This window comes from Streptomyces sp. NPDC002133 (assembly GCF_040296405.1).
Lineage (GTDB): Bacteria > Actinomycetota > Actinomycetes > Streptomycetales > Streptomycetaceae > Streptomyces.
Window position 1 is genome coordinate 171,402 of sequence record NZ_JBEOXF010000003.1, and the last position, 54,769, is coordinate 226,170.

The following is a 54,769-nucleotide window of genomic DNA, read 5'->3' on the forward strand; positions in this document are numbered from 1 at the left end:
CCCTGCCCTCCACGCTGCCCACGCCGCCGTCCGGCCGCGGGCTCACCGGCCACCAGCGGCTGCACCGGCGCATCGGCCGAGCGCTGGCGGGCGCCGGGTACGTCGAGGCGCTGAACTATCCGTTCGTCAGCGAGCAGATCTTCGACCAGCTCGGAGTGGACGCGGAGGACACCTGCCGCCGCGTGGTCAGGCTCGTCAACCCGATCTCCGACGAGGAGCCGGCACTGCGCACGGCCCTGCTGCCGGGGCTGCTCGGCGCGCTGCGCCGCAACCACGGGCGCGGCAGCCACGACCTGGCCCTCTTCGAGACCGGTCTGGTCTTCCGGCCCGGCGCCGAGGCAGGCGTCGCGGCGACGCAGCTGCCCGTCGATCGGCGGCCCACCGAGGAGCAGATCGCCGCGCTGAACGCCGCGCTGCCCGCGCAGCCGCGGCATGTCGCGACCGTCCTGGCGGGCGCCCGCGAGCAGGCCGGCTGGTGGGGCGAGGGCCGCCCGGCCGACTGGGCGGACGCGGTCGAGGCTGCGCGTACCGTCGCCGGTGAGGCGGGTACGGAGCTGATCGTCCGCCAGGACCAGTACGGACCGTGGCACCCCGGCCGCTGCGCCGGCCTCTTCGTGCTGATCGACGGGGAGGAGCAGCCGGTCGGCTTCGCCGGTGAGCTGCACCCGCGCGTCGTCAACGCACTGGGTCTGCCGCTGCGCACCTGCGCGATGGAGCTCGACCTGGACCGCGTCGAGCAGGCGTCCGCCGGTGTCGTCCAGGCGCCGCGGATCTCCACGTTCCCGGTGGCCACGCAGGACGTCGCGCTGGTCGTCTCCACCGAGGTCCCGGCCGAGGAGGTCGAGCGGGTCCTGCGCGAGGGCGCGGGCGAGCTGCTGGAGTCCATCCGGCTGTTCGACGTCTTCACCGGCGAGCAGATCGGCGAGGGCAAGAAGTCCCTGGCCTACGCGCTGCGCTTCCGTGCCGCGGACCGCACGCTGACGGTCGAGGAGGCCTCCGCGGCCCGCGACGCCGCGATCGCGCTCGCCACGGAGCGCATGGGCGCGGTGCTGCGCGGCGCCTGACGCACTGCGGCGCTGAGGCCCTGCCCGAGGGGGCGTACCCGGAACGGTTCCGGGTACGCCCCCTCGGCATTGGGCCCGGGCGCGGGTGCCTCCGGCGGTTCGGGGTGCGGAGCGTTGTCCGCCACCGCGGGCGTGGGGTTGCGGTGCCGGTATCGCAGGGCGGCTCCGGCCCGGGGCTGGCGGGACCTCGACCGCAGGGGGCCGGGTGGTCCATGACAGCGGGCCCGTGCGGCGTTCGAGGACGGACACCAGGTTCGCCGCCGCAGTACCGGCACACTGCCGAACCTCGCTCGCAGGGGCCGGGAGCGGCCACCAAGGCGCCGCGCGGGAAGAAGTGTGCGGCCGGCGCCGCCCGCGCTGCCGCGGAGTGTCGGGCAGATCAGCAGGGCGGACGGCGCGGATGCGGGCCGCCGTACTGTACGAGGGGGAGCCGGCGGCCCGGCCGCCTCCATGAGAGACAGCTCAGTCAACCGGCACACACGGCACTGCGGCAGAGCGCGCACGGCACGGATATATGCATTCCTTTCACACCCCGTGCGAACCGCGCTCCACTACGCTGGGCGCACCGAGCCAACGGAGGGGCCCATGCAGCCCAACACCCTGCTCGACGCGTTGCTCGACGAGGCGGGCATCTCCCATGCGGGCCTGGCCGCCCACGTCAACCAGGCGGGCCGGGCGAGAGGCCTCGCGCTACGGTACGAACACACGGCCGTGGCCCGCTGGTTGAAGGGGCAGCGGCCCCGCGGCCAGGTGCCGGATCTGATCTGCGAGGTGCTGGCCTCCCGGCTGCACCGCGTGGTCACCCTCGACGACATCGGCCTGGGCGTCCCCGGGGAAGCGGCTGCCGCTCCGCACGGCTCACCGCTCTCCGGTTTCGTCGAGCGCGCCACCGCCCTGTGGCGCTCCGACGAGCAGCAACGCCCGCACATCATCGGCGCGGCGGCGATCACGGGCACGCCTGCGGTGATGCCCGTCTGGGAGTGGGAGAACCCCCCGGAGGACGCGGACGTCTCCCGCAGCGGTCAGGCCCGGGTCAGCATGGCCGACATCAAGATGCTGCGCGCCGCCCGCGCGCACTACGAGCTGATGTACCGGAAGGCCGGCGGGATCGCCACCCGTTCCCGGGTCGTCGGCTTCCTCAACGCCGAGACCGCCCCGCTGCTCCGCGGCGCCTACAGCGACGCGCTCGGCCGCCAACTGCACCGCGCCACCGGCGGACTTGTGGCCGTCGCGGGCATCTGCGCCTACGACTCCGACGCGCACGGCCTCGCCCAGCGCTACTTCCACCAGGCGCTGCGCCTGGCGAAGGCGAGCGGCGACCGGGGTCTCGGCGCCTATGTCATCGCGCTCCTGGTCAACCAGTCGCTGTTCATGGGGGAGTACCGGCAGGCGGTCGCCTTCGCGGAGGCGGCGCTGCGGGCCGCCGGGCGGCAGATCACACCCGCGCTGGCCGCCGATCTGTACGCGATGCAGGCGAAGGCGTACGCGCAACTCGGCGACGGCGGCAGCGCGCTCGGCCGCATCCGGCGCGCCGAGGCCGAGGCGGAGCGGATCCGTCCGGGCCATGAGCCGGACGAGACGGGTTATGTGCAGCCGGGACTCGTGAACGTCCAGGTCGCGGAGGCGCTGCTGAGCCTCGGCGACCTGACCGGAGCCCGTGAGCACGCTGCCGCGGCCGCCGCGACTCCGGCGCACGACCGGGGCCGGGTCCACCGGCTCGCCATGCTCAGCCAGATCGAACTCCGTCAGGGCGAGGCGGACCGGGCCGCGCGGACCGCGACGGAAATGACCGAGCGGGCGCGGGGGATGGAGTCCCAGCGGCTGAGGGACCGGCTGCGCGAGGTCCGCCGGCACCTGGTGGAGAACGGGTCCCCGACCGCCGCCGAGGCGGCCGAACTCATCGACGGGGCCCTGCGGGTGCCCCTCTGAGGGCGCCGGTTCCTTGGTGAGCGTTCCCCTGCGAACGCACTCCTGCTGCGATATTGCCATCTACTTGTCGGAAGGTGGCAGAGAAGTGCAGTGGACGAATTTAAGCGAACACACTGTGTACGAGAACCGCTGGTTCCGGGTGAACCTCGCGGACGTGGAACTGCCCGACGGGCGGCACCTGGACCACTTCCTCATCCGTCTGCGCCCGGTCGCGGTCGCGACCGCCGTCAACGAGGCCAACGAGGTCCTCATGCTCTGGCGCCACCGCTTCATCACCGACAGCTGGGGCTGGGAACTCGCCGCGGGTGTCGTCGAGGACGGCGAGGACGTCGAAGCCGCGGCGGCGCGGGAGATGGAGGAGGAGACCGGCTGGCGGCCTGGACCTCTCCAGCATCTGCTGACCGTCGAGCCCTCCAACGGCCTCACCGACTCGCGGCACCATCTCTACTGGTCGGAGGCGGCGACGTACATCGGCCATCCCGAGGACGACTTCGAGTCCTCGCGCCGCGAGTGGATACCGCTGAAGCTGGTCCCCGACATGATCGCCCGCGGCGAGGTCCCGGCCGCCAACATGGCGGCCGGGCTGCTGATGCTGCACCATCTGCGGCTGGGCTGACCCGGCAGCCGGCGTGTCCCTCACCCTCCGAGCGCCTGCCAGACCGCCACGGTCAGGGCCCCCACCGCGGTGAGCGCGGCGACGGCGGGCAGTGGCCACTTGGCGTGCTCGATCGCCACGACGCGCGTGGCCAGATCGGTGAGATCCCGGTCGATCCGGTCATGGCGCTGTGCGAGCAGGGCCAGTTGTCCGTCGATACGGGCGAGACCCACGTCGAGCGAGCGCCGCAGCTCCGCGAACTCCTCGACGGCCGTTAAGTGATCGGGGTCGGTGGTCACCTCTGTGCTCCTCCTCGGGAAAGTCGTCCCACGGGTCCTCGATGTCGCGGACCCGAGTCAACTCTCCCTGCTGGGAGCAGGGGAGCGTGTGCGCACGGCATATGCGGACACGCTCCTCACACCCCGTGTGAAACACCTGTACGAATCACACGCATCAGGAGTACGAGTAGAAGCCCGAACCCGTCTTACGGCCCAGCCGTCCCGCGTCCACCATGCGCTGCAGCAGCGGCGGGGCGGCGTACAGCGGTTCCTTGAACTCGGCGTACATCGAGTCGGCGACCGAGGCCACGGTGTCGAGGCCGATCAGGTCGGACAGCTTGAGCGGGCCCATGGGGTGGGCGCAGCCGAGCTCCATGCCGTTGTCGATGTCCTCGCGGCTCGCGATGCCCGACTCGAACATCCGGATCGCGGAGAGCAGATACGGGATGAGGAGCGCGTTCACCACGAAGCCCGAGCGGTCCTGCGCACGGATCGCGTGCTTCTCCAGCACCTGCTGGACCACGGCCTCGGAGCGCTTGATGGTCTCCTCGGACGTGGTCAGGGCGGGAATGAGCTCCACGAGCTTCTGCACCGGCGCCGGATTGAAGAAGTGGATGCCGATGACCTGGTCGGGTCGGGACGTCGCGACGGCCAGCTTCACCAGCGGAATGGAGGAGGTGTTCGACGCGAGGATGGCGTCCGGCCGGGTCACGACCTGGTCGAGCACCTGGAAGATCTCGGTCTTGACCTGCTCGTTCTCGACGACTGCCTCGATGACGAGATCCCGGTCCGCGAACTCCCCGAGATCGGTCGTGAAGCTGAGCCGGGCCAGCGTCGCCTGGTGCTCCTCCTCGGTGATCTTGCCGCGTTCGGCGGCCTTCGCGAGGGAGCTGTACAGACGCGTACGGCCGATCTCGAGGGCCTCGCCGGTGGTCTCGGCGACCTTGACCTCGAGCCCGCTGCGGGCGCACACCTCGGCGATACCGGCGCCCATCTGGCCACAGCCCACCACTCCGACGCGGGATACGTCGGCCACAGTCTCGGTCACATCGTGCCTTTCGCTGATCTTGCGTGGTCTTCAGTGCGGCAGGTCCCCCGTTTGGTTCCGGCGCCCGCCTCGACCCCACGACGTTACTCCGAGGGTGCGTGTGCTCCGAGGGCCGGGGCGGCATGCTTCGCCCTATGACACAGATCACCAGAAGAGGATTCGTCTCGGCGGTCGGCTCCCTCGCCGCGCTGGCCATGGCCGCGGACACCTCGTCGGGCGCGGCCGCCGCCCCGGCCGGCGGCCGGGGCGGGCCGGAGTTCCGCGGTATGTGGCTGGCCACCGTCGCCAATCGAGACTGGCCGTCCAGGGCCGGTCTGAGCGCGGGTGCGCAGCGCGCTGAGCTGCTGGACCACCTCGACACGGCGGTGGCCCGCCGGCTCAACACGGTCGTCCTCCAGGTCCGGCCGACCGCCGACGCGCTGTGGCCTTCGCCGTACGAGCCGTGGGCCGCGTGCCTCACCGGCGTCCAGGGGCGGGACCCGGGCTGGGACCCGCTCGGCACCGCCGTGGCGGAGGCCCATGCGCGCGGGCTGGAGCTGCACGCCTGGTTCAATCCGTACCGGGTCGCCACGCACACGGACCCGACGCGGCTCTCCCGGAACCATCCGGCGCGGCTGAACCCCCACTGGGCGGTGCCGTACGGCGGAAAGCTCTACTACAACCCGGGGCTCCCCGAGGTCAGGGCCTTCGTCCAGGACGCGATGCTCGATGCCGTCGCGCGGTACGACATCGATGCCGTGCACTGGGACGACTACTTCTACCCCTATCCGGTCGGCGGGGAGGAATTCGACGACGACGCTGCGTACGAGAGGTACGGCGCGGACTTCCGGAGCAGGGCGGCCTGGCGGCGCAACAACATCGACCTGCTGGTGCGGGAGACGGCCGCGCGGATCAGATCGACGCGAGCCGAGGTCCGTTTCGGGATCAGTCCGTTCGGGGTCTGGCGCAACGCGAAGACCGACCCGCTCGGCTCGGACACGGCGGCAGGTGTGGAGACGTACGACGATCTGTACGCCGACACCCGCAAATGGGTGCGTGAGGGCTGGATCGACTACGTCGTCCCGCAGCTGTACTGGCACATCGGCATGGCCGCCGCGGACTACGCCACCCTGCTGCCCTGGTGGGCCGAGGTGGCCCGGGGGAGCGGCGTCGACCTCTACATCGGAGAGGCGCTGTACAAGGCGGGAGACCCGGCTCAGGCCGACGCCTGGCAGGACCCGGCCGAGCTGTCACGCCACCTCACGCTCGCCGCCGACTACGCGGACGTACGCGGCCACTGCTTCTTCTCGGCGAAGGAAGTCACGAAGGACCGGATCGGGGCGATGGCCCGCGTGGTGGCCGATCACTATCCGACCCGGGTCCTGGCGCCGCGGCACTGAAGAGGGGCGGTCGGGGGGTGGTCAGGGTCCGGTTTCGAGATGGTGGCGTACGACGGTGTCGGGACCGGGTGACATCAGGCACTCGTGACCGTCGTCCTCGAAACGGACGCGGTACGGCGGGTTGCCCCTGTCGCCCAGCACCTCCACCACTTCGGCCGTCCGGTCGTGCTGACCGACGACCCGGCCGTGTACGACCAGCTTGTCTCCCACACTCGCTTCCATCGGGCGTGACCTCCTTGAAGGGGGGTGGTCGGTATTCCTGAGTCTACGTCCGGGTGTGTGACCCTTGTCACCCTCAGAAGGTCCCCGTGCGGTCTCAGGCGTTCGCTCGCTGGGTGACGGCGATGCAGACGAGGACGGCGCACGCCGCGAGCGGGGCGGCGGGGGAGAAGTGCTCGGAGAGCAGCAGCACGGACCAGAAGAGGGTCAGCAGCGGCTGGGCGAGCTGCAGCTGGCTGGCCTTGGCGATGCCGATCGAGGCCATGCCGCGGTACCAGACGTACAGCCCGAAGAACGTCGATCCGGCGGCCACCCAGAGCAGCCCGGCGATGCCGTGGGCGGTCGGCCGGACCGGTTCGGCCATCAGAGCGAGGACCGCGCCCGGCACGGCGAGCGGCAGGCACAGGATCAGCGCCCAGCCGATCACCTGCCAGCCGGGCATCAGCCGTGCCAGCCGGCTGCCCTCCGTGTAGCCGGCAGCACACACCAGCAGGGCGCCGAACAGGTAGACGTCGCCGGTCGAGAGCGCTCCGCCGCTCTGCTGAAGAGTGAACGCGATCACGACGGCCGCGCCGGCGAGCGCTGCGGCCCAGAAGGTGCGGGAGGGCCGCCGCCCGGTGCGTACGGCCGCGAAGACCGCGGTCGTGAGCGGGAGCAGCCCGACGACCACGGCGGCGTGCGAGGTCGTCGAGGTCTGCAGGGCGAGGGTCGTCAGCAGCGGGAAGCCCACGACCACGCCGCCCGCGACGACCGCGAGGGAGCCCCAGAGCCGCCGGGCGGGGACCGGCACACGGAACGCGAGGAGGAAACCGCCCGCGATCACGGCCGCGAGGACGCTCCGTAGGGCGACGAGGGACCAGGGCCCGAAGGACTCCAGACCCCAGACGGTGGAAGGGAAGGTGAGCGAGAAGGCGACGACACCGAGCCAGGCGAGCAGGGTGCCGCTGCGTCCACGGGTGTCCGTAGTGACGAGCGGAACCGAACTGCTGACCGCTATCGACCTGGTGGCAGTAGCGCTATCCTGTGCTGTCATGCAAGAGCGTAGCAGTGTGGCCGAGCTGGCGAGCACCTTGAAGCGAGAGCTGAACCGCTACTCGGTCGGTGAGAAGCTCCCGTCGAGTCGGGTCCTTGTCGAGCGCTACCGCGTATCCCCGGTGACCGTCTCCCGCGCTCTCGCGCAGCTCGCGGCCGAGGGGCTCGTTGTCACCCGGCCGGGCGCGGGCGCCTTCCGGGCGGAGCCGCGTGCGGACACCTCCGTGCCCGGGGACACCTCCTGGCAGGAGGTCGCGCTCAGCGCGGACGCCGCGACCGAGCTGGTGCCCCGAGCCGTGGACGCGTCGGGCGTCCTGGTGACGCTCGCGGCGCCGCCGCCCGGTGTGATCGAGTTCAACGGCGGCTATCTGCACCCCTCCCTCCAGCCGGAGCAGGCGATGGCCGCCGCGCTGGCCAGGGCCGGAAGGCGCCCCGGAGCCTGGGGCAGGCCACCCAGCGACGGGCTGCCGGAGCTGCGCGAATGGTTCGCGCGCGGCATCGGCTCCGGTGTCACCGCCGCTGAGGTGCTGGTCACCGCTGGCGGCCAGTCCGCCCTCGCCACCGCGCTGCGCGCCCTCGCCCCGCCCGGCGCCCCCGTGCTCGTCGAATCGCCCACCTATCCCGGAATGCTGGCCATCGCCCGCGCTGCCGGACTCCGCCCCGTACCCGTGCCGGTCGACCCCCAGGGCGTACGCCCCGAACTCCTCGCCGCCGCCTTCCGAGCCACCGGAGCGCGGGTCCTCGTCTGCCAGCCGCTCTTCCAGAACCCCACCGGCGCCGTGCTCGCCCCCGAGCGCAGTGCCGAGGTGCTGCGGATCGCCCGTGCCGCCGGCGCGTTCGTCATCGAGGACGACTTCGCCCGCCGCCTCGTGCACGACGATGCGGGCCCCCTCCCCGCCCCGCTCGCCGCGGACGATCCTGACGGCGTCGTCGTCCACGTCTGCTCGCTCACCAAGGCCACGTCACCGAGCCTGCGCGTGGGCGCCCTCGCCGCCCGCGGCCCCGTGCTCGAACGCCTGCGCGCGATCCACGTCGTCGACACCTTTTTCGTCCCCCGTCCCCTCCAGGAAGCGGCGCTCGAACTCGTCGGCTCCCCGGCCTGGAGCCGCCACCTCCGTGCCGTCGCCGCCGAGTTGAAGACCCGCCGCGACACGATGACCGCCGCGCTGCGCCTGCACCTGCCCGAACTCGCCCTCCCGCACATCCCCTCCGGCGGCCACCACCTCTGGCTCCGCCTCCCCGACGGCACCGACGAATCCGCTCTCGTCCCGGCGGCCCTCCGCGCCGGCGTCGCCGTCGCACCCGGCCGCCCCTACTTCAGCGCCGAACCCCCGGCGGGGCACCTCCGGTTGAGCTTCGCGAGCGTGGCGGGACCGCCGGAGATCGCGGAGGGGGTACGGCGGCTGCGCACCGCGTGCGACGAGCTCCCCGGATGACGGCCCGTCACGGGCGCGGTACGGGCGCCCTTCCGCAGAGGAACTCCCTGCCGTCGAGCAGCTCCGCTGTGACCCGGACCCCCGTCAGCCGCTCGGCGAACGCGAAGGTGGCCGCGGTCTTCGACGCGAAATCGTCGTCATCACCCTGATCGTGGGGGTCCCACATCGAGGCCGCTTGCGCGCATCTCCTCGACCGAGCCCTCAGGGTCGGCGCCGTCGCGCGCATACGCGAACAACGGCTCGAAGTGCAGCCGCAGTGTGCCGTCCACGAACCAGTTGAAGTGGTCGACCGCGTTGACGTTGCGGAAGTGCGAGACCGTCACCGTCCCCCGCGACAGCGGTTGCAGGACCTCGTCCAGTGTGCCCAGATAACCGTTGGGCTCCAGCATCAGCGCCCATCCGTTCGCCTCGACGACCCCGACGAACTGGGTGTCGCCTCCGTCCCATGCGTTGTGCGCCGCGTCGACCAGCTCACGCGTCCCCTTCATCCGCACGCCGCGGTCGTCGGCCCCCAGCCGTGTCAGTAGCTCCTCCGGTGCGAGTCCCCGCACCAGGGTCAGGCAGTACGCCTCCGTCAGCTCGGGACAGTGCCCGTCGAGCCAGCCGTAGTCGGCTGCAGTCGCGTTCATGGGAAGATCGTGGCAGCCGCCACTGACAATCGGCTCCCGGCCTGCGAAGGTGCGGTGATGAGCGACGACACGACGGTCACCTTCGGGGCGTTCGAGATCTCCACCGACTCCGCCCGCCTGGACCCGGCCCGTATTCACCACTGGCTCTCCACCGACGCCTACTGGGCCATCGGCCGCAGCCGCGAGAAGCAGGACCGGGCCATCGCCGGGTCGCTGAACTTCGGGGCGTACGACTCGGCGACCGGCGAGCCCGTCGGGTACGCCCGCGTCGTCACCGATCACGCCACCTTCGCCTGGCTCTGCGACGTGTACATCGACCGGCCCGCGCGCGGCAGAGGGCTCGGCACCGCGCTCGTCGAGGCGGTCCGGGACCACCTCGCGCCGCTCGGGTTGCGGCGGATCCTGCTCGCCACCGCGGACGCGCACGGGGTTTACGAGAAGGTCGGATTCGCGCAGCTCAGTGACCCGGGAGAGTGGATGAGCCTCGGCGTCCGGTGAACTTCGTCAACGGTAGGTAACCCCCCTTGACCGGGGCCCCTTCCGGCACCACGATCCCGCCATGAGTGTTCGGATCACCCTTGTGGCCGCCGCGCGCTGCTCCTCCCGGCTGGCCGAGCGCTTCGACGACGACCGGCCGCTGGACCAGGCCGGCTGGCACGAGGTGCAGCTCGCCGCACATGCCCTCGTGCCGCTGGGCGCCGCCGAGCTGCGCTACTGCTCGCCGACCGCCCGCAGCCGGGCGACGGCCGACGCGCTCGGGTACGCCCCGCTCGCCCAGCCCGCGCTGAGCGACTGCGACATGGGGCGGTGGCGCGGCTTCACGCTGGCGGAGGTGGCGGCGCGCGAGCCGGACGCCGTCGACGCCTGGCTCGCCGATCCGCGCTCGGCGCCGCACGGCGGGGAGCCGCTGCTGGGGTTCATCTCCCGGATAGGGGGTTGGCTGGACACCCGCCCCGCCGACGACGTCGGTTCCATCCTGGCCGTGGCCGAACCCGCTGTCGTGCGCGCCGCGCTCGTGTACGCGCTGAAGGCCCCGCCGTCGACGTACTGGAACGTCGACGTCCGTCCGCTCTCCACCGTCGTCCTCACCGGCAGGTCGCGCTGCTGGAACCTACGCCTGGAGGCCGGGGCCTGAGCGCGAGCGGGCCGCCCCCTCACCGGCCACCATCACCACGCTCCCGGAGGCGGCCGACTCGCGCATGCGCGTGAGCAGATGGCGCACGGCCCAGCCGACGGCTCCCGTCGCGAGCCCGCCCCCGACCCAGCTCGCGGCCCTGCTCCCCCGGCCGTGGCCGTTTCCGTTGCCCTTGCCGTGCGCGGCCTCCGCGCGCAGCCACCGCAGCCCGTCCGCCGCCGCATCCTGCGCCACCGGGATCACCAGATCCAGCAGCTCCGGGCGGAAAGCCGGTTCGGTGCGCGGCCGGCCGATGCCGGGGATCGGGGACGGCAGCCCGGTCGTGTAGTCGGAGCAGCCGCCCGCCCAGGCGGGGAAGTACGCGGAGTGCTCGGCGTCCACGCCCGCGACCCGGGTTCCGGGGCCGCCCCGCTTGCGTGCGTACCGCCCGAGTGTCGCCGTGGTCGTGCCTGTCCCGAGCCCCGCCACCAGCCACGCCGGATCCGCTGCTGCCGCCTCCGCCAGCTGTCCGTACAGCTCCTCGGCGAGATCCGGCAGCGGGCAGCGTGCGAGCGCCCGCTCCGAGTCGGCGAAGTGGTCCAGGAAGTGGCCGCCGAGCTTGACCGAGAGCCCGCGCGCCTCGTCCTGGATGTCCGCGGGGACCGATGCGATCCGCCACCGTCCGCCGTACCGCTCGACCGCCTCCCGTACCGCCGGGGTCGTCTTGGCCGGTACGAGCGCCACGAACCCCAGCCCGGCGCGGCGCGCGCAGTACGCCCCGGCCACGGCCGCGGGCCCGCCCGTCCCCATCACGAGGGTCGTGCCCTCGCGCACCGTGCCGTCCAGGACCGCCTCGCACAGCAGCGCCCGGACGAGGCGGTGCTTGAGCGTCCCGGACGGGTGCGCAGACTCGTCCTTGACGTACAGCTCGCCGGGCGGCCCGGTCAGCCGGACCAGCGGGGTCGGTTCCGCGTCCGCGCACAGCTCACGTACGGCATCCGCGGCCCAACGACCGCCCTCCGCATGCACCATGCGCCTATGATCCCCGCGGTGCCCGGCACACTCCGCACCATCACCTCCGTATGGCAGAGCCTCCGTCCGGCGGCGGTGGCGGCGGCTACGACGGCCCGGGCAGCTCTTCGCCCGTCTCCAGCAGCGTCTTGAGGCTGGACAGGATGTGGGGCCAGCCGCCGCCCACGGCCTCCAGCACCGTGCTCCCGGGAGTGAAGCCGTCGTGCACGACGGTCAGCTTGACCATCTCCCCGGCCGGCTCGATCTCGAACGTCACCTTCGACCGGGGCTCGTCGGCCATCCGGGCGAAGAGCTCCTCGCTCATCCCGAAGGCCCTGGCGAGCTCCGGGGTGAAGGTGTGCCAGCTGTACGACAGCCGCCGGTACGGCTCGGACTCGAGCACGACCTGGGCGGGGTCCGCGATCGTGACGCCTTCCTGCTCCCAGGTCATCCGCGACCCCGTCGTCCAGTCCGACGTGAACGTCACGCCCCAGTAGCGACGGGTGAAGGCCGGGTCGGTCAGTGCCTGCCAGAGCCGCTCCGGTGTGGTGTTGATGTACGTGGTGTACACGAATGCGGGGTTGTCGTTCATAGGTTCTCGCTCCAATGCGGCCTTCAGGTCGGCGAGGGCGCGCACGCGCTCGCGGTCGTACCGGCTGATCCAGCGCTCGGCGATGGCGTTGATGGGCACGGCGTTGAGGTAGTGCAGCTTTTCCCGGCCGCGCCACACGGTGGTCACCAGATCGGCCGCCTCCAGCACCGCGAGGTGCTTGCTGACCGACTGCCTGGTCATGTCGAGCCCGGCACACAGCTCGCGCAGGCTCTGCCCGTTCCGGGCATTGAGGCTGTCCAGCAGCCGGCGGCGGCTGGCGTCGGCCAGTGCCTTGAACACCTCGTCCATGTGATCTCTCGCCACTCCCAACATGCAGCTGTTCAGCTGCATGAAATATAGGCAGCCAAATGGCTGCATGTCAAGAGAGGCGGGCCGGCGCCAGGTGCCCCGTACCCCGGACACCGGCTCTGCGTCAGGGTGCACGGGGCCCGCGGGCGCGGGGTGGCCGTGGGTGCCATGACGACGCGGCGGCCGGAGCTGGACGCTTTCGCGTCCTGGTGGTCGGGCCGGCCGTGCCCGTGGCCCGATCGGCGCGCTGGTGGGGCTGAAGGCCGCTCTCGGTGCCGGGCTGTTCCTGGCCGCGCTGCCGGGATTCCTCCCGGCGGACGATCCCTTCACGGACCTGACCCCGCTCGCGATCGCCACCCGTGCGGTGTACGGAGCTGCGGGCTGGTGCCGGCTTGGCGCGATCCTGGGCCTGTTGGACCGGAGCGGGAGCCGGAGCCGGGGCGGAGGCCGAGGCGGGGCCACGCGCACCGCAGGACCCGCGCGCCCCACCGGGCCTTCTGGTGCCCCCGAGCGATGGCGTCGCCGCGAGTATCGCTATCTTGCGGCGGCGGTGCTCCCCCTCTGCGTAATGCACCAGCCCGTCGCCGTCGCGGTCGCGTACGGCGTGGTCGGCTGGGGCGTGCACATGATGGTGAAGTACCTCGCGATCGTCGCGGCCTCGCTCGCCCTGACCGTGGCCGCGTGCGACCTGCTGGTACGGCGGACGCGGGTGACCCGCTTCCTGTTCGGCGTGCACGGACAGATCGTTGCATAAATCTGCAACACTGCGTATAGTCATGCCATCAATGAGGAGGGTCCGATGGTGGTACGTGCAGCAGTGGCGGGGGCGAGTGGATACGCGGGCGGGGAGCTGCTCCGACTGCTCCTCGCCCACCCCGGGGTCGAGGTCGGCGCCCTGACCGGCCACTCCAACGCCGGGCAGCGGCTCGGCTCCCTCCAGCCGCATCTCCTCCCGCTCGCCGACCGCGTCCTCGAGTCCACCACCACCGAGGTCCTCGCCGGTCACGACGTCGTCTTCCTCGCACTGCCGCACGGCCAGTCCGCCGCGGTCGCCGAGCAGCTCGGCGCGGACGTTCTCGTCGTCGACATGGGTGCCGACTTCCGGCTGAGGAACCCCGCCGACTGGGAGAAGTTCTACGGCTCCGCCCACGCCGGGACCTGGCCCTACGGCCTGCCCGAACTGCCGGGTGCCCGCGTCGCGCTGGAGGGGTCCAAGCGCATCGCGGTACCCGGCTGCTACCCCACCGCGGTCTCGCTCGCGCTCTTCCCGGCGTACGCGGGCGGGCTCGCCGAGCCCGAGGCCGTGATCACCGCCGCCACCGGCACCTCCGGCGCGGGCAAGGCCCTCAAGCCGCATCTGCTCGGCTCCGAGGTCATGGGCTCCATGAGCCCGTACGGCGTCGGCGGGGGCCACCGGCACACGCCCGAGATGATCCAGAACCTCAGCGCGGTGGCGGGGGAGCCGGTCACCGTGTCGTTCACGCCCACCCTCGCGCCCATGTCCCGCGGGATCCTCGCCACCTGCAGCGCCAAGGCCAAGCCGGGCACGACAGCCGACGCCGTACGCAGCGCCTACGAGAAGGCATATGCGGACGAGCCGTTCGTCCACCTCCTCCCCGAGGGCCAGTGGCCCGCCACGGCGTCCGTCTACGGTTCCAACGCCGTTCAGGTGCAGGTCGCCCACGACGAGGCCGCCGGCCGCATCATCGCGATCAGCGCCATCGACAACCTCACCAAGGGAACGGCGGGCGGCGCGGTCCAGAGCATGAACATCGCCCTGGGTCTCGACCAGACCACAGGACTTTCCACGATCGGAGTCGCGCCATGACGGTGACGGCAGCACAGGGATTCACGGCCGCGGGCATCGCCGCCGGAATCAAGGAGAGCGGCAACCCGGACCTGGCGCTCGTCGTCAACAACGGGCCGCGCCACTCCGCCGCGGGTGTCTTCACCTCCAACCGCGTCAAGGCCGCCCCCGTCCTCTGGTCCGAGCAGGTGCTCAAGGGCGGCGCCGTCTCTGCCGTCGTCCTCAACTCCGGCGGCGCCAACGCCTGCACAGGACCCAAGGGCTTCCAGGACACGCACGCCACCGCCGAGAAGGCCGCCGAGGTGCTGGAGGGCCACAGCGCCGGCGAGATCGCCGTCGCGTCCACCGGACTCATCGGCGTGCTTCTGCCCATGGACAAACTGCTGACCGGCATCGAGAAGGCGGCCGCAGAACTCGGCGTCCACGGTGGCGAGAAGGCCGCCATAGCCATCAAGACCACCGACACCGTCCACAAGACGGCCGTCCACCAGGGCGACGGCTGGACCGTCGGCGGCATGGCCAAGGGCGCGGGCATGCTCGCCCCCGGCCTCGCCACCATGCTCGTCGTTCTCACCACCGACGCCGACCTGGACAGCGCCACCCTCGACAAGGCGCTGCGCGACGCCACCCGCGTCACCTTCGACCGGGTCGACTCCGACGGCTGCATGTCCACCAACGACACCGTGCTGCTGCTCGCCTCCGGTGCGTCGGGCATCACCCCGGAGTACGGCGCGTTCGCCGACGCCGTACGGGCCGTCTGCGACGACCTCGCCCGCCTGCTCATCGGCGACGCCGAGGGCGCGAGCAAGGACATCCGCATCGAGGTGGTCGGCGCCGCGAGCGAGGACGACGCCGTCGAGGTGGGCCGCTCGATCGCCCGTAACAACCTCCTCAAGTGCGCCATCCACGGCGAGGACCCCAACTGGGGCCGGGTGCTGTCGGCGATCGGCACGACGAAGGCCGCCTTCGAACCCGACCGCCTCAACGTCGCCATCAACGACGTCTGGGTCTGCAGGAACGGCTCCGTCGGTGAGGACCGCGACCTCGTCGACATGCGCTACCGCGAGGTGAGGATCACCGCCGACCTGGCCGCCGGCAGCGAAGCGGCCGTCATCTGGGCCAATGACCTCACCGCCGAATACGTCCACGAGAACAGCGCCTACTCCTCCTGAGGATCCAGGGACAAGGGACAGATGAGCACGCGTAAGCACACCGCACTTCCCAAGGCGCAGACCTTGATCGAGGCACTGCCGTGGCTCACTCGCCACCACGGCAAGACGGTAGTCATCAAGTTCGGCGGAAACGCCATGGTCGACGAGGACCTGAAGGCGGCCTTCGCCCAGGACGTCGTCTTCCTGCGCCACGCCGGCATCAAGCCCGTCGTCGTGCACGGCGGCGGCCCCCAGATCAGCGCGCAGCTCGACAAGCACGGGCTGGTCAGCGAGTTCAAGGCAGGGCTCCGCGTGACGACGCCCGAGGCGATGGACGTCGTACGGATGGTGCTGGCCGGCCAGGTCCAGCGCGAGCTGGTCGGGCTGCTCAACCAGCACGGTCCGTTCGCCGTCGGCCTCACCGGGGAGGACGCGCACACCATCACCGCCACCAAGCACCGCCCGACCATCGACGGTGAACTCGTCGACATCGGCCGGGTCGGCGAGATCACCGCGATCGACACGGGCGCCATCGAGGCGCTCCTCAACGACGGCAGGATCCCGGTCGTCTCGTCGATCGCCCGCTCCCAGGACGACGGACATGTCTACAACGTCAATGCTGATACGGCGGCTGCGGCACTCGCTGCGGCACTTGGCGCCGAGACCCTCATGGTCCTCACCGACGTCGAAGGCCTCTACGAGGACTGGCCCGACAGCGACGAGGTGATCAGCCGCCTCACCGCCACGGAGCTGGAGAAGCTGCTGCCCGAGCTGTCCAGCGGAATGGTCCCCAAGATGCAGGGCTGCCTGTACGCCGTACGCAACGGCGTCAACACCGCGCGCGTCATCGACGGCCGGGTGCAGCACTCCATCCTGCTGGAGATCTTCACCGACGAGGGAATCGGCACGATGGTCGTGCCCGACGGAACCGAAGGGGGAACCCCGTGAGCGACCCGGCCAATCAGCAGCTGTCCCAGCGCTGGCAGGGCTCGATGATGGACAACTACGGCACGCCGCAGCTGTCGCTGGTCCGCGGCGAAGGGGCGAAGGTCTGGGACGCCGACGGCACCGAGTACCTCGACTTCGTCGGCGGCATCGCCGTGAACGCGCTCGGCCACGCCCACCCCGCCATCGTCGAGGCCGTCTCCCGGCAGATCGCCTCGCTCGGTCATGTCTCCAATCTGTACGTCGCCGAGCCGCCCGTCGCCCTCGCCGAGCGGCTGCTCCAGCTCTTCGGCCGGCCCGGACGCGTCCTGTTCTGCAACTCGGGTGCCGAGGCCAACGAAGCCGCTTTCAAGCTGGGCCGGCTGACCGGACGTACCCACATGGTCGCCACCGCCGGCGGCTTCCACGGACGGACGATGGGTGCCCTCGCGCTCACCGGGCAGCCCGCGAAGCGGCAGCCGTTCCTCCCGCTGCCCGGTGACGTCACACACGTTCCGTACGGCGACGCCGACGCGCTGCGGGCCGCCGTCACGACCGACACTGCCCTCGTGATCATCGAGCCGATCCAGGGGGAGAACGGCGTGGTCGTCCCGCCCGCCGGCTATCTCAAGGCCGCCCGTGAGATCACCAGCGCCACCGGCACCCTGCTCGTCCTCGACGAGGTCCAGACCGGCATCGGCCGCACCGGGCACTGGTTCGAGCACCAGGCGCACGGCGTCGAGCCGGACATCGTCACCCTTGCCAAGGGCCTGGGCGGCGGCCTGCCGCTCGGCGCGGTCGTCGCCTTCGGCGAGGCGGCCGACGTCTTCCGGCCGGGGCAGCACGGCACGACCTTCGGCGGCAACCCGGTCGCCTGTGCGGCCGGTCTCGCCGTGCTGAGGACCCTCGACGGCATGCTCGACGAGGTGAAGCGGATCGGCGAGCGGATCAGGGACGGAATCGAGAATCCCGTCGGGAGTCGCCGGCACCCTCTGGTCTCGCATGTCCGCGGCGCGGGCCTGCTGCTGGGTATCGTGCTCAACGAGCCCCTCGCGCCCCAGGTGCAGAAGGCGGCTCAGGGTGCCGGCCTCCTGGTCAACGCGCCCGCCCCCGATGTCGTAAGGATCATGCCGCCGCTGATCATCGGCGACGCGGAGGTGGACGCGTTCCTCCGGGCGTTCCCCGGCATCCTCGACGCAGCACAACACGGGGACGGACGATCCGGAGAATGAGACGACGATGACCGAGGCGACGCAGGACACCGAGACCGGCGGCCAGTCGGTGCCGCAGACCCGCACGGCACGCCACCGCCGGATCGTGGACATCCTCAACCGGCAGCCGGTGCGCTCGCAGAGCCAGTTGGCCAAGCTCCTCGCCGACGACGGGCTCAGCGTCACCCAGGCGACGCTGTCCCGGGATCTCGACGAGCTGGGAGCGGTGAAGATCCGCAACACCGGGGGCGAGCTGATCTACGCGGTGCCGAGCGAGGGCGGATTCCGCACCCCGCAGGCACCGCTCGGCGAGTCCGCGAAGGAGGAGCGGATGCGCCGTCTCTCCGGCGAGCTGCTGATCTCCGCCGAGGCCTCGGCCAACCTGGTGGTCCTGCGCACGCCGCCCGGCGCGGCCCAGTTCCTCGCCTCGGCCATCGACCAGGCCGAACTGCACGCGATCCTCGGCACGATCGCGGGCGACGACACGGTCCTGCTCATCTCCCGCGACCCGGCGGGCGGCAAGGCGCTGGCGGACCATCTGCTGCGGCTCGCGCAGAACGACCGCTGACGGACCCTCGGCGCACGGCCGGTGCCGGCGCGACGAGCGGCAGCCCGAAGGCGGGGAACAGCGACGGGTCCTGGAAGGAGACGACCCGGGCGATCCCGGACGCCGTGATGGTGTGCACCTCGATGGAGAACGCACGCAGGACGCCGTCCTCGCCGCACTCGTACAGCGCGAGCGCCGGCCGGCCGTTCGACGGCCGCCTTCCAGATCGGCGGCGCCTTCCGTGTGGCCGTCCTGTCCCCGGTCGCCGTGCCCCGCGCCGGCGACGCGGCGGACCCCTCGCCGCGCTCACGGAAGGCTTCCGTACGGACTTCGCCGTCTCGATCGGATTCTCGGCGGCCGGGCTGCTGGTCGCCCTGCAGCTCCTGGGCCGAGCGCGCTGCTGAGCGTGCCCGGTGTCCGCTGCCGCGATCGCCCGGCGGCCCTGCAGGTCAGGCGGCCGGCGCGTCCGAGTGGCTCTGCTTCGTCAGATGACGGGCGAAGCCACTGGTCTGCCACGTGCTGCCGTCCGCGGCGACGGCGAAGCCCTCCGTGTCCGGCAGTCCCTCCAGCCAGTCGCGGCCCCGTTCGCCCATCGCATAGGCGGCCGTCGCCCGGGCGTCAGCCTGGGTCAGGCCCGGTGTCACGACGGTGAGGGAGGCGAGAGCCCCGACCGGTGGGGCGCCTGTGTGCGGATCGACGATGTGGCAGCCGCGTTCGGCGGGCCCCGATGTGGCGACCGCGAGGCTCTCATCGGTCTCGACCACCGCGACCAGCCCGCCGGGGGACAGCGGATCCGAGATGCCGACCCGCCACGGGCCGCCGTGAAGCTGGACGTCGCCCCCGCCGTTGAGGCAGACCGCGGCGGCACCGGAGGAGGCGAGCATGCGCGCCGCGCGCTCCACCGCCCAGCCCTTGACCAGACCGGTGGGGTCGAGTCCGCCGCCGTACCCGGCGGTGAACCAGCCGCCGCTCAGTCGCTCCTCCGCCTCGCAGAGCCCGAGCACCTCGGTCATGTCGGGCGCGCAGTCCGCCAGGGCGAGTTCCCCCCTGGCGAGCCTGCTCACCTCGCTGTCCCGGCGGTATGTCGAGAAGAGCTCGTCCGCGCGGTGCAGGGCGGCCACGGCCGCGACGAGTCCTGCGCGCAGGCGCGGGCCGTCGCAGTCGGCGGCCATCCGCAAGTCGAACGAGAACACCGTGCCCATCGCGTGCTCGACGTGGCGCAGGCGTGCCCGGTCCGCCGTCACAGGCCGGCCTTGTCGAGTGCGCTCTGCAGGGACGTGATGTAGCCCTCGCTCGTGTACGAGGCTCCGGAGACGGTGTCGATCCGGGCGCTCTGCGCGGCGACGGCGGCCTGGTTGAGTTCCGGTACGGCGGTGGCGGCGATCCGTCGGCTGTTGGGATCGGACGACGGTGTCTTGACGGCCTCGGCCGCGGTGATCCTGTCCCCGCTGACGGTGATGCGGACCTGGACGTCGCCGTACTGGGTCGACGCCACGTCCCCGAGGACCGTCTCGGGCGTCCTGGGCGTCTCGGGCGCCTCCGAGCCCGAGTCGGAGCCGCCCGAGTCCGAACCGCCCGAGTCCGAGCCGGAGCCGCCGGTGCCGTTCCCGGTGTCCGGTTCGGGCGTCGAGTCAGCTTCGGGAGCCGAGCCCGCTCCGGCTCCCTCCTCGGCGCCGGATCCCGGAGCCCCGGCGGTCCCCGCCTTGTCGAGCGCGCTCTGCAGGGACTTGATGTATCCCTCGCTCGTGTAGGTGGCTCCGGAGACGGTGTCGATCCGGGCGCTCTGCGCGGCGACGGCGGCCTGGTTGAGTTTCGGTACGGCGGTGGCGGCGATCTGCCGGCTGTTGGGATCGGACGACGGTGTCTTGACGGCCTCGGCCGCGGTGATCCTGCCGCCGCTCAGCGTGAGCCGCACCTGCACCGGGCCGTACTGGGTCGCGGCCTCGTCGCCGAGGACGCTCTGCCCGCCCGCGGGTTCGACCCCGGCCCCGGTCCCGGCGGGTGCCGACCCCGCGGGGGGCACGGCACCGCCGGCCTGCGGCGCCGTCCCCGCCGCCGGTGTGCCCGGCTGTTTCACCGCGAGGAGCAGCACGACGGCCGACGTGGTGCCGGCGATGGCGAGCATGATCCGGCGCAGTGGGTGTTTCCTCTTCACGGACGGCCTCACATCTCGAACGACTCGTGGTGGATACGGCGGGACGGCACTCCCGCCGCGCGCAGTGCGTGGTACGACTCCTCGGCGAGACCGGGCGGTCCGCACAGATAGACGTCGTGCTGAGCGATGTCCGGCAGCACCTCCTTGAGCCGCTCGGTGGTGATCCGGGGACGTGACCCGTCCGGCCCGTTCACGGCGTACATCAGCCTCGCCTCCCTCGCCTCGGCGATCTGCTGCAGCTCGCTCCACAGCGCCAGGTCCTCCGTCGTGCCGGCCCGGTAGAGCAGGGACAGGTCCCCGGGGCCGCCCGGCAGCGTCTCGAACAGGGCCCGCAGCGGCGTGATGCCCGCCCCTCCGGCGATCAGGAGCACCTTGTTCCGGCTCCGTCGCCCCGCGGTCATCGCTCCGTACGGTCCCTCGGCCCAGACCCGCGTCCCCGGCTCCAGCCGGGCGAGCGCCGTGCTGTGCTCGCCGACGGCCTTGACGGTGATGCGCAGCAGATCCGGGCGGGGCGGAGCGGAGAGGGAGTACGGATTCGAGCTCCAGCGCAGCCCTTTGGTGAGGAACCGCCAGCGGAAGAAGTGCCCCGCCTCGGCACCCAGCCGGTGCAGCCGCCGCCCGCTGATCAGTACCGAGACCACGCCGGGGGCCTCGTCCACGACCGATTCCACCCGCATCCGGTGCCAGAGGTTGAGGCGTACCGGCGCCAGGATCCGGTACCACACGAGAAGGGCGCCGACCGTCCCGTACAGCACGTACCAGACTGTGCGAGCGGTCGGACCGGCCACGAACTCGGCACCGGTGACCAGCTGGTGCCAGAAGGTCAGATACACGGCGGCATAGGTCAGCAGATGCAGGTAGTACCAGGTCTCGTAGCGCATGCGGCGGCGCACCGCGCCGGCCGAGACGAAGCCGACGATCAGCAGGAGGACGGTGCCGGCCGCCGCTTCGATCATTTCGGGGAAGTCGACGACGACGGTCACGGTCTGTTCGACGAGGCCGGTCCGGCCCTGTACGGAGTATCCCCAGATGATCAGTACGACATGGGCGACGATCAGGCCGATCGCGTACCGGCCGCTCATCGCGTGCCAGCGGGCCGACCGGTCGGAACCCACACGTCGCTCCAGCGCGGGGACGCGCGCCATCTGCAGCACCACGAGCGCGATCATGTAACCGCCCAGCAGGCCGGTGATCCTTCCCGCCCCGACCAGCCACTCGGCGGTGTCCATGTGGACGACCGCCGTGTTCTCCCACCACAGCCACAGGACGGCGGCCGCTCCTGCCCAGGCCGCGACCAGCAGCACCGCCGCCGGATTGCGGCGCGGCCGGATCGCGCGCATGGTCTGGCGTCTTGCGGCCCGACCGCTCTGCATCATCGTCACGGCTGCTCCTCGGCTCATCCGTATCGCCTGTGGATACGCAGACGAGGGCCGAGGAGTTCAACGCCGGGCCTCTTGTGTCAGCCGCGGGCGTCGGGGCGTCCGCAGGGCCGCTGACGGAGGGTCAGTCGGTGCGCGCGGGCAGCGGGAGCGGGAGGGCCGGCAGCCCGTCGAGGCTCACTCCGACATGCGGCTTCTTCTCGCAGTACGCCGCGAACTCCTCGTCCGTCTTCCGCCCGAAGTGCTCCGCGTGCTGCGTACGCTCCTCGCGGTAGTCCATGAACGGTACGGCGAATCCGCAGGCGTCACTGATCCGGCGGGCGCGCACCACGATGATCGCGCGGGCCGCGGCCCCGTCCGCGTCCTTGAAGTACGGGATCAACTCCGCCCACCGCGGGTCGTCCCGGAGCACCGCCTCCCCCTGACCGTGCACCCGCAGCACCTTCGGCGGACCGGCGAACGCACACCACATCAGGGTGATGCGGCCGTTCTCGCGGACATGGGCGATGGTCTCGGCGCCGCTGCCGCCGAAGTCCAGGTAGGCCAGGGTCCGTTCGTCGACGACGACGAGGGTGCCCTTGCGGCCCTTGGGGGAGAGGTTGACGTGACCGTCGCCCGCGAGCGGGGCGGTGGCGGTGAAGAAGAGGGGCTGTTCCTCGATGAACGTCCGGATGCGGCCTTCTATGCGTTCGTAGGTTTGTCCCATGCCCGGATTATGGACCTGGTGAGGGAGCCGCGGGGGCGCCGGGTCCGCCCGCGTACCGGAGCGGCCCAGTCCGCGGTGCGGACGACGATCAGCGGCAGCAGATCGGGCCGTGCGGCCGCCTGCACCAGCGCCGATTCCCGGATGCGGCCGTCGCGGTGGCACAGGGCGAGCGCGAGTGCCGGCCGGTGCGTGGTGCCCGCGGCCCCGGTCTCGCGGATGCTCGGCCGCTGGAAGCGCACCTCGGCGTCGAAGTCGAGCCAGGCCGCGGGATCGCCCACATCGAGTGCCGCATGAACCGGTGCTCCCTGCGCGATGCGCTCCACGACGGTGTACGCCCTGGTCGGCACGGGGTGGGCGTACGGAGGGCGATCCTGGGCGGCCACGGGATTCCCTCGCGTTGACAAAACATACGGAGGTCTGCATAGTTATACCCATCACCGCATGCACCGTAAGGAGAATCCCGTGACCGAGCGCGTCGTACTCGCCTACTCGGGCGGTCTGGACACCTCCGTCGCCATCGGCTGGATCGCCGAGGAGACGGGCGCCGAGGTCATCGCCGTTGCCGTGGACGTCGGCCAGGGCGGCGAGGACCTGGACGTCATCCGCAAGCGCGCGCTCGCCTGCGGTGCCGTCGAGGCCGAGGTCGCGGACGCCAAGGACGAGTTCGCCGAGGAGTACTGCCTCCCGGCGATCAAGGCCAACGCCCTCTACATGGACCGGTACCCGCTGGTCTCCGCCCTCTCCCGGCCGACGATCGTCAAGCACCTCGTCGCCGCGGCCAAGAAGCACAACGCCGGCATCGTCGCCCACGGCTGCACCGGCAAGGGCAACGACCAGGTGCGCTTCGAGGCCGGCATCCAGGCCCTCGGCCCCGACCTGAAGTGCATCGCGCCGGTCCGTGACTACGCGATGACCCGGGACAAGGCGATCGCCTTCTGCGAGGAGAAGCAGCTCCCGATCGCGACCACCAAGAAGTCGCCGTACTCCATCGACCAGAACGTCTTCGGGCGGGCCGTGGAGACCGGCTTCCTGGAGGACATCTGGAACGCGCCGATCGAGGACATCTACGAGTACACCTCCAACCCGGCCACGTCCCGCGAGGCCGACGAGGTGATCATCTCCTTCAAGGAGGGTGTCCCGGTCGCCATCGACGGCAAGCCCGTCACCGTCCTGCAGGCCATCCAGCAGCTCAACGAGCGCGCCGGCGCCCAGGGCATCGGCCGGATCGACATGGTCGAGGACCGGCTCGTCGGCATCAAGTCCCGTGAGGTGTACGAGGCCCCGGGCGCGATCGCGCTGATCACCGCCCACCAGGAGCTCGAGAACGTCACGGTCGAGCGCGAGCTGGCCCGCTACAAGCGGCAGGTCGAGCAGCGCTGGGGCGAGCTCGTCTACGACGGCCTGTGGTTCTCGCCGCTCAAGCGCGCGCTGGACGGCTTCATCAACGAGGCCAACCAGCACGTCACCGGCGACATCCGGATGACCCTGCACGGCGGCCGCGCCGTCGTCACCGGCCGGAAGTCGGACGAGTCGCTGTACGACTTCAACCTCGCCACGTACGACTCGGGCGACACCTTCGACCAGTCGAAGGCGCAGGGCTTCATCGACATCTTCGGCCTGTCGTCGAAGATTGCGGCCAAGCGCGACCTGGCCTGATTCGATAGGCGTACGACGGCCGCCTCCCTGTTCCTCCGCGGCAGGGAGGCGGCGGCACATCCACCCTCCTGAGGAGCAAGAGCTGTGAGCAGCAACAACGGTGACGTCCGGCTCTGGGGCGGCCGCTTCGCCGACGGGCCCGCCGAGGCACTGGCGAAGCTGTCCGCGTCGGTCCACTTCGACTGGCGGCTCGCGCCGTACGACATCGCAGGCTCTCGCGCCCACGCCCGCGTGCTCCACAAGGCGGGCCTGCTCACCGCGGACGAGCTGAAGCGGATGATCGCCGGACTCGGCCGGCTCGAGGCCGACGTCGCCGACGGCAGCTTCGTGGGCACCCTCGCCGACGAGGACGTCCACACCGCCCTGGAGCGCGGACTCCTCGAACGCCTCGGCCCCGACCTCGGCGGCAAACTGCGCGCCGGCCGGTCCCGCAACGACCAGGTCGCCACCCTCTTCCGGATGTATCTGCGCGACCACGCCCGCGTCATCGGCGGACTCGTCGCCGACCTCCAGGACGCCCTCGTGGGCCTCGCCGAGGCCCACCCGGACGTCGCCATGCCCGGCCGTACGCACCTTCAGCACGCCCAGCCCGTGCTCTTCGCCCATCACGTCCTGGCGCACGTCCAGGCTCTGTCCCGGGACGCCGAGCGGCTCCGCCAGTGGGACGAGCGGACGGCCGTGTCGCCGTACGGTTCCGGCGCGCTCGCCGGGTCCTCCCTGGGGCTCGACCCGGAGGCGGTCGCGAAGGACCTCGGCTTCGAGCACGGCTCCGCCGGGAACTCCATCGACGGCACGGCGTCCCGCGACTTCGTCGCCGAGTTCGCGTTCATCACCGCGATGATCGGGGTGAACCTGTCCCGGATCGCCGAGGAGGTCATCATCTGGAACACGAAGGAGTTCTCCTTCGTGACGCTCCACGACGCCTTCTCGACCGGTTCGTCGATCATGCCGCAGAAGAAGAACCCGGACATCGCCGAGCTGGCGCGGGGAAAGTCGGGCCGCCTCATCGGCAACCTCACCGGGCTGCTCGCGACGCTGAAGGCGCTGCCGCTCGCGTACAACCGCGACCTCCAGGAGGACAAGGAGCCGGTCTTCGACTCCTGTGACCAGCTGGAGGTCCTGCTCCCGGCGTTCACGGGGATGATGGCCACGCTGACCGTCGACCGCGCACGCATGCAGGAACTGGCGCCCGCGGGCTTCTCGCTGGCCACCGACATCGCCGAGTGGCTTGTCAAGCAGGGCGTCCCGTTCCGCGTCGCGCACGAGGTCGCGGGGGAGTGCGTCAAGGAGTGCGAGGCGCACGGAATCGAGCTGGACCAGCTCACGGACGACCAGTTCGCCAAGATCTCGGAGCATCTGACCCCTGAGGTCCGCACGGTCCTCGACGTTCCCGGCGCGCTCGCCTCCCGCAACGGACGCGGAGGCACGGCCCCGTCGGCCGTCGCCGTCCAGCTCGCCGAGGTCAAGGCCGACCTGGCGGCCCAGCACGCCTGGGCCACCGCGAAGAACTGACCGGTCCGTGTCGAAGGGCCCCGTCGCAGCATGGTGCGACGGGGCCCTGCTCGCTGGAGGCCGATCACGAGATATCTTGATGTCGAGCAATGTTGGAGACGTTGACGTGGATACCTGGAGCGGAGCACCCGGTGACTGACTCGACCATCATCTATACGCACACTGACGAGGCTCCGGCCCTGGCGACGCACTCGTTCCTGCCCGTGGTCCAGGCGTACGCCTCGACCGCCGGGGTCACGGTGGAGACCCGCGACATCTCGCTGGCCGGCCGGATCATCGCCCACTTCCCCGAGTACCTCGAGGAGGGCCAGCGCATCGGTGACGCGCTCGCCGAGCTCGGCGAGCTCGCCAAGACCCCCGGTGCGAACATCATCAAGCTGCCGAACATCTCGGCGTCGATCCCGCAGCTGAAGGCCGCGATCGCCGAGCTGCAGGAGCAGGGCTACGCGCTGCCGGACTACCCGGACGACCCGAAGACCGACGAGGAGCGCGACATCCGCGCCCGCTACGACAAGGTCAAGGGCAGCGCCGTCAACCCGGTCCTGCGGGAGGGCAACTCCGACCGCCGCGCCCCCGCGTCGGTCAAGAACTACGCCAAGACCCACCCGCACCGCATGGGCGCCTGGACGCCCGAGTCGAAGACGAATGTCGCCACCATGGGCGTCGACGACTTCCGCTCCACCGAGAAGTCCGCGGTGATCTCCGAGGCGGGGTCGCTGCGCATCGAGCTGGCGGGCGACGACGGCTCCACCACCGTCCTGCGCGAGTCCGTACCGGTGCTGCCCGGCGAGGTCGTGGACGCGTCCGCCATGCGCGTCGCCGCGCTGCGCGAGTTCCTCACGGCGCAGATCGCCCGCGCCAAGGCCGAGGGCGTGCTGTTCTCCGTGCACCTGAAGGCCACGATGATGAAGGTCTCCGACCCGATCGTCTTCGGTCACGTGGTGCGCGCCTTCTTCCCGAAGACTTTCGCCACGTACGGCGAGACTCTCGCCACGGCCGGCCTGACGCCGAACGACGGTCTCGGCGGCATCATCAAGGGCCTCGAGGCGCTGCCCGAGGGCGCCGAGATCAAGGCGTCCTTCGACGCCGAGCTCGCCGAGGGCCCCGCCCTCGCCATGGTCGACTCCGACCGCGGCATCACCAACCTCCACGTCCCGAGCGACGTCATCGTCGACGCCTCCATGCCGGCGATGATCCGCACCTCAGGCCACATGTGGGGCCCGGACGGCCAGGAGGCCGACACCCTCGCCGTCCTCCCGGACAGCAGCTACGCCGGCGTCTACCAGGTCGTCATCGACGACTGCCGCGCCCACGGCGCCTTCGACCCGTCGACGATGGGCTCGGTGCCGAACGTCGGTCTGATGGCGCAGAAGGCCGAGGAGTACGGCAGCCACGACAAGACCTTCGAGATCCCGACCACCGGTACGGTGCGCGTGGTCGACGAGGCCGGCGACGTCGTGCTCGAGCAGGTCGTCGGCGCGGGCGACATCTTCCGCATGTGCCAGACCAAGGACGCGCCGATCAAGGACTGGGTCAAGCTCGCCGTCACGCGCGCCCGCGCGACCGGCAACCCGGCCGTCTTCTGGCTCGACGAGGACCGCGCGCACGACGCGAAGCTCATCGAGAAGGTCAGGGCGTACCTGCAGGAGCACGACACCGAGGGCCTGCAGATCGAGATCCTGTCGCCGGTCGAGGCGACCAGGTTCTCCCTCGAGCGCATCCGCCGCGGCGAGGACACGATCTCGGTCACCGGCAACGTGCTGCGTGACTACCTGACCGACCTGTTCCCGATCCTCGAGCTCGGCACGAGCGCGAAGATGCTCTCCGTCGTCCCGCTCATGAACGGCGGCGGGCTGTTCGAGACCGGTGCAGGCGGCTCCGCGCCCAAGCACGTCCAGCAGCTCGTCAAGGAGAACTACCTTCGCTGGGACAGCCTGGGTGAGTTCTTCGCGCTCGCGGCCAGCTTCGAGCACCTCGCCCAGACCACGGGCAACGCCCGCGCCCAGGTCCTCGCCGACACCCTGGACCGGGCGACGGCGACCTTCCTGAACGAGGACAAGTCGCCCACCCGCCGTGTGGGTGGCATCGACAACCGTGGCAGCCACTTCTACCTGGCGCTCTACTGGGCCCAGGAGCTGGCCAGGCAGACCGACGACGCGGAGCTCGCGGGGGCGTTCGCGCCCCTGGCCAAGACGCTGACCGAGCAGGAGCAGACGATCGTCGGCGAGCTGCTCGCGGTGCAGGGCTCGCCGGCCGACATCGGCGGCTACTACCAGCCCGACGCGGCCAAGGCCTCGGCCGTGATGCGTCCGTCGCAGACCTTCAACCAGGCCGTCGCGACCCTGGGCTGACGCGCCTCGCAAGCCGGCGACCGCCCCGGCCGGACATCCGTCCGGCCGGGGCGGTCCCGTTCCCACCAGCGGCTACAGCGCCGCCGCCCAGTCCGCGAGCGCGTCGAAGTCCGGCCGGGTCAGCCCGATGCGGTGATCGATGTGGAGCAGCAGAGCGGCTGCGAGGTGATTCTGCTCCACCCACTCCCGGTCCAGGTGCGTGATCTCGTCGTCGATCCACGCGAAGGGCCGCCCGGCCGCGTACTCCAGCACGTACTGCGTCTTCCAGAACGTCCCGCGCGGCGAGGCCCCGTGCATCACGGGCCAGTCGATGAACGGCAGTTCGGGCAGCCCCAGATGCGGCCCGACCCACACGTTCGCCTCGTCCTTCCAGGTCGTCGCCCACACCAGCTCGTACGAGGCGGCCAGCGCCAGCAGCTCCGCGCCGTGCCCGGGGTTCAGCCACACCCGCAGCGGCTTCGGGTGGGTCCAGCCGTTCGGGCGCATGCGATGCGTCCCGTATCCGTCCGGCCGGCTCTGGGGCTTTCCGCCGTACGGATTGAGCGGACCGTCGATGTCGATCAGCAGCAGCGGCTTCATGCGCACAGCATTCCCTCCAGCCTCCCTGTGAGGCATTGAAATATCGAATGAGGCATCGATGTCTCATTCGGTGTATGCTTGTCTCATGGCTATGGACCGTGAACAGGTGCTCCGCGCCGCCGCCGCCCTCCTCGCCCGCAAATCGACCGCCACGATGGACGAGGTCGCACGCGCCGCGGGCATCGGGCGCGCCACGCTGCACCGGCACTTCGCGGGGCGGGAGGCCCTGGTCAGGGCGCTCGAGGCCTTCGGTATCCAGGAGTTCGAGACCGCCCTGGACCGGGCGCGGCTCGACGAGGGCGGCGCGAGTGACGCGCTGCGCCGGCTCATCGCCGAGATGGAGCCGTGCGCGGAGCTCCTCGCCTTCCTGGTCACCGAGAACCAGCTGTTCGAGGGCGACCAGATGAACGAGGGCTGGTCCAGGCTCGACGCCCGCGTATCGGCCCTCTTCCGGCGCGGCCAGGAGCAGGGCGAGTTCCGTATCGACCTCTCGCCCGCATGGCTCACCGAGGCCCTCTACGGACTGATCGGCACCTGCGCCTGGTCCGTCATGGACGGCCGGGTCGCCAAGAACGACTTCCAGTACATGATCGCCGAGCTGCTGCTCGGCGGAGCACGACGGAGTGTGGAGAAATGAGCAGCAGTACCGTCCAGCGCCTGAGCGGGACGGATGACACCCTGTACCGCCCCGGGCGCTGGCTCGCGCTCGCGGTACTGGTGCTGGCCGTGCTGCTGGTGGCCGTCGACGCCACCGTACTCGGCCTCGCGACGCCGTTCCTCAGCGAGGACCTCAAGCCGTCGGGCACCCAGCTCCTGTGGATCGGTGACGTCTACTCGTTCGTCATCGCCGGACTCCTCGTCTCCATGGGCAGTCTCGGTGACCGCATCGGGCGCAAGAAACTGCTGCTGAGCGGCGCCGTCGCCTTCGGCGCGGTGTCCGTGCTCAACGCGTACGCCACCACGCCCGAGACGATGATCGCCGCCCGCGCCCTGCTCGGAGTCGCCGGCGCCACCCTGATGCCGTCCACGCTGGCGTTGATCCGGAACATCTTCCACGACCCCAGGGAGCGCAGCCTCGCCATCGGCATCTGGGGCGCCATGGCCTCGGCCGGCGCGGCCGTCGGACCGGTCGTCGGCGGATTCCTGCTGGAGCACTTCTGGTGGGGCTCGGTGTTCCTCATCAACCTTCCGGTCATGGCCGTCCTGGTCCTCGTCGGCATCAAGCTGCTGCCCGAGTCGAAGAACCCCGTCGCAGGACCGTGGGACCTGATGAGCGTGGCACTGTCCCTCATCGGCATGGTCGGCGTCGTTTACGCGGTCAAGGAGGCCGCGTCCCACGGGCCGAGCTGGGAGGCGATCGCCGCCGCGCTCATCGGTGGGGCCGGACTGTACGGCTTCGTCCGCAGGCAGCTGACCCTGCCCGCGCCGCTGCTCGACATCCGGCTGTTCCGCCACCGGGGGTTCTCGGGTGCCGTGCTGGCCGACCTGCTGACGGTCCTGGGCCTGTCGGGACTGGTCTTCTTCCTCTCGCAGTTCCTGCAACTGGTCCAGGGCAGGCAGCCGTTCGAGGCCGGTCTCGCGGAACTCCCCGCCGCGATCGGCGCGGTGGCCACCGGACTGGTCGCAGGCGCGTTCGCCCGGCGGTTCTCCGTACGGTCCGTGGTGGCAGGCGGTCTCGCCGCGGTGGGCCTCGCCCTCGCCGTGCTGACCCTCATCGGACGGTCCACCGGGTATCCGCTGCTCGGCGCGGCCCTGCTCGTCGTCGGCATCGGCGCCGGATTCTCGTTCACCGTCACGGCGGACGTGATCCTCTCCAGCGTTCCCAAGGAACAGGCCGGGGCGGCGTCCGCGGTGTCCGAGACGGCGTACGAACTCGGCGCGGCGCTCGGTATCGCCCTGCTCGGCTCGGTCGTGACCGGGGTCTACCGGGACTTCGCGACCCCGGCCGGAGTGCCTTCGGGTGCCGCGTCCGCGGCGCACGAGTCGCTCGGCGGCGCCGTCGAAGCGGCCACCGCGCTGCCGCAGCAGCAGGGTGCGGCGCTCGTCGGCGCCGCCCAGGACGCGTTCGTCGACGGGCTCAGGCTCGCGTCGGGCGCGGGTGCGGTGGTGCTGCTCGCGACCGCGGTCGCCGCGTGGTTCCTGCTGCGGGGCCAGAAGCTGGCCGACGGCGTCGAGCACTGACGCCGCCCCGGACCCGCTCGGACGTGACGTGGCCCCCGGCGCATCGGCGCCGGGGGCCACGTCACGTTTCACGGTGGCGAATCGGACGGCCTGCCTTCGCCCACTCGTGCGGACGGTGTTGCCCGCCGTCCAGTCACTCCGCCTTCGCCCTGGTGGCGGCCTTGTCGTGCGCCGTCCCTGGGGCTCGGCGCCTGGGTGCCTCGTACGCTTCAGGCGGCGGGGGTCCCGGCCGACGGTCCCTCGCTCAGGCCGCCTTCGCCTTGGTGGCGTACATGTCCACGTACTCCTGGCCGGACAGCCGCATCACCTCGGTCATCACCGAGTCCGTCACCGCGCGCAGCACATAACGGTCGCGGTCCATGCCCTCGTAGCGGGAGAACTCCATCGGCTCCCCGAAGCGGACCGTCACCCGGCCGGGACGCGGCAGTCCGGCGCCGCCCGGCTGCAGCTTGTCCGTGCCGATCATCGCGAACGGGACGACGGGCGCGCCGGTCATCAGGGTCAGGCGTGCGATGCCCGTACGGCCCCGGTAGAGGCGGCCGTCGGGGGAGCGGGTGCCCTCCGGATAGATGCCGAAGATCCTGCCCTCCTCCAGCACCCGGCGGCCGGTCATCAGTGCCGCCACTCCGCCGTTCGCCCCGTCCCGGTCGACCGGGATCATGCCGACGCCCGTGAAGAACCAGGCCATCAGCCGGCCCTTCACCCCCTTGCCCGTGACGTACTCGTCCTTGCCGATGAAGAAGACCTGCCGGCCGCAGACCAGCGGCAGGACCATCGAGTCGATGAAGGTGAGGTGGTTGCCGGCGAGGATGACCGGGCCGTCCCCGGGAATGTGCTGGGCGCCTTCCACGCGGGGGCGGAACATCAGGCGCAGGAACGGTCCGAGCACTGCCTTGATGAGCGACAAGCGGGACAACGGGTCCTCCGAAGTCATGGGCGGTCGGGTACGGCCGGCGAAGTCTCTGCAGGTGAGGACGATACTCGCGGGTCCGGCCCCTGCGCACATTGGGTTCATCGAGCCGATACACAGTGTTGACCCGAGTTTTCGGCGCGTTCGCCCAGCGTCTGCCGCACGTAACGTCCCGCCACCTAGCATCGTGCGCCGCGCGGGACCCGTACGACAGGTGCGGGACATCACATCCCTTTGGAGGAGCGCTCATGACACAGGGTGCGGACAGAACCCCCGGACGGCGCACTGTCCTGGGCGCTGCGGTGCTCGGCTCGGCGACGCTCGGCCTCGGTGCCGCCTCGGCGGCGCACGCGCAGGAACAGCACGGCGCCGACGGCCGGGGGCAGGGCCAGGGCCACGGGTTCGGGCACGGGCACGGGCAGGGACACGGGTACCGCGGGCTTCCCGTGCCCACGGTCATCGCGCACCGCGGCGCGAGCGGCTACCGCCCCGAGCACACCCTGGGCTCGTACCAGCTGGCCCTGGACATGGGCGCGCACGTCATCGAGCAGGACCTCGTGCCCACGAAGGACGGCCATCTGGTCTGCCGTCACGAAAACGACATCACGGGCACGACGGACGTCGCCTCGCGGCCCGAGTTCGCGTCGCGCAGGACGACGAAGTCCGTCGACGGTACGAGCCTCACCGGCTGGTTCACCGAGGACTTCACGCTCGCCGAGCTGAAGACCCTGCGCGCCACGGAGCGGATCCCCGGCACCCGTCAGGAGAACACCCTCTACGACGGCCGGTGGGAGATACCCACCTTCGAGGAGGTGCTGCGCTGGGCGGATGCGGAGGGCCGCCGCCGAGGAGCCCCCGTCTGGCTGCACGTCGAGACCAAGCACCCCACCTACTTCCGCGGCATCGGCCTCGCCCTGGAGGAGCCGCTCGCGAAGCTGCTGCGCCGGTACGGCCGCCACCGCGCGAACTCGCCCGTCTTCCTGCAGTCGTTCGAGCCCGGCAGCATCCAGCGGCTCGCGAAGCTCGTCTCCTCCCCGCGTGTCGTCCTGCTCTCCGGCGCGAGCACCCGCCCCTGGGACTTCGTGCAGGCGGGCGACCCGCGCACGGTCGCGGACCTCGTCAAGCCCGAGGGCCTGAAGTGGATCGCCTCGTATGCGCAGGGCATCGGGCCGACCCTCGACCTGATCATCCCGAAGGACGCGAGCGGGAAACTCGGCGCGCCGACCACGCTGGTCCGGGACGCGCACGCGGAGGGCCTCATCCTGCACCCGTACACGGTGCGGAACGAGAACTCCTTCCTGCCCGCGGACTTCCGGCGCGGCACCGACCCGAACGCGTACGGCGACGCCTTCGGCGCCTTCAAGGTCTACTTCGAGCAGGGGATCGACGGCATCTTCACCGACAACCCGGACACGGGGCTGCTCGCCCGCACCGACTTCGTCGACCGCTGACCACCGCGACGAGCAGCGCCGGCCGGGCCGCGGATGCCGCCGCCCGGCCGACTCCGTCAGCGGCCGGACGCCCGTCATGCGGTCGGGTGAGAGCGGGCCACCGCCGAAACCGCAGTTCGCGGTGGTGACGTCCCGACGGACATGACGCCCAGCGAAGACCTCGTCGCCCTTCCCGCCATCGCCAAGTCGTTCGGTGCGCCGAGCGCGCTCGTACGCGTACTGCAGCCGCTCGTCGCCGCCGAGGCCAACGCCGAGGCGGACAACGGTGGCCTGGACTCGGGGGACATCGAACAGGACGTGTGGGTACGGCTGCTGGAACAGCTCGACGCCGAAGGGCCGCCCGCCGACGCGGCCGGCTGGGTGCGCGGAGCCGTGCGCGACGAGGCGCTCCGCGCCCGGCGGCGGGCCCTGCGGGAGCGTCCGTACGCCGGCGAACCGGCGGCCGGCCCCGCTGCCTGCCCGGAGCGGGCCGCCCTCGTCGCCGAACGGCGCCGGGTGGTGCGGGCAGCGGTGGCCCGTACCCCTGGACACTGCCCACGGCTGCTGACTGCGATGCTGTCCCCGATGGACCCCACCTACCGAGAAATCGCAGGACAGTTGGGTATCTCACAAGGCAGTCTGGGGCCGATGCGTTCCCGTTGCCTGGGATGTCTGCGCAGAATGCTCGCGGCAGAGGTTGCAGCTCCTGAACTGCGGGGAATGGAGCGGTAGACAACCGGGTGACAGGTGAGCGGGAGGCATGCACACATGGGTATGAGCGTGAGCATCTCAGCGGCGGCGGCACAGGACGCCGAGCACATCCTCAAGCTGCAATACCTGTGCTACCAGAGCGAGGCGGAGCTCTACGGCGACTACAGCATCGAACCGCTCACCCAGAGCCTCGACGACCTCCGGTCCGAGCTCGCCCGCGGACACGCCCTCGTGGCCCGCCTCGGCGACGAAGTCATCGCGTCCGTACGGGGCGAGATCGACGAGGCCGGAACGGCCAGGATCGCCAAGCTCATCGTCCACCCGCGGATGCAGCGCCACGGCCTCGGCGGACGGCTTCTCGACGCCATCGAGGCGCATTTCGCGGGCGAGCCGGCCGCCAAGCGCTTCCAGCTCTTCACCGGCCACCGGAGCGAGGTCAATCTGCGGCTCTACCGCAGCCACGGCTACGCGCCCGTGTCGACCCGCGAGGTCGGCCCGAAGCTGACGCTGATCACGCTGGAGAAGGACGCCGACGTGCGGGACTACGCCAAGAGCGCCTAGCCCGGGGCCGTGTGTGAGAACTGTCGCCGTCCGCCCGTAGGGCGGGGCTCGCGGCGTCCGGTGCGTGCCCTCGCAAGGCGGTGGATCATCCTCGTGGCGGACGTACGTGGATGACTCCGACAACGTGGCGTGGGGGCACCGCCCGAGCCCGAAGGGCTACGGGGGAGTGCGTGCCGGGCGGGAGTTCTCGGACACGGCCCGGCGCACGAACACCCGGCTCAACGCCGGGCCTTGCGCAGCCACAGGATTCCCGTGACCGGCAGCAGCACCGGGATGAAGAGGTAGCCCATCCCGTAGCCGGACCACACCGTGGCATCCGGGAACGCGGACGGGTCCGCGAGCGTCCAGGAACCCACGACCAGTACGCCCACGAGCTCGGCGGCGCAGCACACCAGCGCCGCCCTGCGGGCCGCCTCGCCGCCGCGTACCAGGGTGTAGGTGATGAACGCGTACACCACGGCGGCGATCGCGGAGAGCGAGTAGGCGAGCGGAGCCCGCTCGTACTCGGTGGCGATCTGGTAGACCGAGCGGGACACCGCTCCCACCGACATCACGCCGTACAGCCAGACGACCAGCACGCCGGGGCCGTGGACGAGCCGGGTCCGCGGGCCGGGCCGCTCCTCGGTGACGCCGGTGGCGTCGGTGGCGGCGTCGGTCATCGTCAGGCCTTCCAGATGTCGTAGAGCCGTACTTCCAGGACGGCGAGGACCACGGCGCCAGCCGCGACCGTCACCGAACCCCAGCGCGTCCGCTCCGCCAGCGACAGGAAACCGGCCGCCGGGATCGCGGCCAACGCGCCGATCAGATACGCGACGAAGATCACCGAGCCCTCGTCGGCCTCCAGGCCACGGGCCAGCTGCACGATCCCGGTCACCAGCTGTGCCAGCGCCAGCACCGTCACCACGGCCATGCCGATGAAGTGCCAGTCCTTCGTCGGCTGGTCCCGGTAGGCGGCGAGACCGCACCAGGCGGCGAGGGCGAGCGCGGCCGCGGAGACCGCGATCGTGAGGGCGTCAAGCATGCAGTCGAGGGTATTACGGGCCGAATGGCCCGCCGTGCGCGGGGCCCGCCGGTGCCCGGGGTTCGCCGCAGCCGGGTGCCGCCGGGACGGGAACCGTGGCCTTGGCCACAACGCACGAGCCGGCCGAGCCGCCCGCTGGCGTCGTCGTGAAGGCCCTCCCGGCCGCGTCCCGCCTGGCCACGCCCTTCGCGTCACGGTCGTGGCGGCGGCCGATCTGTCCGCACTTCGAATGGAAGCAGTCCGCTATGCGGACACCGAAGCTCCGCTCGTACGCCTGTCTGCTTTACTTGCCCGCATGACCACGACGAGCAGCCGCACCCTTGCGACCGAGGCGAACACAACGCCCGGTGCTCGTTGTATGTGTCGAATGCGCGCCTTCTGAGGGCCCCTGCCTGAGCCTCGCGCCCCGAAGCGAGACCCCGACAGTCGCGCCGCGTCCGCCAGCATCCTGCCGGACCGTGCCTGCACCACGCACACCCTGCCCCCAGGTCACCCGTGTGTGTCCGGCTGTCCCAAGACGACACACCCGTGCCCGGCGCAACCGCACGCTGCGCACTCGACAGTGACGGAAATCCCTGTGATCACCACTACGGGCCTCACCAAGGTCTACCGGTCGCGAGGCCGCGACGTCACCGCCCTGGACGGCGTCGATCTGCACGTCCGCGAGGGCGAGGTCTTCGGCGTCATCGGCCGCAGCGGCGCCGGAAAGTCCTCCCTCATCCGCTGCATCAATCTGCTGGAGCGGCCCACCTCCGGCACTGTGACCGTCGACGGCGTGGACCTCACCGCCCTCGCCGGCCGCGGCAACCGTGCCGGGAAGGAACTGCGCGAGGCGCGCAGCCGCATCGGCATGGTCTTCCAGCACTTCAACCTGCTGTCCTCGCGCAGCGTCAAGGACAACATCGAGCTGCCCCTGGAGATCCTCGGCGTCTCCGGCTCCGAGCGCTCCCGCCGCGCACTCGAACTCCTCGACCTCGTCGGCCTCGCCGACAAGGCCAAGGCCTACCCCGCGCAGCTCTCCGGCGGCCAGAAGCAGCGCGTCGGCATCGCCCGCGCCCTCGCCGGAAACCCGAAGGTGCTCCTCTCCGACGAGGCCACCAGCGCCCTCGACCCGGAGACCACCCGCTCGATCCTCCAGCTGCTGCGGGACCTCAACCGGCAGCTCGGCCTCACCGTCCTCCTCATCACGCACGAGATGGACGTCGTCAAGACGGTCTGCGACTCGGCCGCCCTGATGAGGCAGGGCCGGGTCGTCGAGTCCGGCACGGTGAGCGAACTGCTCGCCACCCCCGGCTCCGAGCTCGCCGAGGAACTGTTCCCGGTCACCGGGGCCGCATCGGGCCCGGACCGTACGGTCGTCGACGTCACCTTCCACGGCGAGGCCGCCACCCAGCCGGTGATCTCGCAGCTCTCGCGCACGTACAACATCGACATCTCGATCCTCGGCGCCGCGATGGACACCGTCGGCGGCAAGCAGATCGGCCGGATGCGCATCGAACTGCCCGGCCGCTACGAGGAGAACGTCGTGCCCGTCGGCTTCCTGCGCGAACAGGGCCTCCAGGTCGAGGTCGTCGACGACGAGGCCGAGGCCGGCTCGCAGGCCGAGGAGATCCCCGCGCCGCGCGCGGAACTGGTGAAGGAGACCGTCAAGTGACGTGGTCGGAGATGCAGCCGCTGCTGACCCAGGGCACCGTCGACACCCTCTACATGGTGCTGTGGTCCACGGTCGTCACCGTCATCGGCGGACTGCCGCTCGGGATCGTGCTCGTCCTCACCGACAAGGGCGGACTGCTCCAGAGCACCCCCGTGAACAAGGTCGTCGGCGTGATCGTGAACATCGGCCGATCGCTGCCGTTCATCATCCTGCTGATCGCGCTGATCCCCTTCACCACCGCGGTGGTCGGCACCTTCATCGGCCCCACGGCCATGATCGTGCCGCTCGCCGTCGGCGCCATCCCCTTCTTCGCGCGACTCGTCGAGACGGCGATCCGCGAGGTCGACCACGGACTGGTCGAAGCGGTCCAGTCCATGGGCGGCTCCATCCCGACGATCATCCGCAAGGTGCTGCTCCCGCAGGCCCTGCCCTCGATCATCGCCGCGATCACCACCACCGTGATCGTCCTCGTCGGCTACTCGGCGATGGCCGGTGCCGTCGGTGGCGAGGGACTCGGATCCAAGGCCGTGACCTACGGCTTCCAGCGGTTCGAGACCCAGTTCATGCTCATCACCGTCGTCATCCTGATCGCCATCGTCTCCGCCGTGCAGCTCATCGGCGACGGAGTGGTGCGGCTGCTGGCCCACCGCGGCCGCACCGCCTGAGCACCACGGCCCGACCGGCCCTCCGCTTCATCCGGCCCACCCGCAAGCCCGCACTCCTTGTCCGGGCGCCATCACCGCAATACCAGAAAGAGGCACTTTTCGTGCGTAACCACCGCAAGACCATCAAGCTCACCGCGGCCGCTGCCGTCACCGCCGCCCTCACCCTCGGCCTGACCGCCTGCGGCACCGCCTCCGACCCGGGCGCCAAGGCGGACTCCGGCGACAAGGCCGCCGATTCCACGCCGCTCGTCGTCGCGGCGTCCCCGACGCCGCACGCGGACATCCTCGAGTTCGTCAAGAAGAACCTCGCCGACAAGGCCGGTCTCAAGCTGGAGGTCAAGGAGTTCACGGACTACGTCCTGCCGAACACCGCCACCCAGCAGGGCCAGGTCGACGCCAACTTCTTCCAGCACAAGCCGTACCTGGACGACTTCAACAAGAAGAACAAGACCACCATCGTCCCGGTGGTCAATGTCCACCTCGAGCCGCTCGGCCTGTACTCCGACAAGGTCAAGACCCTCAAGGACATCAAGCCCGGCCAGACCATCGCGGTCCCGAACGACACCACCAACGAGGGCCGCTCGCTCCAGCTGCTCGCCGAGAACGGCCTCATCGCCCTCAAGCCGGGCGTCGGCACCAACGCCAAGCTCTCCGACATCACCGACAAGAAGGGCCTGGAGTTCAAGGAGCTGGAGGCCGCCACCGTGCCCCGCGCCCTGAACGACGTCGACGCCGCCGTCATCAACGGCAACTACGCCATCGAGGCCGACCTCAAGCCCGCGGAGGACGCCCTGGTGCTGGAGAAGGCGGAGGGCAACCCCTACGCCAACTTCCTCGCCGTGAAGGCGGGCAACGAGAAGGACCCGCGCGTCGAGAAGCTCGCGAAGCTCCTCAACTCCCCCGAGGTGAAGAAGTACATCGAGGACACCTACGACGGCTCGGTCATCCCGTCCTTCGGCGCCGCAGCCAAGTAACGGCGCCCGTAAGGGCCTTGTGGGCGAAGGCCCCGCGCATCCCGGTGGTGCGCGGGGCCTTCGGCGTCACCGGTGTGTTTCCCCCGGCATGTCCTCGGCGTACCGACCCGGCCATGCACATCCCTCACCCGATGCTGCATGCTGTGCCTTTACGGCCTTCACGACGTTCACGACGGTCTTCGGCATGGAGCTGCGCATGACTACCACCTTCCCCGACATCTCCATCAGCACGGAGCGGTTGGTGCTGCGCGCGTTCGAGGACGCCGACATCCCGGCCCACACCGAGATGATGAACGACGAGATGGTCACCGCCTGGACCTCCGTGCCGCACCCCTACACCCGGCAGGACGCCGAGGACTGGGTACGCAGGATCGCTCCTGCTGAGCGCGCGGAAGGCCGGGGCATCGTTTTCGCCGTCACCGAGTTCCTCACCCAGCGCCTCGTCGGCATCGTGCATCTGCAGAACACCGACTGGCGTGTCCTCGCCGCCGAGGCCGCCTACGTCACCGCCCCCTGGGCGCGCGGCGAGGGCTATGCCACCGAGTCCATGCTCGCCGTCGCGCAGTGGCTCTTCCGGGACCAGAAGTTCGAGCGCCTGGAGATCCGCACGACCGCCGACAACACCGCGTCGCAGCAGGTCGCCCAGAAGATCGGCTGCATCAGCGAAGGCGTCCTGCGCAACGCCTGGATAGCGCGCACCCTGACCGAGAGCGGCTGGGCGGACATCCGGACCGACCTGATCATCTGGAGTCTGCTTCCCGAGGACCTCGACGGCGTCGCCGACCAGATGGCCGATGCCGGATATTCCACCTTCGCCGACTGGAACTGATACCAGGTACGCTCACGACCTGCGACAACGTCGGCGACACCGCCGGCGACCTCAGCGAGCTCCAGGAGACAGACGACGATGGCCGACCGGGTCACGGTGATCGGCTGGGACGGTTCACCCCTGCCCGCGGCCGCCAGGTCCGCCCTTGCCGCCGCCACGCTCGTCGCCGGCGCCGCCCACCACCTGGCCCTCCCCGAGGTCCCCGTGGGCGCCGAGCGCATCCGGCTCGGCAGCGTCGACCTCGCTGCCCGCAGGATCGCCGGGCACCGCGGCAGCCCCGTCGTCCTGGCCGACGGCGACCCGGGATTCTTCGGCGTCGTACGCACGCTCAGGGCGCCGCAGCACGGACTCGAGGTCGAGGTCGTCCCCGCGGTCTCCTCCGTCGCCACCGCCTTCGCGCGAGCCGGGATGCCCTGGGACGACGCCCAGGTCGTCGTCGCACACGGCCGCACGCTGCGGCGCGCGGTCAACGTCTGCCGCGCCCACACCAAGGTGGCCGTCCTCACGTCGCCGGGCGCGGGCCCCGCCGAACTGGCCCTCCTCCTCGAGGGCGTCCACCGCACCTTCGTGATCTGCGAGGAGCTGGGCACCGAGCGGGAACAGGTCACCGTGCTCACCTCCGACAAGGTCGCCGACCACTCGTGGCGCGACCCGAACGTCGTCATCGTCATCGGCGGCGCCGCGTCCGCAACCGCGACCGGCGGAGGCTGGGTGTCCGGGCGGGAGACCGGCTATCCCTCGCAGGTACGCGGCTGGGCGCTGCCCGCCGAGCCCGGCCGGGGTGACGTCCGGGAAAGCACCGGGGACAACGTCCGCGACCACGCGGGCGACCACATCCGGCCCGGCGAGCACGCCCGGCACCCGATCGGGGAGGGAGAGTCGGTGCAGCTGCGCGCCGCGCAGCTCGCCCGCCTCGGCCCGCGCCTCGGTGACCTCGTCTGGGACATCGGCTGCGGCAGCGGTGAGCTGGCCGCCGACGCGGCCCGCTTCGGTGCCGCGGTCATCGCGGTCGACGCCGACCCCGCCGCCTGTCTCCGTACGGAGGCCGCCGCACGCCGTCACGGCGTCCAGCTGCAGACCGTTCAGGGCCGCGCGCCGCACGTGCTGGAGCGGCTGCCGGAGCCCGATGTCGTACGCATCGGCGGCGGGGGAGTGCCCGTGGTCACCGCCTGCGCCGACCGGCGCCCCGAGCGCATCGTCACCCACGCCTCCACGCGCGACGAGGCCGAGGCGATCGGCACGGCCCTGGCCGAGGGCGGCTACACCGTCGAATGCGCCCTGCTCCAGTCCGTCGAGCTGGACCCCGCCGACGCCTGGTCGGAGCGCGAGCGCTCGGTCGTCTTCCTGCTCGCCGGCCACCGGCGGGACCAGGCCCACTGACGCCCCCCGGGGCCGGGCGTCGAACGCGGCGCGGTAGGCTGGCCGATCGTTGTACCGCTGCCGGTCGTTAGTCGATTCGTTCGCCAATATCCGGAAAAGGGGACTGTTTTGGGTCCCGCTGTGGTACGGCGCGACCGGGGGACGCGCAACGTGGCGCAGTCCACAGCGAACCGTGGCGGATCCTGCTGCCACAGGGGCGAACGGCCACGAGAATGCTTGGTGTCTGTGGGTATTCGTGCCGCGCGGCGCACACGCTCGTTCTTGTAATGACGGGCGCCGTGTGTGCCGATCGGGCGCCCCGGGCGAGGGTCTGAAGGAGCACAACCGATGGGCGAGGGGTACGCATGACTGACACCGGCCAGATCCCGGGCGAGGGGCTGCCGGAGAACGCAGGCATGGTGGCGCAGGCGGGCATCCCCGCTCCGGGCGCGTACACCTACCTCGACCCCTCCGACCACGTAGCCGAGACCGCCGTCGAGGACGACGACCTGCTGCTGATGCCGGGAGTGCAGGGCGCGTGGAGCGAGCCTCAGCCGATGGCTCCGCCGGCCGTGACCGCGCCCTCCGCGGCGCCGCATGCCGATCCCATGGCACCTCAGGCCCCGGCTCCGGCTCCGGCCCCCGCGGTGCAACTGCCCATGGACGGCGCGGCTCCGGGCGCTGCCGCCGCGGCCGTCCAGGCGGCCGTGCAACAGGCCGCGCCGCAGCCCGTCGCGCCGGTGGCGCCCGCGCCGATGATGCCCGCGCCGATGACGGCCGAGCCGGCGATGGCCGAACCCGGCACGGTCGAACCCGTGATGGCCGAGCCCGTCGCGCCGGCCGCCCCGGAGCCGATGGCTTATGAGCAGGCCGTGGCCGAGCCGGCCGTCCCCGTACCTCACCAGGTCGCGCCCGAGCCGACGCTGCACGAGGCGGGGGTCCACGAGGCCGGTGCGTACGAGGCCGGTGCGTACGAGGCCGGTGTGCACGAGGCGGGTGCGCACGAGGCCGGCGGCCGGGACTCCGGTTCGCTCGACCTCGGTGGCGTACGTGTCCCGCCCCCCGCACCGGCGCCCACGCCGTCCCCGGCGCGCCGTCCGCTCCACATGGGACCGCCCGTACCCGACGCCACCGGCGGTGTCGTGCGCTCCCTGTCGGACCGCGGCCCGGCCGGCCGGCCGGCAGGCGCGGCAGGCCACACGGCGCCGAACCCCGTGCCCGTCCGTCACGCCGGCCCGCCGACCACGGGGCCCGAGTACCTCGACGTGGCTCGGGAAGAGGCGCCGGTCCTCGCCGCGCCGCACCTGGGAGAGATTCCGGCGCAGGCTGCGGCTCCCTGGACCCCTACGCCTGCCGCCGCTCCCGCAGAAACGGTCGTCCCGGAGGCCGTTCAGGTCGCCTCCGACACGGCCCTGGCGGCCCCGGGCGACGCTGTTTCCGAGGTGCCGGCCGATGCCCTTGCCGAGGCACCGGGGGAGGCCTGGGGCGAGGTCCCCGTCATGGCCTCGGAGCCCGTACCCGTGGGAGAGTTCGTGCCCGTGGACGGCCCCCTTCCGACCACGCCGCACCTCGCCCCGACGCCGGTCGCCGTGATGGTGGCGGCCGAGGAGGAGCCTGTCGCGCCGGAGCCCATGGCCGTCGCGGCCGAACCGGAGGCAGTGGAACCGGCCGCCGAGCCGGTGGAGGCGACAGTGGAGCCCGTCGCCGCGGAGGAGCCCGCCGGGCCGGCCGAGCAGGCCGCCGTCGCCGAGCCCGTGTCGGAGGTGCCCGTGTCGGAAGTGCCCGTATCAGAGCAGCCCGTATCAGAGCAGTCGGTGTCCGAGCAGCCCGTGTCCAAGGAGGCCGCTCCCGCTCCCGCACCGGAGCCGGAGCCCATCGCTGTCGTACCCGCTCCCCGCAACGGCGACGACAGCGACAGCCACAGCGACGACGTGCCGGCCGCGCACCGGACGGAAGAGCCCACGGGCGAGCCCGAGCCGCTCGACGAACCGGCGGAGCCGCAGGCCGTCGAAGCACCGGAGCCTTCCTTCGAGCCGCTTGTCCCGGACGAGGACGCCGTCACGACGACCGGCAGGACACCCGTTCCCGCTTCCGCTCCTGCCCCCGGCTACGACGACGCCGAGCGCGAGGCCGTACTGCGCGTCATGCGTGAGCGCCGCGACATCCGCAACGGCTTCCGCTCCGACCCCATCCCGCACGAGGTGCTCCTCCGGGTCCTCGAAGCCGCCCACACCGCGCCCAGCGTCGGCCATTCGCAGCCCTGGGACTTCGTGGTCATCCGTTCCGCCGAGACGCGCCGCACGATGCACGAACTGGCGCAGCGTCAGCGCGAGGCGTACGCCAAGTCGCTGCCGAAGGGCCGGGCGAAGCAGTTCAAGGAACTGAAGATCGAGGCGATCCTCGACACGCCCGTGAACATCGTGGTCACCGCCGACCCGACACGCGGCGGCCGCCACACCCTCGGCCGGCACACCCAGCCGCAGATGGCCCCGTACTCCTCGGCCCTCGCCGTCGAGAACCTCTGGCTCGCCGCCCGCGCCGAGGGCCTCGGGGTCGGCTGGGTCAGCTTCTTCGACGAGCGCGAGATGGTCCGATCGCTCGGCCTCCCGGAGCACCTCGAGGTCGTGGCGTACCTGTGCGTCGGTTACGTCGACGAGTTCCCCGAGGAGCCCGAGCTGATGCAGGCGGGCTGGTCCAGGCGCCGCCCGCTGTCCTGGGTGGTCCACGAGGAGACGTACGGCCGCCGCGCCCTGCCCGGCGAGGAGCCGCACGACCTGCTCCAGGAGACCGTCTCCAACATCCGCCCGCTGGACGCCAAGGCGCTCGGCGAGGCATGGGAGCGGCAGAAGCGGATGACCAAGCCCTCCGGGGCGCTCGGCATGCTGGAGATCATCTCCGCGCAGCTCGCCGGGCTCTCACGGATGTGCCCGCCGCCGATCCCGGAGCCCGCGGCGGTCGCGATCTTCGCGGGTGACCACGGGGTGCACGCCCAGGGCGTGACCGCCTGGCCCCAGGAGGTCACCGGCCAGATGGTCGCCAACTTCCTCGGCGGCGGAGCGGTCTGCAACGCGTTCGCGAACCAGGTCGGCGCGGAGGTGTGCGTCATCGACGTCGGCGTGGCGTCCGACCTGCCGGCCACGCCCGGACTGCTGCCGCGCAAGGTCCGCCCCGGCACGGCCGACTTCACCACGGGACCGGCGCTCACCCGCGAAGAGGTGCTCGCCGCGATCGAGGTCGGCATCGAGACGGCCCGGGATCTGGTCGCCGCCGGTAACAAGGCGCTGCTCACCGGTGAGATGGGCATCGCCAACACGACGGCGTCGGCCGCGCTGATCTCCGTGTACACGGGCGTGGACGCGGCGGAGGTGACGGGGCGCGGCACCGGCATCAACGACGAGATGCACGCGCGGAAGGTGGACGTCGTCCGGCGCGCGCTGGACCTCCACCGACCCGACCCCGCCGACCCGGTCGGCGTCCTCGCGGCGGTGGGCGGTCTGGAGCACGCGGCTCTGGTCGGCTTCATCCTCGGTGGCGCGTCGTTGCGTACGCCGGTGATCCTGGACGGCGTGTCTGCGGGCGCCGCGGCGTTGGTCGCCAGGGCGGTCGCGCCCGAGGCCCTCGCGGCCTGCATCGCGGGCCACCGCAGCGCGGAGCCGGGCCATGTCGCGGCCCTCAACAAGCTGGGCCTGCGTCCCCTGGTCGACCTCGACCTCCGCCTGGGCGAGGGCACGGGCGCGCTTCTCGCCCTTCCGCTGGTCCAGAGCGCGGCCCGAGCGATGCACGAGGTCGCGACGTTCGACTCGGCGGGCGTCACGGAGAAGTAGCCCGCTACCGGTTGCGCGCACCGTGCGGCGTGACGTGGTGCGGCACCGCGCCACGTCACGCCGCACGCGGTCCGCCTCCAATCGCCTGACGGGCTCGGGGTGTCCGGGGGCGCCCGCCGTGGTTCGTGGGCAGACGTTCGCCCGGGCGCCGGGCCGCGCAGGATCGGCCGCGCCCACCCCGGTGCCCGGCGACCGCGACGCCGTATCGTGGTCGCGAGGAGCCTCATCCCTGTCCCCACCAGCCGCTTCACCGTCGCAGCGGCCCGCACCGCCCCTCCCGAGGAGCCGCACCGCCATGGCCGAGCACGTCGACGTCGAGCACGCGCAAGATCACCCGCAGGCGCAGGAGCACCCCGCGTACCCCGTAGGACTCCGCCTCTCCGGGCGCCGCGTCGTCGTCATCGGCGGCGGCCAGGTCGCCCAGCGGCGCCTCCCGGCGCTCATCGGGGCCGGTGCCGACGTCACGCTGATCTCGCCGTCGGCGACGCCCTCAGTCGAGGCCATGGCGGAGGCAGGCGAGATCACGTGGACGAAGCGCCGCTACGCGGATGGGGACCTCGCCGACGCCTGGTACGTGCTCGTCGCCGCCTCCGACCCCGTCGCCAACGCGGCCGCGTCCGCCGAGGCCGAGCGCACCAGGACCTGGTGCGTACGCTCCGACGACGCCGAGGCGGCCACCGCCTGGACCCCGGCCACCGGCCGCAGCGAGGGTGTGACCGTCGCCGTCCTGACCGGGAAGGACCCCCGCCGCTCCGCCGCCGTGCGCGACGCCATCGTCGAGGGCCTCCGCGACGGTTCCCTCGCCGCACCCCAGCACCGTGCCCGCGCCCCCTTCGTCGCCCTGGTCGGCGGCGGTCCCGGCGACCCGGACCTGATCACGGTCAGGGGCCGCCGCCTCCTCGCCGAGGCCGACGTCGTCATCGCCGATCGCCTCGGGCCGCGCGACCTGCTCGACGAACTCCCCCCGCACGTGGAGGTCATCGACGCCGCGAAGATCCCGTACGGCCGCTTCATGGCCCAGGAGGCCATCAACAACGCGCTCATCGAGCACGCCAAGGCGGGCAGGTCGGTCGTCCGTCTCAAGGGCGGTGACCCGTTCGTCTTCGGCCGCGGCATGGAGGAGGCCCAGGCACTCGCCGAAGCGGGCATCGCCTGCACGGTCGTCCCCGGAATCTCCAGCTCGATCTCGGTACCGGGCGCCGCGGGCATCCCCGTCACACATCGGGGCGTGGCCCACGAGTTCACGGTCGTCAGCGGCCACGTCGCGCCGGAGGACCCGCGTTCCCTCGTCGACTGGAAGTCGCTCGCCAAGCTGACCGGCACCCTTGTGATCCTCATGGGCGTCGACAAGATCGGTGCGATCGCGGAGGCGCTCATCGCCCACGGCAAGGCGCCCGACACCCCGCTGGCCCTCGTCCAGGAGGGCACGACGGCCGCCCAGCGCCGTGTGGACGCCACGCTCGCCACGGTGGCCGAGACCGTCAGGACCCAGGACGTCCGGCCCCCGGCCGTCATCGTCATCGGCGACGTCGTCGCCGAGGGCCCACAGAAGTAACCAACGGTAACCAATCCGCGCCCCAGCCGTTGGCACCACCCCCCGGACAAGGCAGTATCACCCTGTGGCCGATCTCATCACCGTCGACGATCCCGATGACCCGCGTCTGCGCGACTACACGGGCCTGACCGACGTCGAGCTGCGACGCAAGCGCGAGCCCGCGGAGGGCCTCTTCATCGCCGAGGGCGAGAAGGTCATCAGGCGGGCCAAGAGCGCCGGCTACGAGATGCGGTCGATGCTGCTCTCGGCCAAGTGGGTCGACGTGATGCGCGATGTGATCGACGAGCTGCCCGCGCCCGTGTACGCCGTGAGCCCGGAGCTCGCCGAACGCGTCACCGGCTACCACGTCCACCGCGGCGCGCTCGCCTCGATGCAGCGCAAGCCGCTGCCGACGGCCGACGAACTGCTCCGGACCACCCGCCGGGTCGTGGTCATGGAGGCGGTCAACGACCACACCAACATCGGCGCGATCTTCCGCAGCGCGGCCGCGCTCGGCATGGACGCGGTACTTCTCTCGCCCGACTGCGCGGACCCGCTCTACCGCCGCTCGGTGAAGGTCTCCATGGGCGCCGTCTTCTCCGTGCCGTACGCACGCCTGGACACCTGGCCCAAGGGCCTGGAGACGGTACGGGAGGCGGGCTTCAAGCTGCTCGCCCTCACCCCGGACGAGAAGGCGTCGGCCATCGACGAGGCGGCTCCGCACCGCATGGACCGGGTCGCGCTGATGCTCGGCGCCGAGGGCGACGGACTGTCCACGCAGGCCCTGGTGGCGGCGGACGAGTGGGTGCGGATCCCCATGGCGCACGGTGTCGACTCGCTGAACGTGGGCGCGGCGGCCGCGGTCGCCTTCTACGCGGTCGCGGCGGGCCGCCCCGACACCCTCTAGGCGAGGAGCCGCGCGGCCTCCGTCCGGCCCTAGCCGCGCAGGCCCTGCGCCAGCGTGATCCCCAGCGCCACGACCAGGGTCACCACGACGAACACGAAGATCCGCTGACGCAACAGCCGCGGATTGGCGGGCCTGCGCCCGGTGGAGGTCGTCCGCACGCCGGGCCGGGAGGGAGCGGTACGGCTGCCCGTACCCGCACCACCCCGGGACTGCGACGGTCGCGAGTCCCCCGTACGCGGCGACGAAGTACGCGAATTCCCCGAGGGGCGCGACTGATGCGGCGGACGCGACACCCGGTCCCGGGGTGGGGGAGCCCCTGCGGCCCCCGCCGCACGCCCCTGGGTGTTCCGCTCCGTGTAGCGGGCGGTGTTACGCCCGGACGACAGATCCTGCTCCGCCCGCTCGCGCTGTGCCGGCGGCCGGCCCTCCGGCACCAGCCCCTGCGCCTCGCGCGCCGCGATCTCCTTCAGTCGCATCGACAGCTGAAGGGTGCTGGGACGCTGGTCCGGGTCCTTCGCCAGACACGCCTGCAGCAGCGGAGCCAGCGCGTCCGGTACGCCGTGCAGCTGTGGCTCCTCGTGCACCACCCGGTAGAGCATGACCTCGGAACTGCCGTGCCCGAAGGGGGAGTCGCCGGTCGCGGCGTAGGCGAGCGTCGCACCCAGCGAGAAGACGTCGGTCGCGGGAGTGACCACGGCGCCGCGCACCTGCTCGGGCGCGAGGAAGCCGGGCGAGCCCACCGCCGTACCGACGTGCGTGAGCGTGGACGCCCCCGTGGCCCAGGCGATGCCGAAGTCGATGATCCTCGGCCCCTTGGGGGAGAGAAGAATGTTGGACGGCTTCAGGTCACGGTGCACGACCCCGGCCTCGTGGACGGCCACCAGGCCCTCCGACAACGCCGCCCCGATCGCCGCTGTCTCGGCCGCGGCGAGCGAGCCGTCCGCGGCCACCTTGTCGTGCAGCGAGGGCCCGGGCACGTACTGCGTGGCGAACCAGGGACGCTCCGCCTCGAGATCGGCGGCCACGAGGCGGGCCGTGCAGCCGCCCCGGATCCGCCGCGCGGCGGACACCTCGCGGGCGAACCGGGAACGGAACTCCTCGTCCTCCGCCAGATCCGGCCGGATGACCTTCAGCGCAACCCGCTGCCCGCGGCGGTCGGAACCCAGGTACACGACCCCCATCCCGCCCGCGCCGAGCCTCCGGTGCAGCCTGAACGAGCCGACGACACGCGGATCCTCGCGCCGGAGCCGCATCATCGCCATGTCCATCCCCGTCGGCCTGTTGTCCGTTATCCGTTTGACGTGGCACAGCTTACGTATCCGTAGCCCGGTGTGCTCATAGGCCGCGCCCTCGCGGACCCATCGATTGTCAGTGCCGGATGGGAAACTTGAGGGGTGGTCAGGGAGCCGTCGGCCCAGGGCTTCCGGCCCGTGCGATTTCCCAATGGTCCGTCGCAGAAGGGGGATTGGATCGATGAAGGGTGACCGCGTGGAGATAGTCGTGGACGCGGGTGACACGACGAGGACGTACGAAGTGGTGGCAAGCCGGGCGGGGCGCCGGGTGGAGACGGCGGTCCGGCGCGGGGTGGTGGAAGTGAGCGAAGTCACGCGGACCGGGGTGGTGGTGCGGACGGCCCGCTTCATGGCCAACCGGGTGCTGGCGCTGGTCGAGCAACCGGTGCCGAGGGAGGACTCCTCGGAGGTCCCGTCGGAGTCCGCCAGGCGTCCCCTCCGGGAAGACCCTCAGGCCTAGGTCCACGTCTCCACCCAGGGGAGTACGTGGGCAGTCGGCGGCTCATCCTCCGGGAGGCCCGGTAATCGGTACGCGGGCATGACGCCCGGGGCGTGCCGGGTCCCTAGTGTTGAGGTCAAGCGGCGGGTGAAGCACTCGTCCCCCGAGGTCAGCCACTCGCCGCTGCAACCACGACAGGAGAGGACCCATGGCGGACACGGCATCGCGGACCATGATCCGCGCGCAGGGACGCAGGGCTTTCGCCGCGTTCGGCGACCGCCCGTCCGGCCGTCGCCACCCGTTGGTGGCGACGGCGATGGTGCTTCCCCTCGCGACCCTGCTCGTCGTCGTCTTCGGCGGCTGGGAAGCGGTGGTCACACAGGCGTCGTCCGTGGGCGTGATGCTGGGGCGCTGAGCGGCGCCCCGGACCCGGGAGAGCGGCCCGGGTCGGGGACATCCCACCCATAACCCCGTGGGGACGGGGGTGCGGCGGACGACAGCGTTCGGCCGGTCAGCTGGGGAGCTGGCCGGCCAACGCCATTCTGCTGAGGGCGCAGGGGCCACGCCCCGCTGCCCCACCCCCACCGCGCCGACCGGGCTCATCCGGTGCCGGGCCGTTAGCTGTTGGGGCGGTCGGGGTTGATCCGGCGCCGGCCGGTTGCCGCCGAGGCGGTCGTGGCCGGCCGTGCCGGGGTGGCTGCCGATGGTGGCCGCTCCGGGGCTGATGTCCTGGCCTGTCGGTCCGCACCGTGCTCCGCGTGAGCTGCGGGCGCCTCTACGTCCAGCACACGACCCCTGCGCGTCCCCTCGACGGCGGCCCCAGTTGCCGATACCCGGTGGGCGGCCGTCCCGCCGGTGGTTCGTGGGCAGTCGTACCTCCCGGGCCCGAAGGGCCACGGGAGAGGGTGGGCGCAGACGGACACCCGGCCCGCCCCGTAAGCTCGCAGGGTGAGGCAGGGCAACGGCACACTCGTGGGCGTGCTTTCGGAGGTCGCGCGGGGCGCCGCCCACGTGCCGGGTCAAGCGCCCTGCCGGGCCTGCGCGCGCGGGGACGAGGTGCTGGCCGAGCGCGAGGACGGCGTCGTCGTACGGCACGGGCAGGCCGTCGCCAAGGCACACGCGGCAGGGATCGACCCCGACGGGCACGACGTGCGTCTCGCCGTCGCTGCCCACCCGCGGCTGGACGGGATCCTGTTGCCACCCATCCCGCATGCTGCCGCCGCGTTCGACGGACGCCCGGTCACCGCCTGGCCCTACGGAACGCCCGTCGACCCGGGCGAGCCCGGCGCGGCTCCGTGGGAGGAGGCCGGGGCCCTCCTCGCCCGCCTCCACCGCGTGCCGCTCGACGCGCTGCCCGGCCCGCTGCCGCCCATGCGCGGCCCCGCCAAGGCGGCCGCAGCCGTCGCGCGTGCAGCGGGCGTACACCACCACTCCTCCGCCCGGCCCGTGCTCGACGCCTGGCGCAGGCTGCCCGCCTGGGCCCGTGACGAGGCTCCCTCGCCCCGACCGCCCCGGCTCTGCCACGGGGACCTGCATCTCGGGCAGCTCGTCCGCCATCCCGCAGACGAGGGCCGCTGGCTGCTCATAGACGTCGACGACCTCGGCCTCGGCGACCCCGCCTGGGATCTCGCCCGCCCCGCCGCCTGGTACGCGGCGGGGCTCCTGCCGCCCGACGTGTGGACCCGTTTCCTCGCCGGGTACCGAGCCGCCGGCGGTCCCGCCGTCCCGCCCGCGCCCTACGACCCGTGGCCCCAACTCGACGTCCCCGCACGTGCCCTGACCGTGCAGACGGCCGCCCTCGCACTGGCCAAGAGCACCGCGGAGGACCGCGATCTCGACGACGTGGAACGGCTGATGGTCGACTCCTGTGCCCGAATTGCCGCGCTCCCGGCCGAGTTGGAGGCATGATCCCGTCGTAGGCTGAAAGCACCATCCGAACGGTGAGGAGCTGAGCCCGACCATGCAGTGTCCCAAGTGTCATGCACCCATGCACACCTACAATCGCAACGGCGTCCAGATCGAGCAGTGCAGCGGCTGCCGGGGAATATTCCTCGACTACGGCGAGCTGGAGTCGCTGACCCGGCTGGAGTCCCAGTGGGCGCAGCAGGCCCCGCCGCCCGCGCCTCCGGCCCCGCAGGCCTACCCCGCGCCCGCCGCGCCGGCCTGGGGTGCCCCGCACCACGGCCACCACGGCGGGCACCACAACCAGCGCGGGTTCGGCCGGATGCTCTTCTCCTCCTGACAGAGGAGGGTCACGACGACGGAGCCCCCGGCCGCATCACGCGGCCGGGGGCTCCGGTCTGTGGACGATACTGGGATTGAACCAGTGACCTCTTCCGTGTCAGGGAAGCGCTCTCCCGCTGAGCTAATCGTCCTCGGGACCACGACCCGAGGGCCATGGGCACTGCGTGCGCGATACTGGGATTGAACCAGTGACCTCTTCCGTGTCAGGGAAGCGCTCTCCCGCTGAGCTAATCGCGCGGGGGACCCTCGCAGGTCCAGTGGACGATACTGGGATTGAACCAGTGACCTCTTCCGTGTCAGGGAAGCGCTCTCCCGCTGAGCTAATCGTCCTTGGAGGTGGAGACGGGATTTGAACCCGTGTAGACGGCTTTGCAGGCCGTTGCCTCGCCTCTCGGCCACTCCACCAGGAGCTGCGGGGTTTCTCGGGAAGATCCCCCACTTCGAGCGGACGACGAGATTCGAACTCGCGACCCTCACCTTGGCAAGGTGATGCTCTACCAACTGAGCCACGTCCGCCTGTCGTTTCCGGCCCGCTCTCGCGTCCCGGCGACGTGTTGAACTCTAGCGGATTCCCGGGCCAGCACAAAAACGCGTTTCCGCAGCGTGCTGAGCTGTGTTCACGGCGGGTTCACCACCGGGTGCAGCTCGCAGCCGGTGGGAAGCGCCCCGGAGCAGGGCCGCAGCGGCAGCCACCGGGCCGCCATAGACTCACAGCCGTGCACGACCTCGCTCCTCTGGCCCGCTTCGGCGGCCTCGTCGCAACCGACCTCAGGGACGTCACGAGTGACCCCGGGGCCCTCGACTCCTCCGGCTTCTGGGCCGTCTCGGCCGACTTCGAGGGCCGCCTCACCTGCGCCCGTTTCGGAGACGTGCGCCCGTCGCCGGTTCCCGCGCCGGATCCGGAGGCCTGGCGCGGGCCCGAGGCCGGAGACTGGACGTCGTCGCTGGACCGGGCCGCGTACACGGCGGGCGTACGCCGGATCCGTGAGTACATCGCCGTCGGTGAGGTCTACCAGGCGAACCTGTGCCGGGTCCTGTCCGCGCCCCTGCCCGACCCGGACGTCGCCGACGTCGACGCGCTGACCGCGCTGCTGGCGCGCGGTAACCCGGCCCCGTACGCAGGAACGATCCGGCTGCCGGCGCACGGCGTGGAGATCGCCACCGCGTCGCCCGAGCTCTATCTCCGCCGCGAGGGCCGCACGGTCGAGTCCGGACCGATCAAGGGCACCGGTCGCACGGCCGCCGATCTGCTCGACAAGGACCATGCCGAGAACGTGATGATCGTGGACCTGGTCCGCAACGACCTGGGGAGGGTCTGCGCCACCGGGTCGGTGACGGTACCCGCCCTCTGCTCCGTCGAGGCGCACCCGGGGCTCGTCCATCTGGTGTCCACCGTGCGCGGCGAGCTCGTCCCCGATGCGGGCTGGCCCGAGCTGCTGGACGCCACCTTCCCGCCCGGTTCGGTCACCGGCGCGCCCAAGTCGAGCGCCCTGCGGATCATCGAGGCGCTGGAGACGGCGCCGCGCGGGCCGTACTGCGGTGGCATCGGCTGGGTCGACGCCGACCGCGGCACCGGCGAGCTGGCGGTCGGGATACGCACTTTCTGGATCGACCGCGCCCAGGGCGTCCTGCGTTTCGGCACCGGCGCCGGCATCACCTGGGGCTCCGACCCCGAGCGCGAGTGGGAGGAGACCGAGCTGAAGGCATCCCGGCTGCTCGCGGTAGCGTCGGGAACGTACGCGCAGAGCGGAAGGACCGCGTGATGAGGATCTGGGTCAACGGCGGACTGCGGGACGCCGACACCGCGGTGGTATCGGTGTTCGACCACGGGCTGACCGTGGGAGACGGCATCTTCGAGACCGTGAAGGCGACCGAGGGCCGCACCTTCGCGCTCACCCAACACCTCGACCGGCTCACCCGCTCGGCCCGCGGCCTCGGCCTGCCCGACCCGGACCACGACGAGGTACGCCGCGCCTGCGAGGCCGTCCTCGACGCCAACCCCGTGGCGCTCGGCCGGCTCCGCATCACGTACACCGGCGGGCTCTCGCCGCTCGGCTCCGACCGCGGTGACAAGGGCTCCACCCTCGTCGTGGCCGTCACCGCGGCCGGGCGCCGCCCCGACACCACCGCCGTGATCACCGTCCCGTGGACGCGCAACGAACGCGGCGCGCTGGCCGGGCTCAAGACCACCTCGTACGCCGAGAACGTCGTCGCCCTCGCCCGCGCCCATGAGCAGGGCGCCTCCGAGGCGCTCTTCGTCAACACGGTGGGACAGCTCTGCGAGGGCACCGGCTCCAACGTCTTCGTCGTCCTCGACGGCCAGCTGTACACCCCGCCGATCTCCTCGGGCTGTCTCGCCGGGATCACCCGTGCGCTGACGGTGGCCTGGACCGGGGCGCTGGAGGCGGATCTGCCGATGGACGCGCTGGACCGGGCCGAGGAGGTCTTCCTGACGTCCACCACGCGTGATGTCCAGGCCGTGCACCGCGTCGACGCCCGTGAGCTGTCCTCCGCGCCCGGTCCGCTGACCGCCAAGGCCATGCGGATCTTCGAGGAGCATGCCGCCGCCGACCCCGATCCGCAGGCCCCGTGAGCCGGGAACCTCGCAAAACCTGGTGACGGGCAGCCGTGGGGCAGGTAGAACACCCCTGATGACCACCACCCTGCGGCCGTCCGGGCCGCTTCAGCGGAGCGAGGGCGGTGCCCGTTCGCGTACGTACGACGTATGCGTGAACAGCAGGCCCGTCGGAACGATCGAGCTCGCCACCCATCCCGGGCTCGGCCCGTCGGCGGGCGTGGTGCGGTCCCTGCGCATCGACGAGCCCGACCGGCGGCGCGGGCGGGGTACGGTCGCGGCACTCGCGGCGGAGGAGGTGCTGCGCGGCTGGGGCTGTACGCAGATCCTCACCTCCGTGCCGGCCGAGAACGCCGCGGTGCTGCGCCTGACCACGGCGCTCGGCTACACGGAGCGTGGCCGGAACATGCACAAGGAACTGCCGGACGGGCCGCCGCCCCGGCTGCCCGACGGGGTCGAGGGGCGGCCCATGACCGACGGCGAGTTCCAGGAGTGGCTGGCCACCGCGGTCGACAACTACACGCGTGAATGGGTCACCCGCGGGGTGCCCCACGACGAGGCCCGCGCCAAGTCCGAGGCCGACCACCGCGATCTCCTCCCCGACGGCCTCGCGACGCGCGGCGCCTGGATCAACGTCCTGGTCGCGCACGCAGACGCAGACGCGGACGGCACGGCCGTCGGGCACGTCTGGCTCGCCGAGCGCGAGGTGCTTCCGGGCGAGCGGGGCGCGTACGTGTACGACGTCGAGGTCGCGGAGGCGTACCGGGGCCGGGGGTACGGGCGGGCGCTCATGCTCCTCGCGGAACGGGTCGCGCGCACGGAGGCAGGGGCGTCGCTGCTCGGGCTGCACGTCTTCGCGGGGAACGCGCCGGCGCTCGGGCTGTACGAGTCGCTCGGTTACCGGACGTCTCAGATCCACTGCTACAAGCAGCTGCTGTAGGGGGGCAGGACGGGCACGCGGGCCGCCGGCCCCGCCCGCCCGCGCGCTACGCGTCCGGCGACCCCGTCGCGAGGAGGCGGTCGGCGATCTCCTCGACGCGCCCGCG

At 71.6% G+C, this 54,769-nt stretch carries 55 protein-coding genes and 5 tRNA genes (2 of these 60 only partly in view); 36 read left to right on the forward strand and 24 right to left on the reverse strand.

Features of this window, described 5'->3' with window-relative positions:
• From pheT to ABT078_RS05405, 3 genes are all read left to right on the forward strand, one after another.
• Positions 1–1,064, forward strand: partial view of a phenylalanine--tRNA ligase subunit beta gene (gene pheT, locus ABT078_RS05395; RefSeq protein ID WP_351224045.1) — the final stretch only. 1,525 nt of this gene lie to the left of the window's left edge; only the last 1,064 of its 2,589 coding nucleotides appear in the window; its start codon lies off the left edge, out of view; the stop codon is at positions 1,062–1,064.
• 585 nt (positions 1,065–1,649) lie between these two features.
• Complete coding sequence (locus ABT078_RS05400; RefSeq protein WP_351224047.1) at positions 1,650–2,993, forward strand: NsdA family TPR-like regulatory protein; 1,344 nt, start codon at positions 1,650–1,652, stop codon at positions 2,991–2,993.
• Positions 2,994–3,078: 85 nt separating this feature from the next.
• The gene (locus ABT078_RS05405) at positions 3,079–3,609 is read left to right on the forward strand and encodes an NUDIX domain-containing protein (protein WP_351224049.1); all 531 of its coding nucleotides are present in this window, start codon (positions 3,079–3,081) and stop codon (positions 3,607–3,609) included.
• A gap of 20 nt (positions 3,610–3,629) precedes the next feature.
• On the opposite strand, the gene ABT078_RS05410 is transcribed toward ABT078_RS05405, so the two are convergent.
• Together ABT078_RS05410 and ABT078_RS05415 are read right to left on the reverse strand one after the other, a co-directional pair.
• Positions 3,630–3,887: a hypothetical protein gene (locus tag ABT078_RS05410; protein WP_351224051.1), complete on the reverse strand. Its 258-nt coding sequence runs from the start codon at positions 3,885–3,887 to the stop codon at positions 3,630–3,632.
• A 154-nt stretch (positions 3,888–4,041) separates the two neighbouring features.
• Positions 4,042–4,902: a 3-hydroxybutyryl-CoA dehydrogenase gene (locus ABT078_RS05415; RefSeq protein WP_351224402.1), complete on the reverse strand. Its 861-nt coding sequence runs from the start codon at positions 4,900–4,902 to the stop codon at positions 4,042–4,044.
• A gap of 206 nt (positions 4,903–5,108) precedes the next feature.
• On the opposite strand from ABT078_RS05415, the gene ABT078_RS05420 reads away from it, so the two are divergent.
• On the forward strand, positions 5,109–6,293 hold the full coding sequence (locus tag ABT078_RS05420; RefSeq protein WP_502981166.1) for a glycoside hydrolase family 10-like protein: 1,185 nt from the start codon (positions 5,109–5,111) through the stop codon (positions 6,291–6,293).
• 21 nt (positions 6,294–6,314) lie between these two features.
• Here the strand turns inward: ABT078_RS05420 and ABT078_RS05425 are convergent, their stop codons facing one another.
• Both ABT078_RS05425 and ABT078_RS05430 read right to left on the reverse strand, forming a co-directional pair.
• Complete coding sequence (locus tag ABT078_RS05425; protein ID WP_351224055.1) at positions 6,315–6,515, reverse strand: DUF1918 domain-containing protein; 201 nt, start codon at positions 6,513–6,515, stop codon at positions 6,315–6,317.
• A gap of 94 nt (positions 6,516–6,609) precedes the next feature.
• A complete protein-coding gene (locus tag ABT078_RS05430) occupies positions 6,610–7,545 on the reverse strand; it encodes a DMT family transporter (RefSeq protein ID WP_351224057.1) in 936 nt (311 codons plus the stop codon).
• Here ABT078_RS05430 and ABT078_RS05435 point away from each other — a divergent pair.
• The gene (locus ABT078_RS05435) at positions 7,544–8,980 is read left to right on the forward strand and encodes an aminotransferase-like domain-containing protein (RefSeq protein ID WP_351224059.1); all 1,437 of its coding nucleotides are present in this window, start codon (positions 7,544–7,546) and stop codon (positions 8,978–8,980) included. The genes ABT078_RS05430 and ABT078_RS05435 overlap by 2 nt on opposite strands.
• 7 nt (positions 8,981–8,987) lie before the next feature.
• Here ABT078_RS05435 and ABT078_RS05440 read toward each other — a convergent pair whose 3' ends face one another.
• Both ABT078_RS05440 and ABT078_RS05445 read right to left on the reverse strand, forming a co-directional pair.
• A complete protein-coding gene (locus ABT078_RS05440) occupies positions 8,988–9,146 on the reverse strand; it encodes a DUF6461 domain-containing protein (protein ID WP_351224061.1) in 159 nt (52 codons plus the stop codon).
• A complete protein-coding gene (locus ABT078_RS05445) occupies positions 9,121–9,609 on the reverse strand; it encodes a DUF6461 domain-containing protein (RefSeq protein ID WP_351224063.1) in 489 nt (162 codons plus the stop codon). The genes ABT078_RS05440 and ABT078_RS05445 overlap by 26 nt, the downstream gene beginning before the upstream one ends.
• A gap of 57 nt (positions 9,610–9,666) precedes the next feature.
• On the opposite strand from ABT078_RS05445, the gene ABT078_RS05450 reads away from it, so the two are divergent.
• Complete coding sequence (locus ABT078_RS05450) at positions 9,667–10,107, forward strand: GNAT family N-acetyltransferase (RefSeq protein WP_351224065.1); 441 nt, start codon at positions 9,667–9,669, stop codon at positions 10,105–10,107.
• 61 nt (positions 10,108–10,168) lie between these two features.
• Positions 10,169–10,744 (forward strand): histidine phosphatase family protein, encoded by a 576-nt coding sequence (locus ABT078_RS05455; RefSeq protein ID WP_351224067.1) that lies wholly within the window; start codon positions 10,169–10,171, stop codon positions 10,742–10,744.
• Here ABT078_RS05455 and ABT078_RS05460 read toward each other — a convergent pair.
• Together ABT078_RS05460 and ABT078_RS05465 are read right to left on the reverse strand one after the other, a co-directional pair.
• Entirely contained in the window at positions 10,721–11,755 is a 1,035-nt protein-coding gene (locus tag ABT078_RS05460) for a pyridoxal-phosphate dependent enzyme (RefSeq protein ID WP_351224069.1), read from the reverse strand. The two genes, ABT078_RS05455 and ABT078_RS05460, sit on opposite strands and share 24 nt — an antisense overlap.
• 85 nt (positions 11,756–11,840) lie before the next feature.
• A complete protein-coding gene (locus ABT078_RS05465; protein WP_351224071.1) occupies positions 11,841–12,635 on the reverse strand; it encodes an ArsR/SmtB family transcription factor in 795 nt (264 codons plus the stop codon).
• Between the two features lie 250 nt (positions 12,636–12,885).
• On the opposite strand from ABT078_RS05465, the gene ABT078_RS05470 reads away from it, so the two are divergent.
• From ABT078_RS05470 to ABT078_RS05495, 6 genes are read left to right on the forward strand one after another with little or no spacing between them, the layout of a single operon-like run.
• Entirely contained in the window at positions 12,886–13,389 is a 504-nt protein-coding gene (locus tag ABT078_RS05470) for a hypothetical protein (protein ID WP_351224073.1), read from the forward strand.
• Between the two features lie 45 nt (positions 13,390–13,434).
• Positions 13,435–14,463, forward strand: coding sequence for an N-acetyl-gamma-glutamyl-phosphate reductase (argC, locus tag ABT078_RS05475; protein ID WP_351224075.1), 1,029 nt, complete (start codon positions 13,435–13,437; stop codon positions 14,461–14,463).
• The gene (gene argJ, locus ABT078_RS05480; protein WP_351224077.1) at positions 14,460–15,614 is read left to right on the forward strand and encodes a bifunctional glutamate N-acetyltransferase/amino-acid acetyltransferase ArgJ; all 1,155 of its coding nucleotides are present in this window, start codon (positions 14,460–14,462) and stop codon (positions 15,612–15,614) included. The genes argC and argJ overlap by 4 nt, the downstream gene beginning before the upstream one ends.
• A gap of 21 nt (positions 15,615–15,635) precedes the next feature.
• Complete coding sequence (gene argB / locus ABT078_RS05485; RefSeq protein ID WP_351224079.1) at positions 15,636–16,541, forward strand: acetylglutamate kinase; 906 nt, start codon at positions 15,636–15,638, stop codon at positions 16,539–16,541.
• Positions 16,538–17,749 carry an acetylornithine transaminase gene (locus ABT078_RS05490; protein ID WP_351224081.1) on the forward strand — a complete coding sequence of 404 codons (1,212 nt, stop codon included), beginning with the start codon at positions 16,538–16,540 and terminating at the stop codon, positions 17,747–17,749. Before argB ends, ABT078_RS05490 begins: the two co-directional genes overlap by 4 nt.
• Positions 17,750–17,756: 7 nt before the next feature.
• On the forward strand, positions 17,757–18,296 hold the full coding sequence (locus ABT078_RS05495; protein WP_351224083.1) for an arginine repressor: 540 nt from the start codon (positions 17,757–17,759) through the stop codon (positions 18,294–18,296).
• A gap of 428 nt (positions 18,297–18,724) precedes the next feature.
• Here ABT078_RS05495 and ABT078_RS05500 read toward each other — a convergent pair whose 3' ends face one another.
• From ABT078_RS05500 to ABT078_RS05520, 5 genes are all read right to left on the reverse strand, one after another.
• Positions 18,725–19,477, reverse strand: coding sequence for an FAD:protein FMN transferase (locus tag ABT078_RS05500; protein WP_351224404.1), 753 nt, complete (start codon positions 19,475–19,477; stop codon positions 18,725–18,727).
• A 38-nt stretch (positions 19,478–19,515) separates the two neighbouring features.
• Complete coding sequence (locus ABT078_RS05505) at positions 19,516–20,430, reverse strand: FMN-binding protein (RefSeq protein WP_502981163.1); 915 nt, start codon at positions 20,428–20,430, stop codon at positions 19,516–19,518.
• A gap of 8 nt (positions 20,431–20,438) precedes the next feature.
• On the reverse strand, positions 20,439–21,806 hold the full coding sequence (locus ABT078_RS05510; RefSeq protein WP_351224408.1) for a ferredoxin reductase family protein: 1,368 nt from the start codon (positions 21,804–21,806) through the stop codon (positions 20,439–20,441).
• 127 nt (positions 21,807–21,933) lie between these two features.
• Positions 21,934–22,515 (reverse strand): pyridoxamine 5'-phosphate oxidase family protein, encoded by a 582-nt coding sequence (locus tag ABT078_RS05515; protein WP_351224085.1) that lies wholly within the window; start codon positions 22,513–22,515, stop codon positions 21,934–21,936.
• Positions 22,491–22,898 carry a hypothetical protein gene (locus ABT078_RS05520; protein ID WP_351224087.1) on the reverse strand — a complete coding sequence of 136 codons (408 nt, stop codon included), beginning with the start codon at positions 22,896–22,898 and terminating at the stop codon, positions 22,491–22,493. Before ABT078_RS05520 ends, ABT078_RS05515 begins: the two co-directional genes overlap by 25 nt.
• Before the next feature lie 79 nt (positions 22,899–22,977).
• On the opposite strand from ABT078_RS05520, the gene ABT078_RS05525 reads away from it, so the two are divergent.
• The 3 genes from ABT078_RS05525 (at position 22,978) to ABT078_RS05535 (ending at position 28,034) form a co-directional block, all read left to right on the forward strand.
• Complete coding sequence (locus ABT078_RS05525) at positions 22,978–24,171, forward strand: argininosuccinate synthase (protein WP_351224089.1); 1,194 nt, start codon at positions 22,978–22,980, stop codon at positions 24,169–24,171.
• Between the two features lie 84 nt (positions 24,172–24,255).
• A complete protein-coding gene (gene argH, locus ABT078_RS05530; protein ID WP_351224091.1) occupies positions 24,256–25,683 on the forward strand; it encodes an argininosuccinate lyase in 1,428 nt (475 codons plus the stop codon).
• Between the two features lie 131 nt (positions 25,684–25,814).
• Positions 25,815–28,034 carry an NADP-dependent isocitrate dehydrogenase gene (locus ABT078_RS05535; RefSeq protein WP_351224093.1) on the forward strand — a complete coding sequence of 740 codons (2,220 nt, stop codon included), beginning with the start codon at positions 25,815–25,817 and terminating at the stop codon, positions 28,032–28,034.
• Positions 28,035–28,106: 72 nt separating this feature from the next.
• Here the strand turns inward: ABT078_RS05535 and ABT078_RS05540 are convergent, their stop codons facing one another.
• Positions 28,107–28,613, reverse strand: a complete 507-nt coding sequence (locus tag ABT078_RS05540; protein ID WP_351224095.1) for an HAD domain-containing protein — start codon at positions 28,611–28,613, stop codon at positions 28,107–28,109.
• A gap of 85 nt (positions 28,614–28,698) precedes the next feature.
• Here ABT078_RS05540 and ABT078_RS05545 point away from each other — a divergent pair, with 85 nt between their 5' ends.
• A complete protein-coding gene (locus tag ABT078_RS05545) occupies positions 28,699–29,250 on the forward strand; it encodes a TetR/AcrR family transcriptional regulator (protein WP_351224097.1) in 552 nt (183 codons plus the stop codon).
• A complete protein-coding gene (locus ABT078_RS05550) occupies positions 29,247–30,794 on the forward strand; it encodes an MFS transporter (RefSeq protein ID WP_351224099.1) in 1,548 nt (515 codons plus the stop codon). Before ABT078_RS05545 ends, ABT078_RS05550 begins: the two co-directional genes overlap by 4 nt.
• 244 nt (positions 30,795–31,038) lie before the next feature.
• On the opposite strand, the gene ABT078_RS05555 is transcribed toward ABT078_RS05550, so the two are convergent.
• A complete protein-coding gene (locus tag ABT078_RS05555) occupies positions 31,039–31,728 on the reverse strand; it encodes a lysophospholipid acyltransferase family protein (protein WP_502981164.1) in 690 nt (229 codons plus the stop codon).
• 224 nt (positions 31,729–31,952) lie between these two features.
• Here ABT078_RS05555 and ABT078_RS05560 point away from each other — a divergent pair, with 224 nt between their 5' ends.
• The 3 genes from ABT078_RS05560 to ABT078_RS05570 all read left to right on the forward strand — a co-directional run bounded on the left by ABT078_RS05560 (position 31,953) and on the right by ABT078_RS05570 (position 34,406).
• Positions 31,953–33,155: a glycerophosphodiester phosphodiesterase gene (locus tag ABT078_RS05560; RefSeq protein ID WP_351224103.1), complete on the forward strand. Its 1,203-nt coding sequence runs from the start codon at positions 31,953–31,955 to the stop codon at positions 33,153–33,155.
• A gap of 141 nt (positions 33,156–33,296) precedes the next feature.
• A complete protein-coding gene (locus ABT078_RS05565; protein ID WP_351224105.1) occupies positions 33,297–33,866 on the forward strand; it encodes a sigma-70 RNA polymerase sigma factor region 4 domain-containing protein in 570 nt (189 codons plus the stop codon).
• A gap of 36 nt (positions 33,867–33,902) precedes the next feature.
• Positions 33,903–34,406, forward strand: coding sequence for a GNAT family N-acetyltransferase (locus tag ABT078_RS05570; protein ID WP_351224107.1), 504 nt, complete (start codon positions 33,903–33,905; stop codon positions 34,404–34,406).
• Positions 34,407–34,624: 218 nt separating this feature from the next.
• On the opposite strand, the gene ABT078_RS05575 is transcribed toward ABT078_RS05570, so the two are convergent.
• Positions 34,625–35,065: a hypothetical protein gene (locus ABT078_RS05575; protein ID WP_351224108.1), complete on the reverse strand. Its 441-nt coding sequence runs from the start codon at positions 35,063–35,065 to the stop codon at positions 34,625–34,627.
• A gap of 2 nt (positions 35,066–35,067) precedes the next feature.
• Positions 35,068–35,427 (reverse strand): hypothetical protein, encoded by a 360-nt coding sequence (locus ABT078_RS05580; protein ID WP_351224110.1) that lies wholly within the window; start codon positions 35,425–35,427, stop codon positions 35,068–35,070.
• A 577-nt stretch (positions 35,428–36,004) separates the two neighbouring features.
• Here ABT078_RS05580 and ABT078_RS05585 point away from each other — a divergent pair.
• The 8 genes from ABT078_RS05585 (at position 36,005) to ABT078_RS05620 (ending at position 47,173) form a co-directional block, all read left to right on the forward strand.
• Positions 36,005–37,081, forward strand: a complete 1,077-nt coding sequence (locus tag ABT078_RS05585; protein WP_351224112.1) for a methionine ABC transporter ATP-binding protein — start codon at positions 36,005–36,007, stop codon at positions 37,079–37,081.
• Complete coding sequence (locus ABT078_RS05590) at positions 37,078–37,746, forward strand: methionine ABC transporter permease (RefSeq protein WP_351224114.1); 669 nt, start codon at positions 37,078–37,080, stop codon at positions 37,744–37,746. The genes ABT078_RS05585 and ABT078_RS05590 overlap by 4 nt, the downstream gene beginning before the upstream one ends.
• Positions 37,747–37,847: 101 nt before the next feature.
• Positions 37,848–38,720, forward strand: a complete 873-nt coding sequence (locus ABT078_RS05595) for a MetQ/NlpA family ABC transporter substrate-binding protein (protein WP_351224116.1) — start codon at positions 37,848–37,850, stop codon at positions 38,718–38,720.
• 184 nt (positions 38,721–38,904) lie between these two features.
• A complete protein-coding gene (locus tag ABT078_RS05600) occupies positions 38,905–39,549 on the forward strand; it encodes a GNAT family N-acetyltransferase (protein WP_351224118.1) in 645 nt (214 codons plus the stop codon).
• Between the two features lie 78 nt (positions 39,550–39,627).
• Positions 39,628–40,929, forward strand: a complete 1,302-nt coding sequence (cbiE, locus tag ABT078_RS05605; protein ID WP_351224120.1) for a precorrin-6y C5,15-methyltransferase (decarboxylating) subunit CbiE — start codon at positions 39,628–39,630, stop codon at positions 40,927–40,929.
• Between the two features lie 344 nt (positions 40,930–41,273).
• Positions 41,274–44,732 carry a nicotinate-nucleotide--dimethylbenzimidazole phosphoribosyltransferase gene (gene cobT, locus ABT078_RS05610; protein WP_351224122.1) on the forward strand — a complete coding sequence of 1,153 codons (3,459 nt, stop codon included), beginning with the start codon at positions 41,274–41,276 and terminating at the stop codon, positions 44,730–44,732.
• A gap of 295 nt (positions 44,733–45,027) precedes the next feature.
• The gene (gene cobA, locus ABT078_RS05615; protein WP_351224124.1) at positions 45,028–46,287 is read left to right on the forward strand and encodes a uroporphyrinogen-III C-methyltransferase; all 1,260 of its coding nucleotides are present in this window, start codon (positions 45,028–45,030) and stop codon (positions 46,285–46,287) included.
• A gap of 64 nt (positions 46,288–46,351) precedes the next feature.
• The gene (locus ABT078_RS05620; protein ID WP_351224126.1) at positions 46,352–47,173 is read left to right on the forward strand and encodes a TrmH family RNA methyltransferase; all 822 of its coding nucleotides are present in this window, start codon (positions 46,352–46,354) and stop codon (positions 47,171–47,173) included.
• Positions 47,174–47,202: 29 nt separating this feature from the next.
• Here ABT078_RS05620 and ABT078_RS05625 read toward each other — a convergent pair whose 3' ends face one another.
• Positions 47,203–48,435, reverse strand: coding sequence for a serine/threonine-protein kinase (locus tag ABT078_RS05625; protein WP_502981167.1), 1,233 nt, complete (start codon positions 48,433–48,435; stop codon positions 47,203–47,205).
• 211 nt (positions 48,436–48,646) lie between these two features.
• Here ABT078_RS05625 and ABT078_RS05630 point away from each other — a divergent pair, with 211 nt between their 5' ends.
• The 4 genes from ABT078_RS05630 to ABT078_RS05645 all read left to right on the forward strand — a co-directional run bounded on the left by ABT078_RS05630 (position 48,647) and on the right by ABT078_RS05645 (position 51,146).
• A complete protein-coding gene (locus tag ABT078_RS05630) occupies positions 48,647–48,925 on the forward strand; it encodes a DUF8836 family protein (RefSeq protein ID WP_351224130.1) in 279 nt (92 codons plus the stop codon).
• A gap of 187 nt (positions 48,926–49,112) precedes the next feature.
• Positions 49,113–49,319 (forward strand): hypothetical protein, encoded by a 207-nt coding sequence (locus ABT078_RS05635; protein ID WP_351224131.1) that lies wholly within the window; start codon positions 49,113–49,115, stop codon positions 49,317–49,319.
• Positions 49,320–49,876: 557 nt separating this feature from the next.
• Positions 49,877–50,812 carry a phosphotransferase family protein gene (locus tag ABT078_RS05640; protein WP_351224410.1) on the forward strand — a complete coding sequence of 312 codons (936 nt, stop codon included), beginning with the start codon at positions 49,877–49,879 and terminating at the stop codon, positions 50,810–50,812.
• A gap of 52 nt (positions 50,813–50,864) precedes the next feature.
• Entirely contained in the window at positions 50,865–51,146 is a 282-nt protein-coding gene (locus ABT078_RS05645) for a TFIIB-type zinc ribbon-containing protein (protein ID WP_351224133.1), read from the forward strand.
• A gap of 61 nt (positions 51,147–51,207) precedes the next feature.
• On the opposite strand, the gene ABT078_RS05650 is transcribed toward ABT078_RS05645, so the two are convergent.
• From ABT078_RS05650 to ABT078_RS05670, 5 genes are all read right to left on the reverse strand, one after another.
• Positions 51,208–51,279: transfer RNA gene (locus ABT078_RS05650), tRNA-Val, on the reverse strand.
• A 34-nt stretch (positions 51,280–51,313) separates the two neighbouring features.
• A tRNA-Val gene (locus tag ABT078_RS05655) sits at positions 51,314–51,385 on the reverse strand.
• Between the two features lie 21 nt (positions 51,386–51,406).
• A tRNA-Val gene (locus ABT078_RS05660) sits at positions 51,407–51,478 on the reverse strand.
• 1 nt (position 51,479) lies between these two features.
• Positions 51,480–51,553: transfer RNA gene (locus ABT078_RS05665), tRNA-Cys, on the reverse strand.
• Positions 51,554–51,591: 38 nt separating this feature from the next.
• Positions 51,592–51,664: transfer RNA gene (locus tag ABT078_RS05670), tRNA-Gly, on the reverse strand.
• A gap of 200 nt (positions 51,665–51,864) precedes the next feature.
• On the opposite strand from ABT078_RS05670, the gene ABT078_RS05675 reads away from it, so the two are divergent.
• Genes ABT078_RS05675 through ABT078_RS05685 form a run of 3 tightly spaced genes read left to right on the forward strand, consistent with a single transcriptional unit; the run spans position 51,865 to position 54,663 of the window.
• Positions 51,865–52,911: a chorismate-binding protein gene (locus ABT078_RS05675; RefSeq protein WP_351224135.1), complete on the forward strand. Its 1,047-nt coding sequence runs from the start codon at positions 51,865–51,867 to the stop codon at positions 52,909–52,911.
• The gene (locus tag ABT078_RS05680; protein WP_351224137.1) at positions 52,911–53,741 is read left to right on the forward strand and encodes an aminotransferase class IV; all 831 of its coding nucleotides are present in this window, start codon (positions 52,911–52,913) and stop codon (positions 53,739–53,741) included. The genes ABT078_RS05675 and ABT078_RS05680 overlap by 1 nt, the downstream gene beginning before the upstream one ends.
• Positions 53,742–53,799: 58 nt before the next feature.
• The gene (locus ABT078_RS05685) at positions 53,800–54,663 is read left to right on the forward strand and encodes a GNAT family N-acetyltransferase (RefSeq protein ID WP_351224139.1); all 864 of its coding nucleotides are present in this window, start codon (positions 53,800–53,802) and stop codon (positions 54,661–54,663) included.
• Positions 54,664–54,709: 46 nt separating this feature from the next.
• Here ABT078_RS05685 and ABT078_RS05690 read toward each other — a convergent pair whose 3' ends face one another.
• Positions 54,710–54,769: the 3' end of a DsbA family protein gene (locus ABT078_RS05690; protein ID WP_351224141.1), read on the reverse strand. It continues 465 nt past the right edge of the window; only the last 60 of its 525 coding nucleotides appear in the window; the start codon falls outside the window, past its right edge — the gene reads right to left on this strand; its stop codon occupies positions 54,710–54,712.

Bases quoted from the DNA above. Each gene is read 5' to 3' on its own strand.
- ABT078_RS05400 (WP_351224047.1), top strand. From the start codon at position 1,650: ATGCAGCCCAACACCCTGCTCGACGCGTTGCTCGACGAGGCGGGCATC.
- ABT078_RS05420 (WP_502981166.1), top strand. From the start codon at position 5,109: ATGGCCGCGGACACCTCGTCGGGCGCGGCCGCCGCCCCGGCCGGCGGC.
- ABT078_RS05425 (WP_351224055.1), bottom strand. From the start codon at position 6,515: ATGGAAGCGAGTGTGGGAGACAAGCTGGTCGTACACGGCCGGGTCGTC.
- ABT078_RS05435 (WP_351224059.1), top strand. From the start codon at position 7,544: ATGCAAGAGCGTAGCAGTGTGGCCGAGCTGGCGAGCACCTTGAAGCGA.
- ABT078_RS05430 (WP_351224057.1), bottom strand. From the start codon at position 7,545: ATGACAGCACAGGATAGCGCTACTGCCACCAGGTCGATAGCGGTCAGC.
- ABT078_RS05440 (WP_351224061.1), bottom strand. From the start codon at position 9,146: ATGTGGGACCCCCACGATCAGGGTGATGACGACGATTTCGCGTCGAAG.
- ABT078_RS05445 (WP_351224063.1), bottom strand. From the start codon at position 9,609: ATGAACGCGACTGCAGCCGACTACGGCTGGCTCGACGGGCACTGTCCC.
- ABT078_RS05450 (WP_351224065.1), top strand. From the start codon at position 9,667: ATGAGCGACGACACGACGGTCACCTTCGGGGCGTTCGAGATCTCCACC.
- ABT078_RS05455 (WP_351224067.1), top strand. From the start codon at position 10,169: ATGAGTGTTCGGATCACCCTTGTGGCCGCCGCGCGCTGCTCCTCCCGG.
- ABT078_RS05460 (WP_351224069.1), bottom strand. From the start codon at position 11,755: ATGGTGCATGCGGAGGGCGGTCGTTGGGCCGCGGATGCCGTACGTGAG.
- ABT078_RS05465 (WP_351224071.1), bottom strand. From the start codon at position 12,635: ATGGACGAGGTGTTCAAGGCACTGGCCGACGCCAGCCGCCGCCGGCTG.
- argC (WP_351224075.1), top strand. From the start codon at position 13,435: ATGGTGGTACGTGCAGCAGTGGCGGGGGCGAGTGGATACGCGGGCGGG.
- argJ (WP_351224077.1), top strand. From the start codon at position 14,460: ATGACGGTGACGGCAGCACAGGGATTCACGGCCGCGGGCATCGCCGCC.
- argB (WP_351224079.1), top strand. From the start codon at position 15,636: ATGAGCACGCGTAAGCACACCGCACTTCCCAAGGCGCAGACCTTGATC.
- ABT078_RS05495 (WP_351224083.1), top strand. From the start codon at position 17,757: ATGACCGAGGCGACGCAGGACACCGAGACCGGCGGCCAGTCGGTGCCG.
- ABT078_RS05500 (WP_351224404.1), bottom strand. From the start codon at position 19,477: ATGGGCACGGTGTTCTCGTTCGACTTGCGGATGGCCGCCGACTGCGAC.
- ABT078_RS05510 (WP_351224408.1), bottom strand. From the start codon at position 21,806: ATGATGCAGAGCGGTCGGGCCGCAAGACGCCAGACCATGCGCGCGATC.
- ABT078_RS05515 (WP_351224085.1), bottom strand. From the start codon at position 22,515: ATGGGACAAACCTACGAACGCATAGAAGGCCGCATCCGGACGTTCATC.
- ABT078_RS05540 (WP_351224095.1), bottom strand. From the start codon at position 28,613: ATGAAGCCGCTGCTGCTGATCGACATCGACGGTCCGCTCAATCCGTAC.
- ABT078_RS05545 (WP_351224097.1), top strand. From the start codon at position 28,699: ATGGCTATGGACCGTGAACAGGTGCTCCGCGCCGCCGCCGCCCTCCTC.
- ABT078_RS05550 (WP_351224099.1), top strand. From the start codon at position 29,247: ATGAGCAGCAGTACCGTCCAGCGCCTGAGCGGGACGGATGACACCCTG.
- ABT078_RS05555 (WP_502981164.1), bottom strand. From the start codon at position 31,728: ATGACTTCGGAGGACCCGTTGTCCCGCTTGTCGCTCATCAAGGCAGTG.
- ABT078_RS05560 (WP_351224103.1), top strand. From the start codon at position 31,953: ATGACACAGGGTGCGGACAGAACCCCCGGACGGCGCACTGTCCTGGGC.
- ABT078_RS05565 (WP_351224105.1), top strand. From the start codon at position 33,297: ATGACGCCCAGCGAAGACCTCGTCGCCCTTCCCGCCATCGCCAAGTCG.
- ABT078_RS05570 (WP_351224107.1), top strand. From the start codon at position 33,903: ATGGGTATGAGCGTGAGCATCTCAGCGGCGGCGGCACAGGACGCCGAG.
- ABT078_RS05575 (WP_351224108.1), bottom strand. From the start codon at position 35,065: ATGACCGACGCCGCCACCGACGCCACCGGCGTCACCGAGGAGCGGCCC.
- ABT078_RS05580 (WP_351224110.1), bottom strand. From the start codon at position 35,427: ATGCTTGACGCCCTCACGATCGCGGTCTCCGCGGCCGCGCTCGCCCTC.
- ABT078_RS05600 (WP_351224118.1), top strand. From the start codon at position 38,905: ATGGAGCTGCGCATGACTACCACCTTCCCCGACATCTCCATCAGCACG.
- cbiE (WP_351224120.1), top strand. From the start codon at position 39,628: ATGGCCGACCGGGTCACGGTGATCGGCTGGGACGGTTCACCCCTGCCC.
- cobT (WP_351224122.1), top strand. From the start codon at position 41,274: ATGACTGACACCGGCCAGATCCCGGGCGAGGGGCTGCCGGAGAACGCA.
- cobA (WP_351224124.1), top strand. From the start codon at position 45,028: ATGGCCGAGCACGTCGACGTCGAGCACGCGCAAGATCACCCGCAGGCG.
- ABT078_RS05625 (WP_502981167.1), bottom strand. From the start codon at position 48,435: ATGGCGATGATGCGGCTCCGGCGCGAGGATCCGCGTGTCGTCGGCTCG.
- ABT078_RS05630 (WP_351224130.1), top strand. From the start codon at position 48,647: ATGAAGGGTGACCGCGTGGAGATAGTCGTGGACGCGGGTGACACGACG.
- ABT078_RS05635 (WP_351224131.1), top strand. From the start codon at position 49,113: ATGGCGGACACGGCATCGCGGACCATGATCCGCGCGCAGGGACGCAGG.
- ABT078_RS05645 (WP_351224133.1), top strand. From the start codon at position 50,865: ATGCAGTGTCCCAAGTGTCATGCACCCATGCACACCTACAATCGCAAC.
- ABT078_RS05680 (WP_351224137.1), top strand. From the start codon at position 52,911: ATGAGGATCTGGGTCAACGGCGGACTGCGGGACGCCGACACCGCGGTG.
- ABT078_RS05685 (WP_351224139.1), top strand. From the start codon at position 53,800: ATGACCACCACCCTGCGGCCGTCCGGGCCGCTTCAGCGGAGCGAGGGC.